This window comes from Streptomyces antioxidans (assembly GCF_000968685.2).
In the GTDB taxonomy this organism is placed as follows: domain Bacteria; phylum Actinomycetota; class Actinomycetes; order Streptomycetales; family Streptomycetaceae; genus Streptomyces; species Streptomyces antioxidans.
In genome coordinates this window covers 1-56,856 of sequence record NZ_LAKD02000086.1, presented here as the reverse complement: position 1 = coordinate 56,856, position 56,856 = coordinate 1, and the positions used below count along the sequence as shown (strand labels likewise).

General features: G+C 71.5%; 51 protein-coding genes, 1 rRNA gene, 1 pseudogene and 2 riboswitches (1 of these 55 only partly in view). Of the genes and pseudogenes, 11 read left to right on the top strand and 42 right to left on the bottom strand.

Annotation, left to right across the window (positions count from 1 at the left end):
• The 20 genes from VT50_RS38675 to VT50_RS27920 all read right to left on the bottom strand — a co-directional run.
• A protein-coding gene (locus VT50_RS38675) for a helix-turn-helix transcriptional regulator (protein WP_143645284.1) crosses the window boundary here: on the bottom strand, positions 1-689 show its 5' portion. Its footprint begins 10 nt before the window's first position; 689 of the gene's 699 nt are visible here — the first part of the coding sequence; the start codon lies at positions 687-689; the stop codon falls past the left edge of the window.
• Between the two features lie 235 nt (positions 690-924).
• Entirely contained in the window at positions 925-2,514 is a 1,590-nt protein-coding gene (locus tag VT50_RS28010) for an AMP-binding protein (RefSeq protein ID WP_046086960.1), read from the bottom strand.
• 31 nt (positions 2,515-2,545) lie between these two features.
• Positions 2,546-3,262 (bottom strand): 2-hydroxychromene-2-carboxylate isomerase, encoded by a 717-nt coding sequence (locus VT50_RS28005; protein WP_046086961.1) that lies wholly within the window; start codon positions 3,260-3,262, stop codon positions 2,546-2,548.
• Between the two features lie 13 nt (positions 3,263-3,275).
• Positions 3,276-4,019, bottom strand: coding sequence for a 3-oxoacyl-ACP reductase FabG (gene fabG / locus VT50_RS28000; RefSeq protein ID WP_046086962.1), 744 nt, complete (start codon positions 4,017-4,019; stop codon positions 3,276-3,278).
• A gap of 15 nt (positions 4,020-4,034) precedes the next feature.
• The gene (locus VT50_RS27995) at positions 4,035-4,544 is read right to left on the bottom strand and encodes a 3-hydroxyacyl-ACP dehydratase FabZ family protein (RefSeq protein WP_075200383.1); all 510 of its coding nucleotides are present in this window, start codon (positions 4,542-4,544) and stop codon (positions 4,035-4,037) included.
• Positions 4,541-4,927, bottom strand: coding sequence for a 3-hydroxyacyl-ACP dehydratase FabZ family protein (locus VT50_RS27990; RefSeq protein ID WP_046086963.1), 387 nt, complete (start codon positions 4,925-4,927; stop codon positions 4,541-4,543). Before VT50_RS27990 ends, VT50_RS27995 begins: the two co-directional genes overlap by 4 nt.
• Positions 4,924-5,187 carry an acyl carrier protein gene (locus tag VT50_RS27985; RefSeq protein ID WP_046086964.1) on the bottom strand — a complete coding sequence of 88 codons (264 nt, stop codon included), beginning with the start codon at positions 5,185-5,187 and terminating at the stop codon, positions 4,924-4,926. Before VT50_RS27985 ends, VT50_RS27990 begins: the two co-directional genes overlap by 4 nt.
• A gap of 70 nt (positions 5,188-5,257) precedes the next feature.
• Positions 5,258-6,373: a beta-ketoacyl synthase N-terminal-like domain-containing protein gene (locus VT50_RS27980; RefSeq protein ID WP_046086965.1), complete on the bottom strand. Its 1,116-nt coding sequence runs from the start codon at positions 6,371-6,373 to the stop codon at positions 5,258-5,260.
• Positions 6,374-6,465: 92 nt separating this feature from the next.
• Positions 6,466-6,861, bottom strand: a complete 396-nt coding sequence (locus VT50_RS27975) for a hypothetical protein (RefSeq protein WP_046086966.1) — start codon at positions 6,859-6,861, stop codon at positions 6,466-6,468.
• A 3-nt stretch (positions 6,862-6,864) separates the two neighbouring features.
• Complete coding sequence (locus VT50_RS27970) at positions 6,865-7,272, bottom strand: hypothetical protein (RefSeq protein WP_046086967.1); 408 nt, start codon at positions 7,270-7,272, stop codon at positions 6,865-6,867.
• A 1-nt stretch (position 7,273) separates the two neighbouring features.
• Positions 7,274-7,600 (bottom strand): DsrE family protein, encoded by a 327-nt coding sequence (locus VT50_RS27965; RefSeq protein WP_046086968.1) that lies wholly within the window; start codon positions 7,598-7,600, stop codon positions 7,274-7,276.
• Positions 7,601-7,647: 47 nt separating this feature from the next.
• Positions 7,648-8,658 carry an acyl-CoA thioesterase family protein gene (locus tag VT50_RS27960; RefSeq protein WP_046086969.1) on the bottom strand — a complete coding sequence of 337 codons (1,011 nt, stop codon included), beginning with the start codon at positions 8,656-8,658 and terminating at the stop codon, positions 7,648-7,650.
• Complete coding sequence (locus VT50_RS27955; RefSeq protein ID WP_078840752.1) at positions 8,655-9,539, bottom strand: alpha/beta fold hydrolase; 885 nt, start codon at positions 9,537-9,539, stop codon at positions 8,655-8,657. The genes VT50_RS27960 and VT50_RS27955 overlap by 4 nt, the downstream gene beginning before the upstream one ends.
• The gene (locus tag VT50_RS27950) at positions 9,536-10,516 is read right to left on the bottom strand and encodes a beta-ketoacyl synthase N-terminal-like domain-containing protein (RefSeq protein ID WP_046086970.1); all 981 of its coding nucleotides are present in this window, start codon (positions 10,514-10,516) and stop codon (positions 9,536-9,538) included. The genes VT50_RS27955 and VT50_RS27950 overlap by 4 nt, the downstream gene beginning before the upstream one ends.
• Positions 10,513-11,664: a beta-ketoacyl-[acyl-carrier-protein] synthase family protein gene (locus tag VT50_RS27945; protein ID WP_046086971.1), complete on the bottom strand. Its 1,152-nt coding sequence runs from the start codon at positions 11,662-11,664 to the stop codon at positions 10,513-10,515. Before VT50_RS27945 ends, VT50_RS27950 begins: the two co-directional genes overlap by 4 nt.
• A gap of 22 nt (positions 11,665-11,686) precedes the next feature.
• Positions 11,687-12,931 carry a beta-ketoacyl-[acyl-carrier-protein] synthase family protein gene (locus tag VT50_RS27940; protein ID WP_046086972.1) on the bottom strand — a complete coding sequence of 415 codons (1,245 nt, stop codon included), beginning with the start codon at positions 12,929-12,931 and terminating at the stop codon, positions 11,687-11,689.
• A 51-nt stretch (positions 12,932-12,982) separates the two neighbouring features.
• Entirely contained in the window at positions 12,983-13,234 is a 252-nt protein-coding gene (locus VT50_RS27935; RefSeq protein ID WP_046086973.1) for an acyl carrier protein, read from the bottom strand.
• A 140-nt stretch (positions 13,235-13,374) separates the two neighbouring features.
• The gene (locus VT50_RS27930) at positions 13,375-14,559 is read right to left on the bottom strand and encodes a cytochrome P450 family protein (RefSeq protein WP_053048608.1); all 1,185 of its coding nucleotides are present in this window, start codon (positions 14,557-14,559) and stop codon (positions 13,375-13,377) included.
• 31 nt (positions 14,560-14,590) lie between these two features.
• Entirely contained in the window at positions 14,591-15,838 is a 1,248-nt protein-coding gene (gene ccrA / locus VT50_RS27925; RefSeq protein ID WP_046086974.1) for a crotonyl-CoA carboxylase/reductase, read from the bottom strand.
• A gap of 129 nt (positions 15,839-15,967) precedes the next feature.
• Positions 15,968-21,985, bottom strand: a complete 6,018-nt coding sequence (locus VT50_RS27920; protein WP_053048609.1) for a type I polyketide synthase — start codon at positions 21,983-21,985, stop codon at positions 15,968-15,970.
• 779 nt (positions 21,986-22,764) lie between these two features.
• Between VT50_RS27920 and VT50_RS27915 the strand changes: the two genes are divergently transcribed.
• Positions 22,765-24,429, top strand: coding sequence for an AfsR/SARP family transcriptional regulator (locus VT50_RS27915; RefSeq protein ID WP_053048610.1), 1,665 nt, complete (start codon positions 22,765-22,767; stop codon positions 24,427-24,429).
• A gap of 109 nt (positions 24,430-24,538) precedes the next feature.
• Complete coding sequence (locus VT50_RS27910) at positions 24,539-25,717, top strand: PP2C family protein-serine/threonine phosphatase (protein WP_420822233.1); 1,179 nt, start codon at positions 24,539-24,541, stop codon at positions 25,715-25,717.
• Positions 25,718-25,806: 89 nt separating this feature from the next.
• Here the strand turns inward: VT50_RS27910 and VT50_RS27905 are convergent, their stop codons facing one another.
• On the bottom strand, positions 25,807-27,426 hold the full coding sequence (locus tag VT50_RS27905) for an ATP-binding cassette domain-containing protein (protein ID WP_046086976.1): 1,620 nt from the start codon (positions 27,424-27,426) through the stop codon (positions 25,807-25,809).
• A 178-nt stretch (positions 27,427-27,604) separates the two neighbouring features.
• Between VT50_RS27905 and VT50_RS27900 the strand changes: the two genes are divergently transcribed.
• On the top strand, positions 27,605-28,114 hold the full coding sequence (locus VT50_RS27900; RefSeq protein WP_046086977.1) for a Rieske (2Fe-2S) protein: 510 nt from the start codon (positions 27,605-27,607) through the stop codon (positions 28,112-28,114).
• On the opposite strand, the gene VT50_RS27895 is transcribed toward VT50_RS27900, so the two are convergent.
• Positions 28,080-28,865, bottom strand: coding sequence for a cysteine hydrolase family protein (locus tag VT50_RS27895; RefSeq protein ID WP_046086978.1), 786 nt, complete (start codon positions 28,863-28,865; stop codon positions 28,080-28,082). The two genes, VT50_RS27900 and VT50_RS27895, sit on opposite strands and share 35 nt — an antisense overlap.
• A gap of 56 nt (positions 28,866-28,921) precedes the next feature.
• Here VT50_RS27895 and VT50_RS27890 point away from each other — a divergent pair, with 56 nt between their 5' ends.
• Complete coding sequence (locus VT50_RS27890; RefSeq protein WP_046086979.1) at positions 28,922-29,389, top strand: pyridoxamine 5'-phosphate oxidase family protein; 468 nt, start codon at positions 28,922-28,924, stop codon at positions 29,387-29,389.
• Between the two features lie 28 nt (positions 29,390-29,417).
• Here the strand turns inward: VT50_RS27890 and VT50_RS27885 are convergent, their stop codons facing one another.
• On the bottom strand, positions 29,418-30,323 hold the full coding sequence (locus VT50_RS27885; protein WP_046086980.1) for a LysR family transcriptional regulator: 906 nt from the start codon (positions 30,321-30,323) through the stop codon (positions 29,418-29,420).
• Between the two features lie 73 nt (positions 30,324-30,396).
• On the opposite strand from VT50_RS27885, the gene VT50_RS27880 reads away from it, so the two are divergent.
• Positions 30,397-31,401: a DMT family transporter gene (locus VT50_RS27880; RefSeq protein WP_046086981.1), complete on the top strand. Its 1,005-nt coding sequence runs from the start codon at positions 30,397-30,399 to the stop codon at positions 31,399-31,401.
• A gap of 53 nt (positions 31,402-31,454) precedes the next feature.
• On the opposite strand, the gene VT50_RS27875 is transcribed toward VT50_RS27880, so the two are convergent.
• A complete protein-coding gene (locus tag VT50_RS27875; protein WP_046087009.1) occupies positions 31,455-32,783 on the bottom strand; it encodes an aminotransferase class I/II-fold pyridoxal phosphate-dependent enzyme in 1,329 nt (442 codons plus the stop codon).
• A gap of 36 nt (positions 32,784-32,819) precedes the next feature.
• Between VT50_RS27875 and VT50_RS27870 the strand changes: the two genes are divergently transcribed.
• Complete coding sequence (locus VT50_RS27870; protein WP_046086982.1) at positions 32,820-33,521, top strand: pyridoxamine 5'-phosphate oxidase family protein; 702 nt, start codon at positions 32,820-32,822, stop codon at positions 33,519-33,521.
• Here the strand turns inward: VT50_RS27870 and VT50_RS27865 are convergent.
• Positions 33,503-34,507, bottom strand: a complete 1,005-nt coding sequence (locus VT50_RS27865; RefSeq protein ID WP_046086983.1) for an EamA family transporter — start codon at positions 34,505-34,507, stop codon at positions 33,503-33,505. The two genes, VT50_RS27870 and VT50_RS27865, sit on opposite strands and share 19 nt — an antisense overlap.
• Positions 34,508-34,703: 196 nt before the next feature.
• Here VT50_RS27865 and VT50_RS27860 point away from each other — a divergent pair, with 196 nt between their 5' ends.
• Positions 34,704-35,132 (top strand): type II toxin-antitoxin system Rv0910 family toxin, encoded by a 429-nt coding sequence (locus VT50_RS27860; RefSeq protein WP_046086984.1) that lies wholly within the window; start codon positions 34,704-34,706, stop codon positions 35,130-35,132.
• A gap of 22 nt (positions 35,133-35,154) precedes the next feature.
• Here VT50_RS27860 and VT50_RS27855 read toward each other — a convergent pair whose 3' ends face one another.
• The 3 genes from VT50_RS27855 to VT50_RS27845 form a co-directional block, all read right to left on the bottom strand.
• Entirely contained in the window at positions 35,155-35,826 is a 672-nt protein-coding gene (locus VT50_RS27855; RefSeq protein WP_075200386.1) for a PadR family transcriptional regulator, read from the bottom strand.
• Positions 35,827-35,937: 111 nt separating this feature from the next.
• The gene (locus VT50_RS27850) at positions 35,938-36,159 is read right to left on the bottom strand and encodes a helix-turn-helix domain-containing protein (protein WP_046086987.1); all 222 of its coding nucleotides are present in this window, start codon (positions 36,157-36,159) and stop codon (positions 35,938-35,940) included.
• Positions 36,159-36,650 (bottom strand): DUF2975 domain-containing protein, encoded by a 492-nt coding sequence (locus tag VT50_RS27845; protein ID WP_046086988.1) that lies wholly within the window; start codon positions 36,648-36,650, stop codon positions 36,159-36,161. The genes VT50_RS27850 and VT50_RS27845 overlap by 1 nt, the downstream gene beginning before the upstream one ends.
• Positions 36,651-36,908: 258 nt before the next feature.
• Here VT50_RS27845 and VT50_RS27840 point away from each other — a divergent pair, with 258 nt between their 5' ends.
• The gene (locus VT50_RS27840; RefSeq protein WP_046087010.1) at positions 36,909-37,733 is read left to right on the top strand and encodes a PhzF family phenazine biosynthesis protein; all 825 of its coding nucleotides are present in this window, start codon (positions 36,909-36,911) and stop codon (positions 37,731-37,733) included.
• 119 nt (positions 37,734-37,852) lie between these two features.
• Here the strand turns inward: VT50_RS27840 and VT50_RS27835 are convergent, their stop codons facing one another.
• A complete protein-coding gene (locus VT50_RS27835) occupies positions 37,853-38,665 on the bottom strand; it encodes a CPBP family intramembrane glutamic endopeptidase (RefSeq protein ID WP_206269491.1) in 813 nt (270 codons plus the stop codon).
• Positions 38,666-38,740: 75 nt separating this feature from the next.
• Positions 38,741-40,243 carry a glutamate-cysteine ligase family protein gene (locus VT50_RS27830; protein ID WP_046086990.1) on the bottom strand — a complete coding sequence of 501 codons (1,503 nt, stop codon included), beginning with the start codon at positions 40,241-40,243 and terminating at the stop codon, positions 38,741-38,743.
• Between the two features lie 447 nt (positions 40,244-40,690).
• Here VT50_RS27830 and VT50_RS27825 point away from each other — a divergent pair, with 447 nt between their 5' ends.
• Positions 40,691-41,278, top strand: a complete 588-nt coding sequence (locus tag VT50_RS27825) for a hypothetical protein (RefSeq protein ID WP_046086991.1) — start codon at positions 40,691-40,693, stop codon at positions 41,276-41,278.
• A gap of 266 nt (positions 41,279-41,544) precedes the next feature.
• Positions 41,545-41,751 (top strand): DUF5999 family protein, encoded by a 207-nt coding sequence (locus tag VT50_RS27820; protein ID WP_037964925.1) that lies wholly within the window; start codon positions 41,545-41,547, stop codon positions 41,749-41,751.
• Between the two features lie 103 nt (positions 41,752-41,854).
• Here VT50_RS27820 and gcvP read toward each other — a convergent pair whose 3' ends face one another.
• The gene (gcvP, locus tag VT50_RS27815) at positions 41,855-44,770 is read right to left on the bottom strand and encodes an aminomethyl-transferring glycine dehydrogenase (RefSeq protein ID WP_046086992.1); all 2,916 of its coding nucleotides are present in this window, start codon (positions 44,768-44,770) and stop codon (positions 41,855-41,857) included.
• 65 nt (positions 44,771-44,835) lie between these two features.
• Positions 44,836-44,959: riboswitch (glycine riboswitch) on the bottom strand.
• Position 44,960: 1 nt separating this feature from the next.
• A riboswitch (glycine riboswitch) is annotated at positions 44,961-45,058 on the bottom strand.
• 145 nt (positions 45,059-45,203) lie between these two features.
• On the opposite strand from gcvP, the gene VT50_RS27810 reads away from it, so the two are divergent.
• On the top strand, positions 45,204-45,533 hold the full coding sequence (locus tag VT50_RS27810) for a PRC-barrel domain-containing protein (protein WP_370467186.1): 330 nt from the start codon (positions 45,204-45,206) through the stop codon (positions 45,531-45,533).
• Here VT50_RS27810 and VT50_RS27805 read toward each other — a convergent pair.
• From VT50_RS27805 to rrf, 11 genes and pseudogenes are all read right to left on the bottom strand, one after another.
• The gene (locus tag VT50_RS27805) at positions 45,523-47,313 is read right to left on the bottom strand and encodes a DNA polymerase IV (RefSeq protein ID WP_078840755.1); all 1,791 of its coding nucleotides are present in this window, start codon (positions 47,311-47,313) and stop codon (positions 45,523-45,525) included. The genes VT50_RS27810 and VT50_RS27805 overlap by 11 nt on opposite strands.
• Before the next feature lie 85 nt (positions 47,314-47,398).
• Positions 47,399-48,026, bottom strand: a pseudogene (locus VT50_RS27800) (MerR family transcriptional regulator).
• A 167-nt stretch (positions 48,027-48,193) separates the two neighbouring features.
• Complete coding sequence (locus VT50_RS27795; protein WP_014058684.1) at positions 48,194-48,667, bottom strand: bifunctional nuclease family protein; 474 nt, start codon at positions 48,665-48,667, stop codon at positions 48,194-48,196.
• A gap of 52 nt (positions 48,668-48,719) precedes the next feature.
• The gene (gene ftsR, locus VT50_RS27790; RefSeq protein ID WP_046086994.1) at positions 48,720-49,472 is read right to left on the bottom strand and encodes a transcriptional regulator FtsR; all 753 of its coding nucleotides are present in this window, start codon (positions 49,470-49,472) and stop codon (positions 48,720-48,722) included.
• A 17-nt stretch (positions 49,473-49,489) separates the two neighbouring features.
• On the bottom strand, positions 49,490-50,317 hold the full coding sequence (locus VT50_RS27785; protein WP_420822232.1) for an FHA domain-containing protein: 828 nt from the start codon (positions 50,315-50,317) through the stop codon (positions 49,490-49,492).
• A 130-nt stretch (positions 50,318-50,447) separates the two neighbouring features.
• Positions 50,448-51,548, bottom strand: a complete 1,101-nt coding sequence (locus tag VT50_RS27780; protein ID WP_075200390.1) for a DUF881 domain-containing protein — start codon at positions 51,546-51,548, stop codon at positions 50,448-50,450.
• A gap of 401 nt (positions 51,549-51,949) precedes the next feature.
• The gene (locus VT50_RS27775; RefSeq protein ID WP_014058688.1) at positions 51,950-52,282 is read right to left on the bottom strand and encodes a small basic family protein; all 333 of its coding nucleotides are present in this window, start codon (positions 52,280-52,282) and stop codon (positions 51,950-51,952) included.
• Complete coding sequence (locus VT50_RS27770) at positions 52,279-53,205, bottom strand: DUF881 domain-containing protein (RefSeq protein ID WP_046086996.1); 927 nt, start codon at positions 53,203-53,205, stop codon at positions 52,279-52,281. Before VT50_RS27770 ends, VT50_RS27775 begins: the two co-directional genes overlap by 4 nt.
• Positions 53,206-53,321: 116 nt before the next feature.
• Positions 53,322-55,817 carry a mannose-1-phosphate guanyltransferase gene (locus tag VT50_RS27765; RefSeq protein WP_046086997.1) on the bottom strand — a complete coding sequence of 832 codons (2,496 nt, stop codon included), beginning with the start codon at positions 55,815-55,817 and terminating at the stop codon, positions 53,322-53,324.
• Positions 55,818-55,931: 114 nt separating this feature from the next.
• Entirely contained in the window at positions 55,932-56,540 is a 609-nt protein-coding gene (gene clsA, locus VT50_RS27760; RefSeq protein ID WP_046086998.1) for a cardiolipin synthase ClsA, read from the bottom strand.
• Positions 56,541-56,688: 148 nt separating this feature from the next.
• Positions 56,689-56,805, bottom strand: a 5S ribosomal RNA gene (gene rrf, locus VT50_RS27755).
• Positions 56,806-56,856 lie beyond the last annotated feature (51 nt).

Sequence of the window (56,856 nt, the reverse complement as noted above, 5' to 3'; positions counted from 1 at the left end):
TCCTCCAGCGGTGACAGCAGCCCGAGCTCACTGGCCCGTACCCCGGCCTGGAAGCGGGACTCCGCGCCCAGCCCCTCCAGGATCTCCGCCACCCGCCGGCGATAGGTGCGGTAGGAGATGCCCATCTTCTGTGCCGCGACCCGGTCCGTGTGGCCGTCCCGCAGATGCCCCAGGACCTGCCGCTGGTCCTCGTGCCGCACCAGCTCCCGCCGCTTCTGGAATTCGGTCAGCGGTATCGCACTTCCCCACGCACCGAGGAAGAGAGAGCCCAGCGCGCCGATCTCCGCGGATTTGTCGAAAAGCGCCACGCTCCCGTCCTTGAGGGCGATCGGCGACCACAGCAGCGCACCGCGGAAGTCGGCCATCGCCACACCCTGCAGCGGACTCTCCGCAATTCGGACAGCGATGTTCGCCCGCTCGGTGGTCAACCGGCGCAGGACCTCGACGTCAAAAGCGCGAGAGGCGAAGAGGACCCGGAATTCAACGTCCGGGCGCACCGTCTTCGCCATGGCGTGGAGCGCCGGACCAAATTCCGACAAACCTCGTCGATCGCTGGGAATCGTGATGTTCACACTACTTGTGGCCTGGTCAGCCAAGGCGGTGGCGGCGGCCACCAGAAGTTCGGCGTCCAGCCGCTGGATCGCAGCGCCCCGTCGGGTCCCCGGTTCCAGCGCATCGGTCGTCACCATGTCCGCCAAGAGCGGGACTCCGCCTTTATTTCCTATCAATGTGGAACCCCCGTGCAAATATTTCTTACCCCCGGACTGACTACTCCGGGCACGCACATGGAGTCTACGGCTCCGCACTTTTCACGCGCTTTCACCTTGCTTACATACACGCCACACCGGCCGTTTCGGCTTCGTGGCCGGGAGCCTTTGCGGGTGTTCCGGCGTGGTGGGGTTCCGGCGGCACTTCAGGGGCGTGTCATGGCCGCCGTCCGCCGAGCACCTGTGTACGCAAGGCGGCTTTGTCCACCTTTCCACTGCCATTGCGGGGCAGTGCGTCGACATGGTGAACGGCCGTGGGAAGCTTGTACCGGGCCAGCCGTTGCCCGGTGAACGCCCGGATCTCCTCCAGGGTGGCCCGGGCGTCCCCGTCCTGGCACAGCACCGCCACCGGGCTCTCGCCCCACCGCGGATGCTCGACGCCGACCACGGCCGCCTCGCGCACCCCGGGGTACTCGGCCAACTGCCGCTCCAGTTCGGCCGGGTAGATGTTCTCGCCGCCGCTGATGATGACGTCCTTGAGCCGGTCCACGATGAACAGCAGTCCGTTCTTGTCGACGCGGCCGATGTCCCCGGACCGGAACCATCCGGCGTCGTCCAGCACCCGCCCGGTGGCCTCCGGGTTGTTCCAGTAGCCCGCGAAGACGTTGGGGCCCCGGACGCAGATCTCCGCGGCCACCTCCGGTTCGGTGACCACACCGCCGGTGGCCGGATCGACCAGCCGGATCTCGGTGTGGGGCAGCGGGAATCCGGCCGCGTCGGGGTGGGCGGCCACCAGTTCCGTGGGCAGATGGCTGGCCAGTGGCGCGGTCTCGGTCATCCCCCACGCCTGGTGCAGGGTGATGCCGTGGGCGAGGTAGTCGCGCACCAGGGCGGGGGGCACCGGGGCCCCGCCGACGATCGCGGCGCGCAGCGCGGAGAGATCGGCGTGTGGGAAACCGGGGGTGGCGGCGATGGCCGCGAACATCGTCGGCACCGCGATGAGATTGGCCACCCGGTGCTCGACCAGGTCCGCCAGGCACTGTTCGGGCGAGAAGGTGCGCCGGATCACCAGGGTGCCGCCGTAGCAGAGGGAGCCCAGGGTGAAGCCGCTGAGCCCGGCGATGTGGAACATGGGCGCCAGCACCAGGGTGGTGTCGCCCAGCCGGGTGCGGATCACGGCGGCGGTGTTGATGTGGTTCCACCACAGGTTGCCGTGGGTGAGCACCGCGCCCTTGGGCCGCCCGGTGGTGCCCGAGGTGTACATGATGACCGCCGGGTCGGTGGGCCGGACCGCGACCGGCGGCGCGGCGTCCGCCGTCTCCGGTGTCCCCGCCGTTTCCGCCGCCGTCTCGCCCGTCTCCCCCGTGGCCAGGGTTTCCCAGCGGGGGTGGACCCCGGAGGCGGCGGGGCCACTGTCGGCGAGCAGGAACCGCTGGACGGGCACGGTGTCCGCGATGCCGTCGATCAGGGCGGGGTCCTCGGCGATGAGGGTGTGGGGGCGGCAGTCGCCGAGGAGGTACGCCACCTCGGCTCCGGCCAGCCGGATGTTGAGCGGTACGAAGACCGCTCCGAGGTGGGCCGCGGCCAGCGCCGCCTCCAGCAGCACCGGGCCGTTCCGCCCCAGGAAGGCGATCCGGTCGCCCGGGCGCACCCCGCCGTCGGACAGGGCCACCGCCAGCGAGCGCACCCGGGCGGACAGCGTCCCGTAGCTGATCCGGGCGCCCTCGTACACGATGGCGGTGGCGTCCCGGGTGGTCCGGGCCCAGTAGTGGACCGCCGCCGCCGGGCCAAGGTTCTGATCCTTCATCGGTTCCTCTTCGCCGATCGTCGGGCAGCGGTCAGCCGCAGCCGCCCGCGTGCCCCTGGTCTCCGCCCGGTCCGGGCGCCGCGCCGGAGGGTGCCGTTTCCGACGGTGCGGTGTCCGGCCGCCCCGGTGCGGCGCCCTTCACCGACGCGATGAACGGGGCGAGCCGGTCCACACCCCAGAACTTGTGGAAGCCATGGATGAAGAACGGCACGCCGAACACGCCGTCCGCGTCGACCCGCAACAGCGCCTCGACACCGCGTTCGCGCAGTTCGTCATCGTCCGCGGCGCCCGCCAGGCGGTCCTCGGGCAGCCCGAGTTCGGCGGCCACCTCCGCGATGGTGGCGGGCGCGCAGATGTCCCTGCCCTCCTCCCAGCGGGCCCGGTAGACGCGCTCGACGAACTCCGGGCCCTTCCCCTCGTCCACCGCGGCGAGATGGGCCAGGTGCGGGACCTCCCACACCGGGTCCCGGTCGACCGGCCACGCGGGCTTGAGCCCGCGCTCGGCGCACAGCCGGCGTACGTCCTGGAGGATGTAGAGGTGCTTGGCGCGGGACATGGCGGCGTACGGGAAGCCGCCGCCCGCCCTTTCCAGCATCAGCTGGCTGCGGGCGTCCGGCTCCCAGAAGGGCCGCCAGGTGATGGCGTTCGCCACCTCCGGGTGGTCATCGCGCAGTTGGCGATAGGCGAGCCAGGAGTACGGGCTGCGCAGGGAGAAGTAGAAGCGGGGCGTACGGTCCCTCCGGGGCATGGCCGGCCTTTCCTCAGATGACGATGCCGCCGTCGATCTGCAGCACGCTTCCGGTCACGTATTCGGCCGAGGCCAGGTACGCGACCATGTCCGCGACCTCTTCGGGGCGTCCGAAGCGCTGCAGCGGGATCTTCTTCGCGGCGTCCGCGCGGGCGCCGTCGGCCAGCGCGGCGGTCATGTCGGTCTCGATGAATCCGGGTGCCACCACGTTGGCGCGGATGCCGTACCTGCCGACCTCCTTGGCCAGCGCCTTGGTGAACCCGATGATCCCGGCCTTGGAGGCCGAGTAGTTGGTCTGGGTGGGGTGTCCGTACACCCCGGCGACCGAGGAGATGTTCACGATGCAGCCCCGCCGGCGCTTCATCATCTCGAAGACGGCCGCGCGGCACACGTGGTAGGTGCCGTCGAGGTTGGTGTCCAGGACCTGGTGCCACTCCTCGTCCTTCATGAGCAGCAGCGGGTTGTCACGGACGATCCCCGCGGAGGTGACCGTGACGTCGATGGGGCCGAGTTCCCCCTGGACGGTGGCCATGAAGCGGCGTACCGCGTCCGCGTCCGAGACATCGGTCCGCAGCGCCAGCGCCCGCCGGTCCAGCTCCTCGACCTCCTTCACCAGCAGTGCGCCGGGCTCCGGATCGGGTGCGGCATGACAGAACGCCACGTCGTACCCCTCGCGGGCCAGGCGCAGCACCGTGGCCCGTCCGATGCCGCGCGTACCGCCGGTGACCACGGCCACCCGGTTGTCGGTAGCGGTCATGTCGTGCGCCTCCTCTCAGGCCCGGTCCGCCGTGGCCGGGGCGGCCGTGGCCAGCCCGGATCCCGGCCGGAACGCGATGACCAGCTGTTCGATCTCCATGACCGTCTCGTCCCCGACCGCGCTCCGCCCCTCGAAGATCACGGTGTCCGCGAAGCTCCGGGTCAGCCGCACCTGGTGTTCCACCACATCGCCCGGGCGCACCCGCCCGGTGAACCGGACCCCGGAGATGCCGCCGAACAGCATCACGCGGTCGCCCCGTGCATCGGGGACCGGGTCGTCCCAGGTGGCGAGGAGCCCGGCGGCCTGGCAGCAGGACTCGACCAGCAGCACCGCCGGATAGTCGTGGTCCCGCTCGGCCGCGTCGTCGGCGAGGCGGTCGTACCAGGGCTCGTTGCAGGTGACGGCCTTCCTGGCGATGAGCCGCGCGCCCGGCTCCACCTCGACGACGCGGTCGAGCAGCAGCATCGGATGGCGGTGCGGGAGCCGTCGTTTGAGTTCGGCGGCCCCGGCGAATATCGCGGTCACCGCGCCCCCTCGTCCTCGAAGCGGAGGGCGATCCGGGCGACGCCGCCGCGCGGGCCGGTGACCGAGGCGGAGCAGCGCCCGTCCGCGCCGTCGCGGCGCCAGGTCAGATCGGCGGTGAGCGTGTCGCCGGGGAATACGGGGTTCGTGAACCGCGCGCTCTCGATGCCGGACAGCACCCAGGTGTGGTCCGGCTCGGGGGCTGCGGCCAGCGCTCCGCGGTGCAGGAACTCGATGACGCAGACGCCGGGGAAGATGGGGAATCCGGGGTAGTGGCCGGGGAACACCGGCTCCCCGGGCCCGACGGTCATCGATACGCGCGCGGTCCCGTCCGGGGCCGTGCCGTGCTCGATCCGTCCCGCCACCGGAGTGCACGCCGGGCTCATCCCTCGGCTCCGAGCTTGTCGGCGAGCACGTCGTAGGTCCGCGGCAGGGTGGTCAGCCCGCGCACATCCGACTCCGCGAACCGTACGGAGTACTTCTTCTCCAGGGCGACGATCACCTCGAGCGCCAGCAGCGAATCGCCGCCCAGATCCTCCACGAAGCGGGTGTCGTCGGTCACCTCGCCCGGGTCCACGCAGAACACTTCGGCGATGGTGCGCCGCAGGTCCTCCAGGTCGAGGGGGGTCGGTTGGGTGTCGGGCATCGTGCCTCGTCTCTCCATAGGTTGCGGATCGCCATGGGTTACGGGTCGCCATCGGGCATGGCGCACGGGGTCATGAACCTGCGAGCCTCAGCAGGGCGGCTCCGACCATGCCGTTCGCCTCGGCGGAAGTGATCAGGACGGTCCGGGACCCGGCGCCGGCCTCCCCGGAGCCGGTGCGGGCGAGCACCGCGGCGATCTGGAACGCGGCGGAGGCCGCGAAGGTGTCGCCGATGGAATCGGCGCAGGCCACCCGGGGCGGAAGGGGGGTGCCCAGCACGTCGGTCACGGCGGCGCGCTCCGCGTCGCCCTCGGGCCCGGCCAACTGGGTGTCGGCGAGGGCGTCGACGCCGTCCGCATCGAGGTCCGACCGGTCCAGCAGCCGCCGCAGACACTCCACCAGCACCGGCCGGACCGCCGCCAGGTCCTCGGCGAAGCCGAACTCCAGCCCCAGGACCTCGGCGATACCGCTCCTGCCGTGGGCCCGGGCGTCCTCGGCGTCCTCGAGCAGCCACACCGCGGCGCCCTCGCCGAGGACCGCGTCGCGCCGCCCGTCGTCACCGGTGGCCTCCCGCGCGTGCCAGGCGAGCCAGGCGCGGGCCGTGGAGAACTCCTCGACCGCGCCGCACAGCAGGGTGCGCGCCCGGCCAGCGCGGTGCAGCCGCAGCGCGTACCGCAGGGCCAGCAGTCCGGTGGCCCTGCCCCCGGCGATCGTGGTGTTGGGGCCCTTGAGGCGGTGCCAGATGGCCGACTGTCCGGCGGCGCAGTTCATCACGGTGTTGGGGAAGCGCGCGGGGTCGACCAGATAGGGGCGGTCCCCGACCAGCGAGTCCCGGGTGAAGTTCATCATGCTCTGGGCGCTTCCGGTGCTGGTGCCGAGCACCAGGCCGGTGTTCTCGTCGATCCCCGGCAGCCGTCCGGTGTCCCCGGTGGCGAGCAGTCGGCCGAGCGCGACCACGGCCAGGCCGGTGATCCGATCCATCGAGCGGGTGCCCTTACGGCCCAGCAGCCCCCGGATGTCAAAGCCGGGGACCAGGCACGCCTCCTCGAACGGCACCTCCCACTCCTCGCGGTCCAGCCGGACCGCGGCCCGGCGGCGGGAGTCCAGCCCCCGGGAGAACTCGGCGCTGCCCAGCCCGAGCGGGGAGAGCGCGGACCAGGCGGAGATGACCGGGTCGGTGGAGACCATGGACGGATGTCTTCCTTCGGGCGCGGACGCGGACGGGGCTGGAGCGGGGGCGGATGAGGACGGGGGATGATGGGGATGGGAGCGGTCGGGGGTCAGAAGAACCACACCCGCGCGTAGTCGGACCAGCGGCTCACCAGATCGGCCCCGGCCACCCGGCGCACCCCGGGGAGCAGCCGCTCCCGCGCGCGGGCGCCCAGCGCGGACAGATCGGCCTCCTCCACGAACACGGTGGCGCCGTCGTCGAGGAGTTGGCGGAGCAGTCGGCGCGGGTCGGGCAGGGTGTCGAGGGTCCGTCCGGCGATGCGCAGGGCCGCCTCGTACGGGGTGTCCACCGCGTACGAGGCCGCGAGCCCGCGCAGCACCACATGGATGCCTCCGCTCTGCCGGTGCAGTTCGCGGACGAAGAACAGGGTGTCGGCGAATTGGGTCTCGACCGCGCCCCGATGGGCGCGCTCGATGATCAGCAGGGTGTTGTCGGTCGTGGCCACGGTTCAGCAGACCCCCATCGCCACGACCTTGTCGGTGGCCCGTATGTGCTGCCAGAACTGGCTCGGCGGACGCTTGAGCACCTCGGCGATCTGGTCGGACCTGCCGCGCTCGGCACAGCAGAAGCGGCAGACGTACCAGTCCAGGCGCTCGGGGTAGGCGATGAGCAGCTCCCGTATCAGCGTCACGGTGGAGGGGTGGTCCACCGTGCGGTCGGCGACGTTGACGGGTTTGCTGTCGCCGAAGGCGGCGCAGGTGAGCGCGGTGGCGTCGCCGCAGGCCCAGACCTGTACGGCGGCGCCCTCGTCCAGCAGGGCCTGCGCCAGCCGGAGCGCGCTGGTCACCAGGTCGTTCTGGTGCGGCGCGCCCAGCAGCTTCAGCAGCACATCGGTGTGTCGGACGGCGAAGACCATGTCAGTGCCACACCACCCGCACCGCGGGGCTCAGCAGCTTCCGCGCCACGTCCCGCATCTCCACCAGCCGGGCCCCTGGCACCAGGTCCTCGGCGTCAACGGCCCGCTGGCGCAGGGAGAACGCGTCCACCCACAGCCGACCGCCCAGCCACAGCAGGGCGTCGAGTTCGGGCATGGCTCCCCGCACCGCCCCGGTCACGCCGTTCTCGACCAGGAACAGCGCCACGTCTTCGCCCTCCCGCGCCAGTTGGGCGGCGTCGTCGGCGAACCGGTGGCTGGCCGGACCGGCCGGCGGGCCGCCGCTCTCGATCAGCAGGTATTCGTTCATGGCAGAGATGTCTCCGGGTCCGTCAGCGTCCGTCCGTGCCCCGGCGGTCAGCCGGTGGCCCGCTCGCCACCGAGGGCGCGCATCACACGGTCGTCGAAGGTGACCAGGGACCAGTCGCGGCGGCTCTCGATCTCCGCGTAACCGTGGGTGATGGTGCCGGTGGCGGTCCGCACGAGCCGCCCCTCACGCACCACGTAGCAGTCCATGCGGGAGGTGTAGGTGAAACCCTTGAACACGTCCTCGACCGTGTAGACGGTGTAAAGGTCCTCCTCCATCAGCGCCTCGTCGAGGATGTGGATGGCGGAGTGCGGGACGACGGGTATCCACTTGCGGTCCTCGAGCAGCTGCTTGATGGAGATGCCACGGTCGGCCAGGAAGAGGTCGACCACCTCCTCCATCTGGCGCAGATAGCCGGACAGCTGAAGGCGCTCGCTGAAGTGGCAGTACGGGTACGGGATGCGCCACTTCCAGCCGAAGGCGTTCTCGCCGGAGGTCAGCTGGTCCAGCACCGGGTCGGCACCGGTGGTACCCCGGCCGAGGGAGAGCGCGCGGCCGTCGGCGGGCGCTGCGGCGGGGGGCGACTGCGGCTGTCCGGTGCCCAGCCTGGACACCGCGAACCGGGCGAGTTCGGCCGGTGGCTCCCCCTCGGCGGGCAGGAAGTCGCTGCGCCGCAGGGAGACCCCGACCTTGGAGGTGGCCGCCTTGAGCCGCTGCCCGTCCCGCTCCAGGGTCAGCGTGACCCGGAAGCGGAGGACGTCGTCGGTGTCCTTGGTCGCCGGTTCGACCCGGGTCTCCACCAGGTCGTCCATGTGGACGGCGTGCAGGATGCGGGTGTCCAGGCCGACGAGGTCCAGCCCCAGGGCGTAGTCCTCGAACAGGGCCCGGGCGGGCATCCCGGCGCTGCGGAAGTGCTCGAGAACGGCCTCCTCGATCAGGTAGTTGACGTGCTTGAACCCGATCCAGGTGCAGATGTTCGAGCCTTCGTACCGGGGTCGCAGGGCCACCTGTGTGCTCTTGGCGAGCAGCGGTTCCAGTGCGGGCTCGGTGTCGGTGGTCATCGGTGGTGCTCCATGGTGAGGTGAGGGGATCCTGACGGCGGGCCCGGGAGGCGGGTCCGCAGAAATGTGTTGGTGAGGTCGGCGAACTCTTCGACCGCCGAGACCATCGGGAAGTGTCCGTGGCACGGCAGGACGTGCACGGAGGCGTCGGGAAGCGACATGGCCAGCGCCTGCGCGTCGGAGGGGGCGGCCACCATGTCGTCGCCACCGCTGACGAGGAGGAACGGCATCGTCATCCGTTCGGTGCGCATCTGCGGCATCCGCAGATACGTGCCGAAGAACTGGAACCACCCGTAGGGGCTGACCAGATCGCGGATCTTCATGGCGATGGTGTGCCTGCGCTCGTCGGGGAGACGCCTGCTGGGCCCCATCTGCATGCCTTCGATGAGGATCCGGTCGAAGTTGTTGACGTAGTAGGCGAGCGAGTTCCAGTCGAACTCCTCGGCCGTGGCCCGGTACAGCGGGGAGATGAGCACCACGGCGCTCGGCCCCCGGGCGGCGTCCGCGCCGCCGGTGCTCCACCGGTCCAGCCAGGTCAGCGCGGCGCTGGTGCCGAAGGAGTGCGCGATGACGACGTCGGGGCCGCCCGGTACGCCGGCCACCGCCTGGTCGGCCCATGTCTCGACGGGGAGGCCGGTCCAGCCGTGCACTCCGGTGCCCCGCCACGGCAGGTCGGCGGTCCACAGCTCGCACCGCGGGTCGGCCAGCGGCAGGAAGGGGTCCCAGACACCGGCGTTGCTGCACAGCCCGTGCAGCAACAGCACGCGCAGCGGGTCGGGGGCCAGGGCCCGCCGGGCGCACCGCACGATCACCGGCTGCTGCTCCGGCTGGCCGCCGGTCTGGCGTAGCGGAGTGGCGTACCGGCCGGGGTCCACGCTCACGGGTGCTCCTCCCGGGCGGGGTGCAGCAGCAGGCCCGCGACCGCGTCATCGGTGTCCTCACCCGTGGTGATCAGCGCCGTTCCGGTGGGGTGGGAGCCGAACCGGGCGACGGCGGCGGCACACTGGAGCACGCCCAGGGCGCCGTCGGCCCGTCCGAACGCGCCGGTCGGGTCATGGCGCGGCGCGTCGGGGAAGCCGGGTGTGCCGGGCGCCGGAGGCTTCTCCTGGGAGGTGAGCCAGATGCCGGGGGCGGGGCGGCCCTCGGGGAGCACCCGCTCGACCGCCGCCCGGACACTTTCCCTCCGGGTGTACGCCCCCAGGGCGGCCAACGGCCGTACGCCACGGGCGCGGGCGGCGGCTTCGCCCTCGATGACCAGGGCGACGGCGCCGTCAAGCAGGCGCTCCGCCGCCTCGCCGAGCAGCCCTTCCACCACGGGGTTGGCGGTCTCCACACCGATGACGACCGCCCGGTCGCACCGCCCGGCGGCGACCAGGGTGGCGGCCCAGTACACCGCGTCCAAGCCCGAGGTCGGCCCGTTGCAGAACATCAGGTTGGGGCCGCGCAGCCCGTGCTGCATCGCCACCGAGGAGGCGATCACATTGCTCGACGCGTTGGGCAGCGCCATGGGGCTGATGTGCGAGGTCGTCTCCGTGCCGATGGCCGAGGCCACCTCGCAGACGGTGTCCAGGTTGCCGAGGTTGGAGCTGACGGCGACGCCGACCGTGTCCCCGGGGACGGTCAGTCCGCCCTCGCCGTCGGCGGGCAGCAGCCCGGATGAGCGCAGGACGTCCCGTGCGGCGCACAGGGCGAGTTGGGTGGCCCGGTCCTTGTAGCGCAGGCCCCGGCGGCCGAGGAGGGTGCCGGGGTCCACCGGCTCGGCCGGCTCCCGGGTGGTGCGCAGCAGGTCCGCGGCGTCGCGGGCGCCCGGCAGCGCCAGGCCGACGCCGGTGACGACGGTGTCAGACGCGGATGTCACGCGGCCACTCCTTCCACGATGGCGACCGCGTTGACCCCGCCGAAGCCGAACGCGTCGACCTGCGCGATCCGCAGCCGCTCCGTCTCCTCCGGCGGGGTGGGCCCGGTCGCGAAGCGGAACTGCCCGGCGACCCCGGCCGGGGTGTCCAGGGCGATGGTCGGCGGGACCCGGCGCTCGGCGAGCGCCCGGGCGGCGACGATCAGGCCGAGCAGCCCCGATCCGCCGGAGGTGTGCCCGGTCATGGACTTCACCGCCGTCATCAGCGGACGGCCGATCCCGCCGCCGAAGACATCGCCCAGGGCCGTGGCCTCCGCCTCGTCGTTGAGGGAGGTGCCGGTGCCGTGCAGCAGGATCAGGTCGATGTCGTCGGCCTTGATACCGGCCTGCTCATGCGCCAGTCGGATGGCCTGGGCGATACCGGCCGGGTCGGGTGCGGTCGGGTGGGCGGCGTCGCAGTTCATGCTCGCGGCCCGGAGCCGGCCCCTGGCCCGGCGGGCCGCGGGGTGGTCCTCCCGGGTGAGCACCACGGCCGCGGCGCCGTCGCCCATCAGGGTGCCCCGGCGGTTCTGGTCGAAGGGCCGCACCCGGTCCGGGGGGTCCAGCTGCACCCGGTCAAGCAGCCCGAACATGCTCGCGGTGATGCTGTCCACGCCGGCCACCACCACCGCTTCGGCGGTGCCCGCGGTGAGCAGGTCGCTCCCCATGGCCAGGGCGTGCAGGGACGCCGAACACGCGTTGGAGATCGTGTAGGTCCAGGTGGCCCCGAAGCGCTCCCGCAGTGCGGTCCCGAAGTGGAGTCCGCCGAGGTCGAATTCGGCGTCCTCGCACCACCTGAGCTCGACGGACCGCAGCTCCCGCAGTCCGGTGCCGACGATCACCGGGGTGGAGGACAGGTCCTCGTCGAGACCGGCGTCGCGCAGCGCCTCGGCCACCGCCCGCAGCAGCCAGGCGGTCGCGCGGGACGGCACATCGGTGCCGTCCGCGGGGCGGTCGTCGATCTCGTAGGCGTGTGCGGTCCGGAAGGCGCGGCGGTCGAAGCCGCGCAGCGGGGCGCGTCCGCTGACCCCCGCGCAGAGGGCGTCGAAGACCTCGTCGGCGTCCTGTCCGATGCTGGCCACCGCACCGGTGCCGGTTATCGCCCAGCTCATCGGGACCGTCGCATGCGGTCGATCACCCGTGCCACGTCTGTTCCTCCTCGTATTTGCCCAAGATCAGCACAGCGTTGTTTCCCCCGAAGGCGAGACCGTTGTTCTGCACGACTCTCGGTTTGGCGGCGACGGCCTCATTGGGCACACAGTCGAGACCGCATTCGGGGTCGGTCTCGACATGGTTGATCGTGGGCGGGATAAACCCTTCGACGATGGCGAGCACACAGCCGATCGAGGCCAGCGCGCTCGCGGCTCCCATGCTGTGGCCGAGCATCGATTTCATGGAAATCGTGCGCGGGGCCGTATCCGCCCCGAACACCCGGCGCACGGCGGCGGCCTCGGTCACGTCGTTGGCCCGGGTCCCGGTGCCGTGCGCGGAGATGAAATCGACATCGCCGGGCCCCACTCCCGCATTCTCCAGCGCCAGCCGCATACAGTCGGCCACGCTGTCCTCATCGGGTGCGACCGGATGGTGCGCATCGCAGTTCAAGGCGAAGCCGAGCACTTCGGCGTGAATGCGTGCGCCCCGCGCCCTGGCCGACTCCAGATTCTCCAGGACCAGCACACCGGCGCCCTCGCCGGTGAGAATTCCCTGCCGGTCCTTGTCGAAGGGCTGGCACCTCTCGGGTGCGATGGTGCCGATCCGGTAGAAGCCGGTGAACGTCTTGCGGCAGAGCGCGTCGGCGCCACCGCACAGCGCGTAGTCCACGTCCCCCGAGCTGATGGCGTCGTAACCGTAGCCGATGGCGTAGTTCCCGGCGGCGCAGGCGGTGGGCAGGGTGACCGCCTCCACCGAGCGCAGGCCCAATTCGCGGGCCACCGCGGACGACAGCCGGCCCGGGGTGACCCGCTCGGCCACCGCCGGGTCCATCGCCTCGGGCCCCTTTGACAGCTCGGTCTCGACCAGCCGGTCCATGTCCCTGGCCTCGCCGTCGGTGGTGCCGATCGCGGTCAGGCCGCGGCGGGCCCGCAGGTCCGCCTCGTCGAGCCCGGCGTCCTCGACCGCCATCCGGGCGGCCGACACCGAGAACTGGCCCGCGCGGCCCAGCGTGTGCAGGGGGACGTTACGGATGTGGTCCTCGGGCGCGAAGCCCGTCACCTCGCACCCCATGGCATGGGCGAATCCGTCGGTGTCGAACGCCGTGATGGGCCGCACCGCGCTGTGCCCGGAGCGCAGCCCGGTGCGGAAGTCGGCCGTTCCGATGCCGATGCTGGATATCGCTCCCATACCGGTGACGACGACTCGGTGAGGGGCCTCGCTCCGCATGATCCCGCTCTCTCCTCAACTCCCGGACGGCCGATCGAACTCCCGTTCCGCTTACTTCTCGCTCGCCTCCGCGACCACCGCGTAAATGCCGTCGAGATTCACCATGCGCGACATCTCCGCCTGGTCGATGGTGATTCCGAACGTCTTCTCCAGGGCGGCCAGGATCTCAATGGCCCGCAGCGAGTCGGCGTCGTGGTCCTCCTTCAGGAGGCCGCTTTCCGTCAATTCCTCCGGATCGATTTCAAGGATGTCGCAGACGATTTCCTTGATGTCATCACGACGCTCCTGCACAAGTGCGCTCATATGCTCTTCCTCTGCCTTCTTCGCATTTGTTGGGCCGACGCTTCAGGACATTACGTTCGGCCAAGCAAGGGATTCAATGGTTTCGGACACATGCTGCCAACAACGTCCCGCCGATAGCGGTGAGTTGTCCATGTTCCGGCTTATGCCATACGCAGCGGCAGGCTTTCCAGCCCGCGCATCAGGGTGCTGCTGCGCCATTCCAGTTGGGCCACCGGGGTGGTGAGCTCAATCGTTTTGTAGCGGTCGAGCAGCCTGGTGAAGACGACTTCGGCCTCCAGCCGGGCCAGCGGCGCGCCGAGGCAGAAGTGGATACCGTGCCCGAAGGAGACATGGCCCCGGGCGTCCCGTTTCAGGTCCAGCCGGCCGGGCTGCGGGAACCGCTCGGGGTCGTGGTTGGCGGAGTCGATGTTCACCATCACGAACTCGTCCGCGGGGATGAGCACACCGCCGATCTCGACCGGTTCCCTGGTGAAGCGCATGGTCGCCTGGTTGACCGGGCTCTCGTAGCGCAGGAACTCCTCGATGGCGCCGGGCAGCAGGGAGCGGTCGGCGCGCAGTTCGGCGAACTGTTCGGGGTGGGTCACCAGGGCCAGTGCGCCGTTGCCGATGAGGTTCACGGTGGTCTCGTGGCCGGCCGCGAGCAGCAGTACGGCCATGGCCGCGATTTCCTCGTCGTCCAGCGCCGACTCGCTGTCCTCGGTGGCGAGGGCCGAGATCATGTCGTCCCCGGGCGACGCGCGTTTGGCGGCCACCAGCTCGCGGATGTACGCGTTCATGGAGACGCTCGCGTCCTGGAAGACCTCGGGCTCGACCGTGAGGACGAAGGCGTTCGTCCAGGACCTGAAGGTGCGCCGGTCCTCCTCGGGCACGCCGAGCAGTTCGCAGATCACGGTGATGGGCAGCGGGAAGGCCAGGGCCTCGATGAGGTCGACCGAGTCCTGTCCCTCGACGGCGTCCAGCAGCTGGTCGGTGATCTGCTCGATACGGGGTCGCAGCCGCTGCACCCGGCGCAGGGTGAAGCCCTTGTTCACCATGTGCCGCAGCCGCTTGTGCTCGGGCGGATCGGTGTTGAGCATGTGGTGGCTGAGCGCCTGGCTGAAGATCTCCTGGTGGGCCTGGATCCGGCGCTCCCGCAGGATGCGCATGATCTCCCAGGAGTCCTTGGCGAACCGGGGGTCCGACAGCGCCTGGCGCACCGGTCCGTATCCGGTGACGAGCCACAGTCTGGTGCCGTTCGCCATGTCGAGCGGATGGACGCTGCGCGGGGCGGGCGCCGCCCCCGGCTCCGGTACCGGCCGCTCATCGGCATGAGGAGGTTGGTGCACGGTGATTCTCCTGAGCGTATGGGTGACCCGATCAGGCGGGCAGGGTGGTCATGCCGCGCTCGGGGGCGTTGACGAGGACGGACATGTTGCCGCCCGGGTGGGTGTTGTCGTGCATCAGCTGGTGCAGCCGGCCGACTCCCTCGAAGTCGTCGCAGTGGCTGAGGCAGGGGTCGAGGACGCCCTCGCTCACCAGCTTGGTCACCTCGCGGAACTCCCGGGTGTTGGCGCCGTGCGAGCCCTGGAGCCGCTTGGACCGCATCCAGAGGTGGCGCAGGTCGATGTCGCCGTTGTAGCCGGAGGTGCCACCGCAGATCACCACCATGCCGCCGGTGGCGCACAGATAGACGGAGGTGGGCAGGGTCGCCTGGCCGCTGTGCTCGAAGACGATCCTCGGTGCGGCGCGCTCGCCGAGGATCTCCCAGATCCTCTTGCCGAACGCCCGCGCGCCGCGCAGGAACCGGGCCATGCCCTCCTCGTCGTCCGCGTCGGGGAGCCGGCCCCAGTGGTCGAAGTCATTGCGGTTGATGACCCCCCGCGCGCCGAGTTCGAGGCAGAACTCGGCACGCCGGTCGTCGGACACCACGGCGATGGGAATGCCGCCGACCATCCGGGTCAGCTGGATGGCGCTGGAGCCGAGGCCCCCCGCGCCGCCCCAGATGAGCACCGGGTCGCCGGGCCGCACCGTATGGCCCGGCCAGCCGAAGAGCTGGCGGTACGCGGTGGGCGCCGAGAGCATGAAGCAGGCCGCCGCCTCCCAGGAGAGGTTCGCCGGCTTGGGGTGGCACTGGACCTCGTTGACCAGGCAGAACTGGGCGAACGAGCCGTAGTTGGTCTCATAGCCCCAGGCCAGGGCGGTGCTGGAGAACGGGGGCTCGCCGCTGAGGCGGATGTCCTCGGCCGTCTCGTCCCACTGCCCTCCGGAGAGGACCACCTGGTCCCCGGGCTTGACGTGGCGGACGCCCGGGCCGACCGCCCACACCACCCCGGAGCCCTCGGAGCCGCCGATGTGGAAGTCCTCGGGGAGCCCGAACTTCTGCCGGGCGGCGATGACATCGACGGGCTGGCCGCTGGCGGCCCAGACGTTGTTGTAGTTGATGCCCGCGGCCATCACATAGACCAGCACCTGGCCGGGCCCGGCGGCGGGGACGTCGACCACCTCGGTACGGAACGCCTTGACCGGCTCTCCGAAGCGATCCTGGCGGATGAGGGAGGCGTACATCTGCTGCGGGACCTCGCCCAGCGGAGGCAGTTCACCGAGCTCGTAGAGGGATTTGACCATGAAAGTGGCTCCTCATTCACATGCTGTGTTCACGTACTGCGTTCACCGGCTGCGTCCAAGTGCTGCGTTCACGCGCTGTGTTCACGCGCTGCGTTCACGTGGGTGGCAGGGCGCGGGCCGGGCGCGGGCTCATCGGGTGGCGAAGGTGTCCGCCAGCCACGTCCGGACGGCCTCGGCGGTGCGCGGGGCGTGTTCCTGCATCATCGAGTAGTGGTTGCCGGGGGTCGGGACCGTGACGTCCACGTGCTCAGGCGGCGGTGTGACGGCCCCGGTCTCGGGGTTGAGCACGGCCTGCTCCTCGGCCCGTACCAGCAGGGTGGGCACGGAGAGGGCGGGGATGTCGCTCCACTCGTGGAACATCGGCAGGTAGCGGCCCATGGCCGTAAGCTCCTCGGGCGGGACCTCCAGGTCGCCCTCCCGCTCGTGGTGCTGGTTCATCATCGTGGAGAAGACCCGGTTGTCCTCGCGGTGGCGCAGCGAGAAGCTGTCCAGCATCACCACCGCGGCGGGGGGCCGGCCGAGTTCTTCGAGCCGGGCCGCGGTGCCATGGGCGACCCAGCCACCGGAGGAGTAGCCGAGCAGGACGAACGGCGCGTCCCCCGCGGTGTCGAGCACCGTACGCGCCTGGGTGGCGAAGAGCGTGTCGAGGTCGGCGGGGACCAACTCGTCCTGGGCGAAACCGGGGTGGGAGAGCGCCCACAGGTCCCTGACGCCCCGGAAGGGCGCGGCGAACCGCGCGTACTGGTGGGCGCCCGCGGGCGCGACGTAGGGGGTGAGGCAGATGAGCGGCGGCTGCTCCGGGCCCTCGGCCAGACGCACCGGTACCGGGCGGGAGGCCGGTTCCTCCGGGGCGGAGTAGGTGGGGCGCAGCTGTCCCGCGACGTACAGCATCTTCACCGCCTCGTCCACATGGCCGTGGGCGCAGGCGTAGTTGTAGAGCTGGACCAGGGTGTCGCCGGACGACGCGGTGGGAGCGGCGGCCGGGGCTTCGGCGGGGGTGCCCGCCGTGTCGGCACCGCGGTCCTCGGCGGCGGGTGGCGCCACGTTGGACCATACGTAGCCGGCGAGTTGGCGCGGGGTCGGGTGGTTGAAGGCGATGGTCGCGGGCAGCCGCAGCCCCACCGCGGTGCCCAGGCTGTTGCGCAGCTGGACCGCCGAGATGGAGTCCAGGCCCATCTCGAGGAACGGGCGGTCGGGGTCGACGTCCTCGGGCGAGCCGTGCCCCAGGACCTCGGCGAGCCGGTCGCGGACCAGCTCCAGGACCTGGTCCCGCTGCTCCTCCGCGGTGGCGGAGGCCAGGCGGCGCTGCCAGTCCTCGGGCGTCCGCGGCGCGCCGGAGCCGTCGCCCCCGCCAGTCCCCCCGCCGGTCCCCTCGGCGGCCGGGCCGTCAAGGCGCTCCATCAGCGCCAGCGCCTCCGGGATCCCGGCCAGCAGCGGCCGGCGGCGCGCGGACGCGTATCCGGTGGTGAACCGCTCCCAGTGCACGTCGGCCACCATGGTGATCGCGTCGCCGCGGTCCAGAGCCGTGCGCAGGACCTCCAGCTGGGTCCGCGGGTCGATGCCGCGCAGCCCCCAGAGCTCTCCGGTCTCCGCGGCGGCCTCCTCCTTGGTCATGCCGAGGCGGTCGAAGGCGCCGTCGGGCAGGCCGTGCCGCCGCAGGGTCTCCTGCGAGGCGTCCTCCACGGCCATACCGCCCCCGGTCCAGCCGGTCCAGGCGAGCGCGGTGGCGGCGAGGCCCAGGCTCCTGCGGTGCTCGGCGAGCGCGAGCAGATAGGCGTTGGCCGCCCCGTAGTGGCCCTGGCGGCCGACGCCCCACACCGCGGAGACGGCCGAGAAGAGGATGAAGGCGTCCAGGCGGATGCCCATCTCCTCGATGAGCTCGTGCAGATGGCGCGCGCCCTCGGCCTTCGCCGCGAAGACGTCGGAGAAGTCCTGCGGTGTCGTGTCGGCCAGGGCCTGGAGGCGGCCGATCCCCGCACAGTGCACAACGGCGGTGAGCGGGTGCCGCCCGGGGACCGCGTCGAGCAGGCCACGTACCGCCTCCCGGTCGCGCATGTCGCAGGCGACCACGGTGACCTCGGCACCGCGCGCCCTGAGTTCGGCCACGCGTTCCGCCACGCCCGGGGCCTCGGGGCCGCGCCGGCTGGCCAGCATCAGATGCCCGGCGCCCTGGTCGGCCAGCCAGGTGGCCACATGACCGGCCAGCGCACCGGTGCCACCGGTGATGAGGACCGTGCCGTCGGCGTCCGGGCGCCATCCGGCGGTGGCCGGTGCGGCGTCCGCCGCGCGGGTCAGCCTGCGGGTGAACACACCGGCGTCCCGGACGGCGAGCTGATCGTCGTCGCCGCCGGTGAGCAGGGTGGTGAGGACGCGCACCGCGGCCGGGCCCGGCTCGGCGGGCAGGTCGATCACACCGCCCCACCGGTCGGGGTGCTCCAGGGCGAGCACCCGGCCCAGGGCCCAGGTCTGCGCCTGGACGGGGCGGGTCACCGGGTCGCCGTCGCCGGTGGCGACGGCCCCCTGCGTGATCAGCCACAGCGGCACGTCCGTCCCCGCGTCCCCGAGCGCCTGCATCAGCGCGGCGGTGTGCGCGGTGCCCGCCGGTACGCCGGGGGCGGCCTCGGACGGCGTGTCGTCGTCCAGCGCGAGCAGGGACACCACTCCGGAGAGCGGCTGGCCGGGTAGGAGGTCATGGATCCGTTCGGTGAGGGACGCCCGTCCGTCCTTGGCCTCGACCGCCAGGGTCAGCACCGTCTCGGTGTGCCCGCGCACCGCGTCCGCCACGGCCCGGGTGACGGCGTGTTCGGCGTGTTCCGCCGGTACGGCCACGAGCCAGGGGCCGTGGTCGCCGGTGGGGGCCGGGCGCGTCGGCCCGAGGGGTTCCCAGGCGATCCGGTAGCGCCAGTCGTCGGTACGGTGGCGCCGGTGCCAGGTGGCCATGGCCGGGAGGACGTCCGCGAGGGCGGCGGCCCGGCCGTCACCCGCCATGCCGAGGACACCGCTGAGCGCGGTGACGTCCTCCTCCTCGACGGCGCGCCAGAAGGTATCCCGTGCCGGGTCCGCGGCGGCGGACGGCGTGCCCGCCGCCGGTGCCGTGGTGGCGGCCGCGGCCTTGAGCCAGAAGCGCTTCCGCTGGAAGGGGTAGGTGGGCAGGTCCACCCGGGTGCCGGGCGGGTCGGGGAAGGCCGTGGTCCAGTCGACGTCGACCCCGGCCGCGTAGAACTCGGCCGCGGCGCGCCGGAAGCACAGGGGCCCGTCCTCGTTCCGGCGCAGCGAGCCACCAGCCACCGCCGGGACCCCGGCGTCGAACGCCAGGTCCTCGATGGCCGCGGTGAGGAGCGGATGCGGACCGGCCTCCACGAACGCCGTGTGCCCGTCGGCCATCGCGGCCCGTACGGCCAGGTCGAAGCGCACGGTCCGGCGGGCGTTGTCGTACCAGTACCCGGCGTCCAGCCGCGCGGTGTCCACCGGCTCCCCGGTCACCGAGGAGTAGAACGGGATGTGGGCCGAACGCGGCGTCACGGCGGCGAGCCCGGAGACCAGCTCCTCGCGCAACGTCTCGACCTGCGCGGAGTGGCCCGCGGCGTCGGCGCCGCGGATCTTGCGCACCCGGACGTCCTCCGCGCGCAGCCGCTCCAGCAGGGCGTCGACGGCCTCGGGGGTGCCGGAGACGGTGATCTGGGTGGGGCCGTTGACGGCGCCGACGGAGATCTCGCCGTCGTAGCCGCCGAGCCGGCGCTCCACCTCGTCCAGGGGCAGGTCCACCGCGGCCATGGCCCCGTTGCCGAGCAGCCGCATCAGGGCCCGGGTGCGCAGGACCATGATCAGGGCGGCGTCCTCCAGGCCGAGGGCTCCGGCGACCACGGCGGCGGCCACCTCGCCCTGGGAGTGGCCGATGACGGCGGCCGGTTCCACCCCGTGGGCCCGCCACAGCTCGGCCAGCGCCACCGACACCGCGAACGACACCGGCTGGAGCACTTCGGGCTCCTCCAGCGACGGCGCGCCGGGGCGCTGCCGCAGGATGTCCTCCACCGACCAGGTCACCAGGGGGGCGAAGGCGGCGTCGACCGCGCGGAGGGAGCGGGCGAAGGCGGGCGACCAGTCGAGGAGGTCGGCGCCCATCCCGGGCCACTGGGCGCCCTGTCCGGGGAAGACGAACACGGGGCGGCCGAGGCCGGAGCGGACGGTGCCGGCCACCGCGTTCTCGGCCGTGTCGCCCCGCTCGACGGCCGCGAGGAGGTCATCGAACGCCTCCCGGTCCGATCCGACGAGCACCGCCCGGTGGGTGAAGGGTGAGCGGGTGGTGGCCAGGGCCGCTCCGATGTCGGCGACGGAGGCCGCGGTGTTCCGCGCCACCGTGGTCCGCAGCCGCCCGGCCTGCTCCCGCAGGGCGTCGGCGGACCGGGCGGACAGCACCCAGGGCACCGCGGTGTCGGAGGCGGGGTCGGCGTCGGTGGTGGGCTCCGCGGCGGTCACCGCGGGCGGCTGCTCGATGACCAGGTGGGCGTTGGTCCCGGAGACGCCGAAGGACGACACACCGGCCCGCATCGGCTCCTCGCCCTCGGGCCAGGCGCGTCCGCTGTCCAGCACCCGTACCGCGCCGGTGTCCCACGGGACACGCCGGGAGGGGGTGTCGGCGTGCAGGGTCTTGGGCAGCCACCGGTGCTCCATGGCCTTGACCATCTTGATGAGCCCGGCGACGCCGGAGGCCGCCTGGGTGTGCCCGATGTTGGACTTGATCGACCCCAGCCACAGCGGCCGGTCCCCGTCCCTGCCCTGGCCGTAGGTGGCCAGCAGCGCCTGTGCCTCGATGGTGTCGCCGAGGGGCGTGCCGGTGCCGTGGCCGTCGACCGCGTCCACCTGGCCCGGCTGCAGCCCGCCGTCGGCGAGCGCCTGCCGTATGACCCGCTCCTGGGAGGGCCCGTTGGGCGCGGAGAGCCCGTTGGAGGCGCCGTCCTGGTTCACCGCGCTGCCGCGGACCAGGGCGAGCACACGGTGTCCGGCGCGGCGGGCGTCGGACAGCCGCTCCAGTACGAGGACCCCCGCTCCCTCGCCCCAGCCGGTGCCGTCGGCGGTGTCCGCGTACGCCTTGCACCTGCCGTCGGCCGCGTGCACCCGCTTGCGGGCGAAGTCGATGAAGGCGCCCGGCGAGGACATCAGCGCCACTCCCCCGCCGAGCGCCAGGTCGCACTCCCCGTCGCGCAGCGACCGGCACGCCTGGTGGAGTGCCACCAGGGAGGAGGAGCAGGCGGTGTCCACGCTCACCGACGGGCCCTGGAGGCCCAGCACATAGGAGACCCGGCCGGACAGGACGCTCGCCGCGTTGCCGGAGATGAGGAATCCCTCGCTCTCCTCGGGGGGCTGGAAGAAGCGCGACAGATAGTCCTGTTCATTGGTGCCGATGAAGACCCCGGTGGAACTCCCGCGCAGGGTGTGCGGGGCTATTCCGGTCCGCTCCACCGCTTCCCAGGCCACTTCCAGCAGCAGCCGCTGCTGCGGGTCCATCGCCACGGCCTCGCGGGGTGAAATGCCGAAGAAATCCGCGTCGAAGTCGGCGATATCGCCGATGAAGGCGCCGGAACGGGTGTAGGAGGTGCCCATATGGTCCGGGTCGGGGTGATAGATGCCCGCCACGTCCCATTCACGGTCGACGGGGAAGCCGGTGACGGCGTCACCCCCCTCCTCGAGGAACCCCCACAGCTCCTCGGGAGAGGTGATCCCGGCGGGGAAGCGGCAGGCCATTCCCACGATGGCGATGGGGTCTTCGGCCTGGTCACCGGTGTGGTCACGCACCACCGTACGGCGCCCCGCCCGCTCCGCCTCCGCCGGTTCCTCCTCCGGGCCGCTGAGCCGGGTGAGCAGATGGGCGGCGAGCGCGGCCGGATCGGGGTAGTCGAAGACGGTGACGGAAGAGAGCGGAACACCGGTGGCCGCGGTGAGATCCGCCAGCAGGGCCGCCGCCTTGTCACGGACGAGCCCGAGCGCGCGGAAGGGGGTGTGGGCGTCAATGGACCGCGCGTCGCCGGTTTCCCGTTGTTCGGCGACCTTGCCGCACACAAGCCCGAGGAGAATCTCCAGCCGCTCGTGCCGCGGCAGCGGGGCCAGACGTTCCCGCAGTTCGTCCGGGGTCGTTCCAGAACGGCTCACAGTAGCACTCCGAAAGAAGACAGCACGACGGTTCCTGGCGATATGAGCCCGCGCTCTCCACTTCCGGGAACCCTGGGAGACAACGGCGCGCGGCATAGGAATTGCAGCAGCGCCGACGACCGACGAACACCGAACCGCGAACGGCGACAACAGTGAACAAGCCGGTTGGCTTTACCCGGAGATGTTCCCTTGCCCGGTGGGCACGTGTTCCTCCGGAGTCGCGGATGTCATACGGCCGAAATTAGCATCGGCGATGCGGGGACCACGAACGGGACGATCAATGTGACCGGTAGTGTCCACGGGGCTTGCTGCGCAATTGGGCGTGGCGTAGCGTCGCCCGCCGCGCACCGGATGCGGAGCATTTTCCTTGTGGACTTCACTAGCCAACTACCCTGGCCGACTTCCCTGGTCGACTTCCGGAGGAAACCGTCGGGTCAACTCCCCCACCAGCGAGGATGGTTTTCTCGCGAGTCCCGTGCAACGATCACGTAGTGAAGTTCTACGTTCTGGGATCCTTGCGGGTCTCCGATGGGGAAGGCCCGCCGATAACCCTCGTCGGCAGGCGGGACAGGGCGTTCTTAGCCGAACTCTTAGCGCATGCGGGACAATCCGTGTCGACCGATCACATTGTCGAGGCGACAACACCGGATCCGCCTCTGACCAAACGGGCCAACACGGTGCATGTCAGAGTGTCCCGGCTCAGGTCCCTTTTCCGGTCCCTGGCCGGTTCTGACTCCGTCACATCCGTGATATCGACCCAGCCGGGCGGATATCGGCTGGTGCCCGCCGAAGTCGACTCCGAGCAGTTCGAGAAGCTGCTCGGCGCCGCCATGCGGGAACGGGACAAGGGCCATCTCGACGAGGCGGCCGTAAGATTCGACCGCGCGCTGTCCCTCTGGGAAGGCGACGCGTTCAGCGATGCCGACGCGGGTGACTGCGTCGCGGCGGAGGCCGACCGGCTGGCCGAACTGCGGCTGGTCGCCCTGGAGGAGCAGACGGCCGTGATGCTGGCCATGGGCGCCCACGCCCAGGTGGTCAGCAGGCTCAAGCCGCTCATCGAGCGGTATCCGCTGCGCGAGACCCTGTACCACCACCTGATGTCGGCCCTCCACCAGTCGGGCCGTCCGGCCGAGGCGCTGGCCGTCTACGCCGCTCTGCGGGCCAAGCTCGTCGACGAGCTCGGCACCGAGCCGACCCCCGAGGTGCAGCTCCTGTACCGGGCCCTGCTGTCACCGCAGACGAAGCACCACGAACCGACCGCCGTGTGCCCGCCGTTCACCGTGCTGGCGAGCCGCCGGGCGCCCTCCCAACTCCCCTGCGACATCGCCGATTTCGTACCCCGTGAGACCACGGACGTGCTGGCGTGCGTCCTGACGGCGAGCGACCGCACCGCCACGGCCGTCACCGCCATCACCGGCCAGGGAGGCGCGGGCAAGACGGTCACCGCCGTCCATCTGGCGCACCGGCTGCTCCCCTGGTTCCCGGACGGCCAGCTGTACGTCGACCTCGGGGGCACCACCGGGCACCCCACCGACCCCGCGGCGGCGCTCGCACAGATGCTGCTCGCGCTGGACCGCCCGACATCGGCGCTGCCCGAGGGCCTGGGGGCGCAGGCCGCCTGCTTCCGTGACAGCCTCAGCGGCCGGCGCGTCCTCACCGTGCTCGATGACGCGGCCGACGAGGCGCAGGTCCGGCATCTGCTGCCGGGCAATGTGGAGAGCGCGGTCATCATCACCAGCCGGGAGCGGCTGACCGGCCTCCCCTTCACCGCCCGGGTCGAGCACGACCAGATGAGCCCGCACCAGGCCCTGCTGTTCTTACGGCGGGTCCTGGGCACCTCGAGGGTGGACCGGGACCTCACGGCGGCTCGCGAGCTGGCCCGGCTGTGCGACTGTCTGCCGCTCGCGCTGCGCATCGCCGCGGCCAGGCTCGCGGACCGGCCCCACTGGAGCTTCGGCGACCTCGTCCATCGGTTGACCCACCGGCCCAGGCCGCTGGACGAGCTCACCCATGGCCCGCTGAGCGTGCGTTCCTGCTTCGCCCCGGCCTACCACCAGCTGGCCGAGGACGATCGCCGTCTGTTCCGCATGCTCGGACTGTCCGGTGTCCGGGGCCTGTCCGCGCCCCCGGGGACCGAGCTGCCGAGCCTCGCCGTGCCCGATGTGACGGAGGCGCTGGAACGGCTGGCGGACAACCGGCTGCTGAATGTCGCCCACACGGGCGGCCCCGGCGCCGTGCCGCGGTTCTGGCTGCACGGTCTGGTCTCGGCCTACGCCCGGGAGCGGGCGGAGGCCGAGGCGTCGGAGATCGAACGGGCGGCGGCCCAGGAGCTGCGGCACCTGGAGGAGCGGGAGGCCGCCGTCCCGGTCCTTCCGGCGGCGACCGGCCGGGGCCGGTCCGGTCGGCACGGGACGTGGGGGTCGGTGGGGAGGGAGCCTCCGTAGCCGGGAGGGTGCACAGGGTAAGGCGCCGGGAGGGTGCACAGTGGAAGACGTGGGAATTCGCCGACGGCTGACAGATCTGATGAGGCCATGGCAACCTGGGCACGCCCTGGTGGCGATCCCCGTCGGGCTGATCGTGGTGATCACCATCGTCGATGTGATGGCCCCGGCCCATATCCACCTCGGCCCCCTGCTGGTGGTCGCCCCGGCCATCACCCCCTCGTTCGCCGGTCCCCGGACCACCGGGCTGATCGGCGCGCTGGCGGTGGCCGCCCAGATTCTCATCGCGGTGCTGCGCAGCGGCTTCGACGTCAACCACCAGGTGCAGATCGTGGCCCTCACCGTGCTCTCGCTGTTCATCGTGGTCTACGCCCGGGAGCAGCGGCGGCGCCACCGTGAGCTGGCCCGGGTGCGGTCGGTGTCCGAGGCCACGCAGCGGGTCGTCCTGCGGCCGCTGCCGTACCGGCTGGGTCCGCTGCGGGTCGCCTCGCTGTATCTGGCGGCCGAGGACGAGGCACAGATCGGCGGGGACCTGTACGCCGCGACCCGGGTGAAGGAGTGCACCCGGCTGATCATCGGGGATGTCCGGGGCAAGGGGCTGACCTCCATCAGCGACGCGTCGGTGCTGATGGGCGCCTTCCGTGAGGCCGCCCATCTGACCCCCGGCCTGCTGGAGCTCACCGATGTCCTGGAGCGCAGCGTCTGCAGGCACCTGGCCGAGCACGCCGCCACGGATGCCGAGCACGGCGATGGCGAGCACAGCAGTGGCGGGCACGGCGATGGCGAGCAGCCGCGGCCGGGAGCGGACGAGGAACTACGCGAGCACTTCATCACCGCTCTGCTGGTCGACGTCCCGGACGGGGACACCGTGACGTTCATGGCCAACTGCGGGCATCCGCCGCCCCTGCTGTTGCGGGAGGACGGCCGGGTGACCACGCTGTATCCGTCCCATCCCACTCCTCCGCTGGGGATGTGCGAACTCCCCAGGAGCTCGGGCGCCCCCGGCGCGCCCGAGGCCGTGCCCTTCGAGGACGGCGACACGCTGCTGCTCTACACGGACGGGGTGATCGAGGCCCGCGCCCCCGACGGTTCCTTCTATCCGCTGGCCGAGCGGGTCGGACAGTGGCGCGGCTCCGGTCCCGAGGGGCTGCTGCAGCACATCCGCCGCGATCTGCTGGCCCATGTGGGCGGACGGCTGGGCGATGACGCGGCCATGGTGGTCATCCAGCGCTCGCCCGCGCTCCACCCGGTCCAGCAGCTGAGGAGGGTAGTGCCCGCCGCCGACCGCTGATCCGGGGGCCGGCCCGTATCCCGGTGACGAGGTCCCGATAGCGGGGTTCTCCGATGGCGGGGCCTCCCGGTAACGGGGTGGCGACGCGGCTAGCGGACCCGGTCGACGCGGCGCTCGTCCCAGACCGGCTCCGCCGTCTCGCGGACGACGCCGTCCGATCCGAAGACCAGGAAGCGGTCGAAGGACCGCGCGAACCAGCGGTCGTGGGTGACCGCGAGCACCGTGCCCTGGTACGCCCCGAGCCCGTCCTGAAGCGCCTCGGCCGACTCCAGGTCCAGGTTGTCCGTGGGCTCGTCCAGCAGCAGCGCCGTCGTCCCGGCCAGTTCGAGCAGCAGGATCTGGAACCGGGCCTGCTGACCGCCCGAGAGCCGGTCGAAGGTCTGGTCGCCCTGGCGGTCGAGCTCATAGCGCCGCAGGGCGCTCATCGCGCGTCCCCGGTCCCGGGCGTGTTCGGTCCACAGGATGTCCGCCAGCGTGCGCCCGAAGAGCTCCGGATGGGCGTGGGTCTGGGCGAAGTGTCCCGGCACGACCCGCGCGCCCAGCTTCCACTCCCCCCGGTGGGCGACGTCCCGGCCCGCCAGGAGCCGCAGGAAGTGGGACTTGCCCGAGCCGTTGGAGCCCAGTACGGCCACCCGCTCACCGTAGAAGACCTCCAGGTCGAAGGGGCGCATCAGCCCCTGGAGCTCCAGCGCCCGGCAGGTCAGCGCCCGCACCCCGGTGCGTCCGCCCGCGAGCCGCATGGTGATGTCCTGTTTGCGCGGCGGCTCCGGCGGCGGCCCGGCCTCCTCGAACTTCCGCAGCCGGGTCTTGGCGGCCTGGTAGCGGGAGGCCATCTCATCGCTGCGGGCCGCGTACCGCTGCATGTCCAGCACCAGCCGTTTGAGCTGGGCGTGCTTCTCGTCCCAGCGCCGCCGGAGCTCCTCGAAGCGCTCGAACCGCTCCTCGCGGGCGTCGTGGTAGGTGGCGAAGCCGCCGCCGTGCACCCAGACATCGCTGCCCGCCGGGCTGGGCTCGACGCTGACGATCCGGTCGGCGGCGCGGGCCAGCAGCTCCCGGTCGTGGCTGATGAACAGCACGGTCTTACGGGTCTCGCGCAGCCGCTCCTCCAGCCACTGCTTGCCCGGTACGTCCAGGTAGTTGTCCGGCTCGTCCAGCAGCAGCACCTCATCGGGCCCGCGCAGCAGCGCCTCCAGCACCAGCCGCTTCTGCTCGCCGCCGCTGAGCGTGCGGACCTCGCGCCACTGGGCCCGTTCGTAGGGCACTCCGAGGGCCGCGGTGGTGCACATGTCCCACACCGTCTCGGCCTCGTGGCCCCGCGCCTCGGCCCAGTCGCTCAGGCTCTGGGCGTAGGCCATCTGGGCGGCCTCGTCGTCCCGCTCCATGATCGCCAGCTCGGCCTCGTCCACCGCGCGGGCGACCTCGCGGATCCGGGGCTGGGCCACCGACACCAGCAGGTCGCGCACCGTCCGCTCATCCCGCACCGAGCCGATGAACTGCGGCATCACCCCCAGGGAGCCGCTGACCGTGACCGTGCCGCCGTGCGGCTCCACCTCGCCGGAGGCCAGCCGCAGCAGGGTGGTCTTGCCCGCCCCGTTGGGCCCGACCAGGGCGGCCACCGTGCCCTCGGCGACGCGGAACGACACATCGCCGAGCAGCAGCCGTCCGTCGGGCAGGAAGTAGGCGAGGTGTGCGGCCTCCAGATGTCCCATGGACCGGCATTCTCACGGCACGGCCGGGTGATCGGCAAAGCGATTTTCCGGCCCGCGGCGCGCGGGTGCCGGAGTGAGGACGTCCGAGTGCGGCTGAACGCGGCGGCCCCGCCGTCCGTATGGAACCGTGAAACGTCCCCCGAGCACGTGAGACGTCCCCCCAACAGGAGGCACCACCATGACGCAGTCGGCAATCCCGGGGCGGGGCACCACCCGCCGTGCCGTCGTCGCCGCGGCCGGAGCGGCCGGGCTGGCCGCCACGCTCGCCGCATGCGGCAAGGACGACGACGGCGGTTCGGGCGGCAGTGCGGACAGCGCCCAGGACGCCGGGGGCTCGCCGCCGTCACAGGACACATCGCAGAGCGCGTCGCCGAGCGCGGAGGGCGGCCAGTCGGGCGGCGGCATGGAACTGGCCAAGACCTCCCAGATCCCCGAGGGCGGCGGCATGGTCTTCAAGGACCACAAGGTGGTGGTGACCCAGCCCAAGGCGGGCGACTTCAAGGCGTTCTCGTCGATCTGTACCCACCAGGGCTGCTCGGTCGGCGAGGTGAGCGACGGCACCATCAACTGCCCTTGTCACCAGAGCAAGTTCGACATCACCGACGGCAGCGTGAAGGGCGGCCCGGCGCGGAAGCCGCTGCCCGGCGCGCAGATCAAGGTGCAGGGGAGTTCGATCTGGATGGCGTGACGGCCGTCCCGACGTTCGATCTGGATGAGGTGACGGCCGTCCGCCGCCAGCAGGCGGCCACCTCTTCGGCCGTGGTGACGGCGGCCACGAGGGCGAGGGTGTGGCGGACCATCGCCGGGGTGTACGAGGCGGGCACCCCGGCGATCGCGTCCTCGGGCACCACGGCCGCATAGCCGAGGTTGACGGCGTCGAAGACGGCGGCCGGGATCGCCACATTGGCCGACACGCCGGTGATGACCAGCGTGCGGCAGCCGAGGTTGCGCAGCAGCGCGTCCACGTCGGTCCCGGCGATCGGCGAAAGACCGTGCAACCGCCGTACGACCAGGTCCTCGGCGGCCACCGGAACCGGTTCGGCGATCTCCACCGCCGCGCTTCCGGTGAGCTGCCGGACCGGCAGCCGCTCGACGGCCCGGAACAGCGGTGCGTTGTGGTTCGCGCCGCGTCCGTCGGCGCGCCGCTCGGCCACCGCGTGCAGCACCTGGACGCCCGTGTCGTGGGCGGCGGTCACCAGCTGGGCGACCCGCCCGAGCGCACCGGACTCCCGGGCCACGGCGGCCAGTTCGGGCAGCGCGCCGTCCGGCCCCACCACACCGCGCTGGCATTCGACGGTGAGCAGGGCACAGCCTTCCGGCCGGAGCAGTTCCAGGAGGTGTTCGCGGGGACTCGGGGGCGCGGCGTCACCGCGCGGGGTCGTGGCGTCTTCGCGGGGGCTCGGGGTCACGGCGCGGGAGAGTAGCGTCCCTTGCGTCATCAAGGAAGAGCCATCATCCTGTGCCGCACGACGGGTTACCGGGAGGTGCGGGTCGGATGACCGTCACCCAGCGGCGGGGCCGCCGCATCATGATGAGCCAGGACGAGCTGAACGCCTTCCTCGCCGAACAGCGCACCTGCCGGGTGGCGACGGTGGCCGCGGACGGACGACCACACATCAGCCCGCTGTGGTTCTGCTGGGACGGCGCCGCCCTGTGGCTGTACTCCCTGACCCACAGCCGCCGCTGGGCGGAGCTGCGCCGGGACCCGAGGATCGCGGTGGTGGTCGACGACGGGCACGACTACGGCGAGCTGCGCGGAGTGGAGCTCGCCGGCGCGGCGGTCCCCGTGGGCGAGGAGCCGCGCACCGGCGTGTCGTGCCCCGAACTCGACACGCCGGAGCGGATGTTCGCGGCGAAGTACTTCGGTCTGGACGCCATGCCGCACGACGGGCGCCACGCCTGGCTGCGCCTGGACCCGGAGGCGATCCGGTCCTGGGACTTCCGCAAGATGCCACGGGGCTGAGGCACACTGCCGCACGGGGGGCCGGTGCTCAGTCGATGATCTTCTCGCCGACCGACCGCAGCACCTCGACCGCGGCCCGGATCGACGGCCTGCGATCGGCGTCGGCACGCCAGATCGCGTAGATGTGCCGCCGCATCGTGGGCTGGCTGACGGGCACCATCCGCACCCCCTGGGGCACCGGGCCGCGGCCCAGCCGGGGCACCACAGCGATGCCCAGCCCGGCGGCGATCAGCGAGAGCTGGGTGTGGTGCTCATGCGCGGTGTGCCGGATCCTCGGCTCGATGCCCTTGCCGCGCAGGGTCACCATCAGCCAGTCGTAGCAGAACCCGCCCTTGGGCCAGGAGATCCACTCGTCGTCCACGAAGTCCTCAGGCTCGACCGCGCGCCGGTCGGCGAGGGGGTGGTCGGCGGGCATCGCCACGTCCACCGGGTCGTCCAGCAGGGCGGCCTTCACCAGCCCGCCGGGCATCGGCAGCGGTTTGTTGTACCAGTCCAGGACCACGGCCAGATCGATGTCGCCGCGCACCACCGAGGGCACCGACTCATCGGGCTCCATCTCCTGGAGCCGCGCGTTCAGCTGCGGATGCCCGGTGCGCAGCCGGCTCAGCGCGTCCGGGAAGAGACCGCGGACGGCGGTCGGGAACGCGCCCAGCAGCAGCTCGCCGACGGCGTGTCCGCGCTGCGCCTCCAGATCCGCCTGGGCCAGCTCCACCTGGGAGAGGATCCGCGCCGCGTGGTCGGAGAGCAGCCGCCCGGCGTCGGTGAGCCGGATCCCCCGCCCGTTCTTGGCGAGCAATTGCTGACCGGTCTCCCGCTCCAGCTTGGCCAGTTGCTGCGAGACGGCGGAGGTGGTGACATGCAGCCCCTCGGCCGCCCCGCTCACGGATCCGTGGCGGGCCACGGCGTGCAGCGTGCGGAGGCGATCCAGGTTCATATAAGGAATGCTACGCGATACCGCGAACGAATTCTCGCTTGTCCTAAGAGGTTGCAACCTACATGGTAAGAGCATGACCTCAGCCGCCGCCTCGGCGCCCCCTGCCGCCTCCACCACCGCGGAGCCCTCCTCCGCACCCGCCCGCCGACCGCTTCTGGACTGGCGCATCCGCTTCGGCGCGCTCTCCCTGGTCTGGGGATTCAGCTTTCTCTTCATCAAGGTGGGCAATGAGGCGTTCGCCCCCTTGTACGTCACGTTCGGGCGGATGCTGTTCGGCACCGCCGTGCTGCTGGTGACGCTGGTGGTGAAGCGGGAGCGGCTGCCGCGCGGGGTGCGGGTCTGGGGCCATCTGGCGGTGGCCGCGTTCTTCCTGAACGCGCTGCCGTTCTCGCTGTTCGCCTACGCCGAGCTGACCATCCCCTCCACCCTGGCCGGGATCTGCAACGCCGCCTCGCCGCTGTGGGGGATGCTGCTCGCGGTGGTCGTGGTCTCCGACGACCGGCCGACCCGTCAGCGTGTCGCGGGTCTCGGGCTCGGCTTCATCGGCGTGTTGATCGTGCTGGGCGCCTGGCAGGGCTTCTCCGGCCAGGATCCGCTGGGCACGGCGCTGGCGCTGATCGCCTCGGCCAGCTACGCGGTCGGCTGGCAGTACGTCCGGCGCACGCTGAGCGACACGGGCCACTCCCATCTGTCGGTGTCCGGCGGGCAGCTGCTGCTCGGCACGGTGCAACTCGCCCTCGTGGCACCGGTGTTCGCGCCGGCGCCGACCTCCTTCCCGGTTCTGCCGCTGCTCTCGGTGCTCGCCCTGGGCGCGCTCGGCACCGGGGTGGCGTTCCTGATCCAGTACGGGCTCGTGGACGAGGTCGGCCCGACGACGGCGATGATGGTCACGTACTTCGTCCCGGTGATCGCCACCACCGCGGGCGTGGCGATCCTCGGGGAGCACCTCACCTGGAACACGCCGGTGGGCGCCCTGATCGTCCTCATCGGTGCGGCCCTGACCCAGCGGCGCTCCGGGTCCCGGGCCCCGTCCGGCGGACGCACCCGGACCGTACGGGTCCATCGCACGGGCTCGTAGTCCAACGAGTCCAGCGCACAGGCCACTCATCCGATAGGTCAACACACAGGCGCCTAGTCCAGCCGTCCCGACAGCGTCGCCCCCGCCGCCGCGGCCACCGCATCGGCGGCGGGGGCGATCTCGTCGGCGGCCAGCGGCGAGACCGTCAGCCGCACCCCCGGCGGCGAGGCCACGCGGAAGCGCGCCCCGGGGGCGACGGCCCAGCCCGCGGCCAGCAGCCGGGCGACCGCGCCGGTCTCATCCGGGACCGGCACCCATACGTTCATCCCGCTGCGCCCGTGCGCGGCGATCCCCCGCTCGCGCAGCGCCCGCACCAGCGCGGCGCGCCGCGTGTCGTACGACGCCGCCACCGCCGCCGGATCGACCGCGCCCGTGCGCCACAGCCAGGCGACCGCGTCCTGCAGCAGATGGCTGACCCAGCCCGGGCCCAGCCGCTGACGGCCGCGCACCCGGTCCAGGGTGACGGCGTCGCCGGTGAGCACGGCGAGCCGCAGATCGGGGCCGTACGCCTTGGCGGTGGAGCGGACCAGCGCCCAGTGGTCGGTGCCCCCGGCCAGCGGGCGCAGGGGGAGGTCCACGATGCCGTGCCCGTGGTCGTCCTCGATCAGCAGCACATCGGGGTGGGTGGCGAGCACGCCCCGCAGTTCGCCCGCGCGCGTCGCGCTCACCGCCGCGCCCGTCGGGTTCTGCGCCCGGTCGGTGACCACCAGCGCCCGCGCGCCCTGGGCCAGCGCGTGCTCCACCCGCTCGGGCAGCGGCCCGTCGTCGTCGACCCCGACCGGGACGGCGCGCAGGCCGAGCGCCGGGATCAGATCCAGCAGACTGCCCCAGCCGGGGTCCTCGACCGCGACCGCGTCACCGGGCCGCAGATGCGCGGCCAGCACCCGCTCGATCGCGTCGAGCGCGCCGGAGGTGACGGCGACCGGCCCGGGCGGCACTCCGTCCGCGTCGAGGGCGGTCCTCGCGAGCTCGGCCACCTCGGGCACGACGTCCGGCGCGCCGTACAGCGTGGGGCGCTCCGCCGCGCGCGCCGCTGCCGCCGCGAGCGGCGCGCCGAGCGGGGGCAGCAGCGCGGGGTCGGGGTTGCCGCTCGACAGATCGCGCGCACCGGCGGTGTCGACGCCGGTCCACTCGCGGGGCGTGCTGGAGGGCCGGGAGCGCACCCGGCTGCCCCGGCGCCCGGCGGTCTCGATCACGCCCCGTTCGCGCAGCACGCGATAGGCGGCCGCGACCGTATTGGGATTCACGCCCAGCCGCTGGGCCAACTCCCTCAGGGGCGGCAGCAGTTGGCCCGGCGGCAGCTCACCGGCGCCGACCGCGCGCTCCACACTGGCCGCGATCTCGACTGCGCGCCTACCTACGATCGGATATTCTCCTAGCACAAACAGCATTTTGCACTAGTTCAATGGAGGACGCAAATGCCCGCCCCGGACGCCACCGCCGCGACCAACGCGCCCGACAACGCCTATACGCCGACCGACCGGACCGTTCCCACCCGCTCCCGCGAGCGCGCCTCATACGACCGGGAGGCAGTGCACGCGATCCTCGACGCGGGTTACGTCTGCCACCTGGGCTTCATACGCGATGGCGCCCCCGTCGTCCTGCCGACCCTCTACGCCCGCGCCGGGGAGCGGCTGTACGTCCACGGCTCGACGGGGGCGCGGCCGCTGCGCATGGCGAGCGGGCCGGGCGCGGGGCGGCCGGGGCTGCCGGTGTGTCTCACCGTCACCCATGTCGACGGGCTGGTCCTGGCCCGTTCGGCGTTCCACCACTCCGTCAACTACCGCTCGGTGGTGGTGCACGGCACCGCCAGTCCGGTGACCGATCCGGCCGAGCGCGCCGCGGCCCTGGACGCCCTGGTCGACCATGTGGTGCCGGGCCGTGCCGCCGACTCCCGGCCCGCCAACGCCAAGGAGCTGGCCGCCACGGCCGTGCTCCGTCTCGACCTCGAAGAGGTCTCCGCGAAGGTCCGCACCGGCGGGCCCGTCGATGACGAGGAGGACCTGGGGCTCCCCCACTGGAGCGGCGTGGTGCCGATCGCCCGCGCGTACGGCGCGCCGGTCCCCGCCGACGACCTCGCACCCGGCACGCCGGTGCCCGGCTACCTCACCCGTCTCTGAACGGGCGCCTCCGCACCCGATTCCGACCGGGCCGCCCCCGAGGCCGCCACCGGCTCGGCCGCGGCGGCCTTCGGGGTGGAGGTCTGCGCGATCAGGGCACCGGCCAGCACCACCACACCACCGACGACCTGCGCCACACCCAGGTGCTCATCCAGCAGCACCCACGCCAGAACGGTCGCGATGACCGCCTCCAGACAGGCGACCACCCCGGCCACCTGCGGTGAGAGCCGACGCACCGAGACCACCCCGGTGAGATACGCGAGCACGGTCGCCACCAGGACGATCCAGGCGAGCAGCGTCAGCGCCGGGACCCTGGCGCCCGCCAGGTCGGCCCGGCCGGTGAGCACCGTCCAGTCCATGCCCCAGGGGCGGCTGACCACGGTCAGCGCCACGGCCCCGATCAGCAGCCCGTAGGCGATGACGCCGAGCGGATCCGCCGGGTCATGGCCGTCGCTGCCGTGGTCGGAGAGGACGAAATACCCCACCTGACAGAGCGCCGCGCCGAAGGCGAGCAGCACTCCGAGGGGGCTGAAGCTCAGCCCTGACCAGACCTCCACCACACAGGTGAGACCGCCGACCGCCAGGACGACCCCGAGCGCCGCGGCCCGGCTCACCGGCCGACGCTGGACGAACCGCACCCACCCCAGCACCAGCGCGGGCGCGAAGTACTCGATGAGCAGCGCCACGCCGACGGGGATCCGGGAGAGCGCCGCGAAATAACACGCCTGCACCCCCGCGACGGCCAGCAGACCGAACCCCACCAGCAGCCCGGGGCGGCGGGTCAGCAGCCCGCGATGGCGCCAGGCCAGGGGCAGCAGCACCAGGGCCGCGCCCGTCACCCGCAGCCAGGTGACCTCGAGCGGTGCGAGCCCCGCCTCGATCAGCGGTTTGGCGGCGACACCCGCTCCGCCGAATGTGAACGCCGACAGCAGGGCGAGCCCCAGGCCGGCATTCCTTTGCTGTGGGAGATCTCCGGATACGCGCACCGGGCCATCATGTCAGCCCACGTCAGCACCGTCACCCCTATGACTACTGTCGGCGATACCCAGAGGAGGGGCGGAGGGCCGGCCCCGATCGACGGTAACTGATGGCCCGTCAGTATTGAATGTTCCACGGCCCGGGGCTACGTTGCCCGGCACCGTCGCACCACACCCCGCAGCGACGCGCCGAAGGGACTCCCCCATGGCCGAGGTCAGCGCGCAGACACGCATCGAGGCACCGGCCGAGAAGGTCTGGGCCCGGCTGACGGACTTCTCCGCGTACGGCGACTGGAACGCCACCCACACCAGCTTCCCGCAGGGCGGCCCGGCCGCGCTGGAGGTGGGGGCCACCTATCAGGAGAACATGAGGCTGATGGGCTTTCCGGCCGAGGTGACCTGGACCGTCGAGGAGTGCGAACCGGCCCGGCTGCTGACCACCCGGGGCAAGGGCCCGATGGGCGTGAACCTCGCCATGCGCTACTCGCTGGCACCGGACGGCGATGCCACGACGGTGCGCGTCGACGGGGAGTTCACGGGGGCGGCGGTCTCCCTGATGGCCGGGAAGCTGAAGGACTCGGCGACCACCGCGCTCGAGGAATCGCTGAGCAAGCTGGGCGCACTGGCCGCCTGACCGCACCCCCGTCCGACGGGGCTCAGCTCTCGCCGCCGCGCTCGGCGCCGCCGTTGGCCTCCTCCTGCTCGGCGAGGATGAGATACAGCCGCTTGCGCGACTCATTGATGACCGAGACGGCCTTCTGCCGCTGCTCCGCGCTGCCGGTCCGCCAGACCTGGGCGAACGCCTCCATCAGCCCGAAGCCCGCCTGCCTGACCTCCTGCATCGCCTCCCAGTCGATACCGCGCCCGGCCTCCTCCCACGGGGCGGCGGCCCCCGCCTCGGCCTCGGCACGCCCGGCGTCGGTGAGTGCGAACAGCTTCTTGCCGCCCTCGCTCTCGCTGCCGATCAGCCCCTCGTCCTCGAGCAGCTGAAGGGTGGGGTACACCGAGCCGGGGCTGGGCCGCCAGGCTCCCCCGCTGCGCTCGGTGATCTCCTGGATCATCTCGTAGCCGTGCATCGGGCGGTCCTTCAGCAGGGCCAGGATCGAGGCGCGCACATCCCCGCGCCGCGCCCGCCCCCGCATCCCCCGGCCACCCGGTCCGCCGCGGCCACGGCCACCGAACGGGGGGCCGCCGAAGGGCGGACCGTCGAATCCGGGGCCGAACGGGCCGAACGCAGCACGCCGCCCCTCACGCCCCTCTCCTTCACCCCAGCCACGGTGGCCGGGTCCGCAGTGCTCACGTCCTTGTCCATGTCCATGAGAACGCATCGTGACGCTCCTTTCTATCGTCGATCCATCACGACACCTCAACGATATATCGGAACCGATCGGATGCCAAGCCCCTTCTCCCGCCACACCGCTCGCGCCCGCCCGGAGGCGTCATCCGCCTGCGGCGTCCTCGGCCTCCCAGCGCAGCAGGTCGCCCGGCTGGCACTTGAGCACCTCACAGAGGGCGGCGAGCGTCGCGAAACGCACCGCCTTGGCGCGGCCGTTCTTGAGTACCGCCAGGTTGGCGGGCGTGATCCCTACGCGGTCCGCGAGGTCGCCCACGGACATCTTCCGCCTGGCCAGCATCACGTCGATGTCGACGACGATCGGCATCAGATCACCTCGTCCAGCTCGGCCCGCATCTGCGACGCTTCGACATCGCGCGCGACGGCCTGGGCGAGCAGCATCCGCAGCACGAACACGATGAGCGCGACCCCCAGGATGGCCACGCCAACCCCGCCCATGATCACGGTGACGCCCGGGTCGGCCCGCTGGCCCGGCGCGTTGAGGGCCGTGACCGCGAACCACAGGAGGGCAGCCGCCACGATCGCGCCGATCACGGCGTCCACGTAACGGAAGGCGGCGTGGGAGAACACGGTTCCGCGCCGCACCATCGTCACCAGCCGCCACACGCTGACCAGGGCGACCTGGGCCGAGCCCATGCCCAGGACCGTGATCACGCGCAGCGGGGTCAGCGGCAGCGACCCGTCCTCCGGATCGCTCCCGCTGACCAGCACCCACACCATCAATGCCTGCACGAACACGGTGCCGGCGAGCACCACCACGAGCACGGCGCGAAGCGCACGCACTGCCAGCTGTCCCATGCCTCATCCTTCCATCGAGTTGCGATGGAAATCTATCGAGTATCGATAGATAAATTCAAGGGTTGCGGCAGAGTGAGGGCGCTGGACCACGCCGAAGCTCTGGCCCCGGAAGACCGGACACCCCCGCCCCCACGGACGCCATGAGAGCCGATTCCCGCACCGTGGCTCCCTCACCTCTGGGGCTGTCCGGCTCCAGAAGGAGCCACACCCTGGTGATTGGCCATGGATCACCCACCGCCCGCCGCCTACGGTCGCCCCATGCGGATACGAATCGTCGACGCGTTCACCGACCGCCCCTTCGCCGGGAACCCGGCCGGGGTCGTCCTCCTCGACTCCGACACCTTCCCGGACGACCACCGGCTCCAGCAGATCGCCGCCGAGGTCAACCTCGCCGAGACCGCCTTCGCCCACCCCCTGCCCCGGACCGCGGAGGCCGACTGGGCGCTGCGCTGGTTCACCCCGGTCACCGAGGCGCCCATGTGCGGCCATGCCACGCTCGCCACCACCCATGTCCTGAAGACCACGGGGGCCGCGACCGGCACGGTCCGCTTCGCCACCCTCAGCGGGGTGCTGTCGGCGACGGCCGACGACGTCGGCTCGATCACGCTGGACTTCCCCACTGCCTCACTCACCGAGCTGGGCGCGTCCGAGAAGACCGCCGAGGTCGGTGCGGCACTCGGCACCGAGATCGTGGCCGCCCATCACACCAGCCCGTTCATCGACGACCTCCTGATCGAGGTGGCCGACGAGAAGACCGTGCGCGCCCTGGCCCCCGACCTCGCCGCGCTCAAGCGGATCAGCCACCGGGGCATCATCGTGACCGCGGCCGCCGAGGACCCCGGGCGCGGCTATGACTTCGTCTCGCGGATGTTCGCCCCGGCCGTCGGCATCGACGAGGACCCGGTCACCGGCAGCGCCCACACCGCGCTCGCACCCTATTGGTCGGCCCGGTTCGGCCGCGATGAGCTGACCGGGCTCCAGGCGTCCGCGCGCAGTGGCCTGGTCCGTACCGCGCTGCGCGGCGACCGTACGCTGCTGACGGGCGGCGCCGTCACCGTCATCGACGGCGAGCTGCTGGCCTGAGGCCCGTCACCCCACGCCGGACGGCGGCGGGTCAGGCCGTGGGCAGCCAGTCCACCCACGCCGGACGGCGGCGGGTCAGGCCGTGGGCAGCCAGTCCACCCACGCCGGACGGCGGCGGGTCAGGCCGTGGGCAGCCAGTCCACCCGGCCCGCCAGCGCGGCGTATCCGACGAAGGCCACGATGTCGATCAGCGCATGGGCGGCGACCAGCGGCCCGACCCGCCCCCAGCGGCGGTAGAGCAGCACGAAGACCACCCCCATCGCCAGATTGCCGAAGAAGCCGCCGATCCCCTGGTAGAGGTGGTACGAGCCGCGCAGCACCGAGCTGGCCAGCAGGGCGGCCATCGGGGTCCAACCCAACTGCCCGAGCCTGCGCAGCAGATAGCCGACCACGACCACCTCCTCCAGCACCGCGTTCTGCACCGCGGAGGCGATCAGCACCGGGATCTTCCACCAGACGTCGGGCAGCGACTCGGGCACCACCGTGAGGTTGCCCCCGGCGGCCCGCGCCCCGAGGTACAGCAGCAGCCCCGTGCCCCCGATCGCCGCCGCGACCGCGGCGCCCCACGCCAGGTCGAACCGGGGCCGGTCGCGGTCGAAGCCGATCGCCCGCAGCCCGGCGCCCTCCCGCAGCAGCAGATGGGCCACCAGCGCGACCGGCACCAGCGCGGTGGTGATGCCGAACAGCTGCCAGGCGAGATCCAGCCAGGGCCGCCCCGGCGCCGCGGAGGAGTTGAGATTGGCGGCCTGGTCCTTCAGCCCGCCCGGTTTGGTCACCGAGCCGATAAAGCTGATCAGCGCGGACAGCCCGCTCGCGCCCAGGGACAGCGCCAGCACGAGCAGCGTCTCATCGCGCAGCGTCCGCCGCGAGAGCCCGTCCTCGACCACGGGCGACTCCGCGCCCCGCGCCTGTGACCGCACTCCTGTCCCCACTTCCGTCTCTCCGCCTCGTCCGTGCACCCGCCCCGTTCACCGGACAATACGGGGTCAGGGTGCACGGTGGGATGGTCACCCGGAGAGATCGGTGGGCCAGGTGTGCACCGGGGCGTCGGTCCGCATCAGCGCGCAGTAGCGGCGGGTCACGGCCGCGAGGGCGGCGTCCCGGTCCAGCCCGGCGCCCAGCGCCCGGTGGTAGGTGGCCGCCTGCCAGGACGCCCCGTTGACCCCCAGCTTGCAGCGCTCCTCGATCACCCCGAGATAGCGGTCGCGGTCGGCGGGCTCCACGCCCCAGGAGTCCAGGCCGGACGCGGCGAGCGGCAGCAGCTCCTCGCGGACCAGCCGTACGGCGGAGGTGCGGGCCAGGGACGCCGAACGGCCGGATTTGGGCCACTGCAGGACCGCGTCGATGCCATGCCGGCAGGCCGCCTCGAAGTTGGCCGTGGCGGCCGCGAACGGCAGCCGGGTCCACACCGGGCGGGACTCCTCGGCGAGCGCCCTGACCAGCCCGTAGTAGAAGGCGGCGTTGGCGATGACATCGGTGACGGTGGGTCCGGCCGGGAGTACGCGGTTCTCCACCCGCAGATGCGGCACACCGTCCACGACGTCGTAGACGGGCCGGTTCCAGCGGTAGATCGTGCCGTTGTGCAGTACCAGTTCCTGGAGCTCGGGCACCCCGCCCTCGTCCAGCACCCGCAGCGGGTCCTCGTCCCCGCCGGTGGAGAGCAGCGGCGGGAAGTAGCGCAGATTCTCCTCGAACAGCTCGTACGCGGAGTCGATCCAGCGCTCGCCGAACCAGGTGCGCGGGCGCGCCCCCTGGGCGGCGATCTCCGGCGGGCGCACATCGGTGGCCTGGAGGAACAGCGGTGGCCGGGATTCGCGCCACGCCTCGTGACCGAAGACGAAGGGGGCGTTGGCGCCCACCGCGATCTGCGCGGCGGCCGCCGCCTGCGCCGCGTTCCACGCGTCCGCGAAGCGACCCGGGGTGACCTGGAGATGGAGCTGGACGGAGGTGCAGGCCGCCTCGGGGGCGATGGAGGAGCTGGCGTAGGTGAACCGCTCCCGGCCCTCGATGTCGATGAGGAAATCCTCGCCGCGGGCGGCCAGCATCTGCTCATTGAGAAGTTTGTAACGGTCGTCATAGGAGAGGTTCGTGGACCCCAGATCGTCCGCGGTGAGGGTCGGCAGAATTCCGATCATCACGATCTCGGAGGACACTTCCCGCGCCTTGCGGTCGGCATATGACAACCCGGTTCGCAGCTCTTCGGAGAGCTGATCGAGAACGCGTCCGTGCAAACGGTGGGGCACGATGTTTACTTCAAGATTGCACTGCCCGAGTTCGGTCTGGAAATCATGGCTCCCGATGCGCTCCAGAACCTCCGCGTTCATCATCCTCGGCAGCCCGTCGGCCCCGGCGAGATTCAGCTCGATCTCCAGCCCCATCAGATTCTTCGGGCGGTCGAATCGCCCGTCGGCCAGGAGCCGGCCCAGCCCGTCGAGGCACTGCCGCAGCCGGACGCGCTGCCGTCGCCGGCCGGACGGGTCGAACTCACCGGCTATGAGCTTCTCCCCCATCGAAGCGTCCCTCCTCGAGTGGATCATCGGCGCCAGCCGTGTGTACACCACGCTCGATGATGCCCACCAATGTGATCGATAACGCCCCGCGATCCGGACTCGGTCGATAGGCTCTGGGGAGCCGCGCATTGCGCCGGGGAAATGGATCAGCGAGTTCCAGCCTACCGCGCGGGCCGCAAAATGCCAGGTCATATCCGTTCATCTGGCACTGAATCGGGGAAAATCCCCGCCGTCCCGGGGTCTGGATATCCTCTTGTCGGCGATATCGGCAGCGGCTAGACGAAACACAGCGGGAACACTTGTCGTATAAACTCGGCTAACGAGGCAGAGAGATAACGCCCGAACGGTCTGTTCCGGCTCCCCTCTGACCCGTGTTCCACCGACAGCGCCGCCCAAACCCGGCCCGCTATCGCTTCACCGTGTCTTCAAAGCGAGAGGCGACCCACCATGCCGCTGCATGTGCCCCCGGCCCCCGCGCCCGCCCTGCGCAGCGTCCTCACGGCCCTTGATTCCCCCACCGCCGTCCGCGAGGCCCGCACCCCCGTGCTCTCCACGCTCACCGGCCCCCTCGAACCCGAACTACCGCTCCCCGTCCATGTCCTGGACGACATCACCGCCCCCGACGGGCCGCCGCGCACCCGGCTCACCGGCTGGCGATTCCGGATCCGCGACGGCGGCCGTACGGTGGCCGCCGCCGAGGCGATGCTCACCGCCGACGGCTGGGCCTTCTCGCACTTCTCCGAGGGCCCCTATGTCAGCTCGGCCGAACTCGCCCTGAGCGAGGCGGAGTCGCTGCCCTCGGCGTACCAGCCGCGGCTGCTGTCCATCCCCGAGCTCTATATGGTCACGCTCTGGCTGCACGGCGACCTGACCGCGGACGGCGCCGAAGGCGGCCTCGGCGCCGGGGACCTGCTGGTGCCGCTCGCCCCGGCGCCACCCGGTATCGCGGCCCACCGGGCACACCGCGCACCCGATCTGCTGCCCGTCCTCACCCATCGGCTGACTCGGGCTCCCTTGCTTGGCTCACCCGCCTGACCTGGGCCTTCATCAGGTGGGGAGCGCCCCGTGACCGCCGGGTCACGGGGCGCTCCGCAGCATCCTCGTAACAGGTCCGGCCGCGGTGAACCCTCCGGACGGGTGATGCGTCATTATCTAGCGAGACCGGTACCGCGAAATCCCTGCGGATTCCAGGCCGTAGGGCAACACTGGAGCAATCGACCGACTCACAACCACGGGGGGCGGCCATGAACGCCGCAGCGAGCCGCAGGACCTTCACCACTCCGCAGCGAAAGAACCCTGTCATGTGCCAGCATCAACCACCCTGCCCGTCAGCCGACTCAGCCGACCGGGAGGCCGCCCATCTCGTGGCGCACCACCCGGAGCAGGGATGGAGCCTGCTGTGCAACGGTGTCCTGCTCTTCGAGGACACCGGTGAGCTGCTGCCGGACGGGCGCGTGATCGCACCGTGCCGACCGCTGGGTTCCGAGCACGTCGTCACCGCGGCCTGACCACCGCCGTCGACGGCACGTATCTCTCAGGGGCCGGCCCGGCGCTCCCGCCGAACCGGCCCCACTGACGCGTCGCAAGGCTGTCGCAGGGCTTTAAGACCCCTCAGCCCTCGTAGGACTCCAGCGGCGGGCAGGAGCAGACGAGGTTACGGTCCCCGTAGGCCCCGTCGATCCGCCGCACCGGCGGCCAGTACTTGTCGGCCGCCGAGACCCCGGCCGGGAAGACCGCCTCCTCCCGGGAGTACGGGTGGTCCCACTCCGCGGTCAGTGACGCCGCCGTGTGCGGGGCGTTCCGCAGCGGATTGTCCTCCTTGGCCCACTCGCCGGAGCCGACCTTTTCGATCTCGGCCCTAATGGCGATCATCGCCTGGCAGAACCGGTCCAGCTCGGCCAGGTCCTCGCTCTCGGTCGGCTCGATCATCAGCGTCCCGGCCACCGGGAACGACATCGTCGGCGCGTGGAAGCCGTAGTCGATCAGACGCTTGGCCACATCGTCCACGGTCACGCCGGTGGCCTTGGTCAGCGGACGCAGATCCACGATGCACTCGTGTGCCACCAGACCGCCGGGGCCGGTGTAGAGCACCGGGTAGTGCGGCTCCAGGCGCTTGGCGACGTAGTTGGCGCCGAGCACCGCGACCTGGGTCGCGCGCCGCAGCCCCTCGGCGCCCATCAGCCGGATGTACGCCCAGGAGATCGGCAGGATCCCGGCGGAGCCCCACGGCGCGGCCGAGACCGGGCCGACGCCGGTGGCCGGTCCGGCGGCGGGCTGCAGCGGATGGTTGGGGAGGTACGGCGCCAGGTGCTCGCGCACCGCGATCGGGCCGACGCCGGGGCCGCCGCCGCCGTGCGGGATGCAGAAGGTCTTGTGAAGGTTCAGATGTGAGACATCGCCGCCGAACCGGCCCGGCTCGGCGAGCCCGACCAGCGCGTTGAGGTTGGCGCCGTCCACGTAGACCTGGCCGCCCGCGTCGTGCACGGTCGCGCAGATCTCGGTGATGTGCTCCTCGAACACCCCGTGGGTGGAGGGGTAGGTCACCATCAGGACGGCCAGCTGGTCGCCGTACTGCTCGATCTTGGCGCGCAGGTCGTCGGTGTCCACCTCGCCGTCCTGGCCGGTCTTGACCACGACGACCTTCATACCGGCCATCACGGCGCTGGCGGCGTTGGTGCCGTGCGCGGAGGACGGGATCAGACAGACGGTGCGCTGGGTGTCCCCGTTGGCCCGGTGGTAGGCGCGCACCGCCAGCAGTCCGGCGAGCTCGCCCTGGGAGCCGGCGTTCGGCTGCAGCGAGACCTTGTCATAGCCGGTGACCTCGGCCAGCCGCTCCTCGAGCTCGCGGATCAGGGTCAGATAGCCCTGGGCCTGCTCGGCCGGTGCGAAGGGGTGCAGCGCGCCGAACTCCGGCCAGGTGACCGGCTCCATCTCGGCGGTCGCGTTGAGCTTCATGGTGCAGGAGCCCAGCGGGATCATGCCCCGGTCCAGGGCGTAGTCCCGGTCGGCCAGGCGCCGCAGATAGCGCAGCATCGCGGTCTCGGAGCGGTGCTGGTGGAAGACCGGGTGGGCCAGATACCCGTCGTGGCGCAGCAGGCCCTCGGGCAGCGCGTCCGGCGCCGAGGCGTCCAGCTCGTCGATCCCGGGGATCCCGGAGCCTTCGCCGTTGCCGCCGTCCACCCCGAAGGCGGACCATACGGCGGCGAGCTGCGCGCGGCCGGTGGTCTCGTCACAGGCGATGCCGACGTGGTCGGCGTCGGTCGGCCGGAGGTTGACCCCGGCCTCGCGGGCCGCGGCGACGACCTCGGCGGCCCGGCCGGGCACCCGCGCGGTGAGGGTGTCGAAGAACGCGCCGTGCACCACCTCGACGCCACCGGCCCGCAGCCCCTCGGCGAGCACGGAGGCGTAGCGGTGGGTGCGGCGGGCGATCGCCGCGAGCCCGTCCGGGCCGTGGTAGACGGCGTACATCCCGGCCATCACGGCCAGCAGCACCTGAGCGGTGCAGATGTTGCTGGTGGCCTTCTCCCGGCGGATGTGCTGCTCACGGGTCTGCAGCGCCAGCCGGTACGCCTTGTCGCCGTCGGCGTCCACCGAGACCCCGACCAGACGGCCGGGCAGGTTGCGGGCGTAGGCGTCGCGCACCGCCATGAAACCGGCGTGCGGCCCGCCGAAGCCCATCGGGACGCCGAACCGCTGGCTGCTGCCCACCGCGATGTCCGCGCCCAGCTCACCGGGCGGGGTGAGCAGGGTGAGTGCGAGCAGATCGGCGGCGACGGTGACGACGGCGCCCAGCTCATGGGCGCGCTCGATGACCGGGCGCGGATCGCGCACCACACCGGAGGCGCCCGGGTACTGCAGCAGCACGCCGAAGACCCCGCGCTCGGCGATGTCGTCCGGAATGCCCTCGGCCAGGTCGGCGACGACCACCTCGACACCGGTCGGCTCGGCGCGGGCCCGTATGACCGCGACGGTCTGCGGCAGACAGTCGGCGTCGATCAGGAAGACGCCCTCCTTGACCTTGCCGACCCGCCGCGAGAGCGCCATCGCCTCGGCTGCCGCGGTGGCCTCGTCCAGCAGCGAGGAACCGGCCGTGGGCAGTCCGGTCAGATCGGCCACGACGGTCTGGAAGTTCAGCAGCGCCTCGAGCCGTCCCTGGGAGATCTCCGGCTGGTAGGGCGTGTACGCGGTGTACCAGGCGGGGTTCTCCAGCACATTGCGCAGGATCACCGGCGGGGTGTGGGTGCCGTAGTAGCCGAGGCCGATCATCGACGCCAGTACCTGGTTGCGGTCGGCGAGCGCGCGCAGCTCCGCGAGGACCTCCGGCTCGCTGCGGGCCGACGGCAGGGCGTCCAGCGCCTCGGTGCTCTTGATCACGTCCGGTACGGCGGCCTCGGTGAGCTCGTCCAGCGAGCCGAAGCCGACCTGGGCGAGCATCTTGGCCTGGGCCTCGCCGTCCGGGCCGATGTGGCGTCGCTCGAACGGAGTACCAGATTCCAAGTCGGAGAGTGCGATGCGATTGGCGGTCATCTGCGGGGGCCTCCTGGTCTGTGACGACCTACGAGGGGCACCGCGGCTCGGGTGCCCGGACGGCCTCCCCCTCTGTCATCTCAACCTGAGAGCTTCACCGGCCGTGTACCGCCTGACCGGTTTTCACCGTCGGTGAGGAGGGGTTCCGGAACTCTGCTCGCCCGTGGCCCACCCTGCTTTCCAGAGTGACCTCACCCGCACGGTACGTGTGCCTGAGAGATTCCGGGGAGGGTTTGCTCCTTCGGCGCCTCCGACAGCGTCGGCGGAGGACTCTCCCGCACGGGGTCTGCAGCCACCGTCAGCGTACCAGCGGTTCTGCCGCGGGGGACGGTCGCGGGCGTTCGAGTGGCCGAGTGCGGCGATGTGGCTTTTGGTAGGTACCGAGTAGGTACCAATGGGCACTTGTCACTTGCTCGTCATCTGTTTGCCACCTGTGGGAGAGAGCGTGCAGACCGATATCGACCCGCGGACCCTGATCGGCCGCAAGGCATTCGACCGCGAGGGCGCCAAGATCGGCACCGTGGACGAGGTCTATCTCGACGACGCGACCGGCGAGCCCGAATGGGCGGCGGTACGCACCGGACTGTTCAGCCGGGACGTCTTCGTACCGCTCGAACCGAGCGAGGTCGTCGGCGACACCCTGCGGGTGCCGTACGACCGGTCGCTGATCAAGGACGCCCCGGACTTCGGAGTGGGCCGCCACCTCTCCCCCGAGCAGGAGCTTCAGCTCTACCACCACTACGGCCTGGACGTCACGGGCTGACCCCACCCCGGCCCGGACCCGGGGCCGCGGGCTCCTCCGGAGCCAGGGCCGCAACCGTATCGGGATCCGCGGCCGCCTCCGGGCCCGGGCGCGAGTCCGCGGCCGGACCCGCGCCTTCGCCCTCCTCCACGACCCCGAACTGCCCGCGCCCCCACCCGGGCCCGACCCCACCGGCCCCCGGCGTCGGCCCGTCCCGGCCCCCGGCCTCCTCCTCCGGGCCCGGGGCCATGCCCTCGCCCGGCTGCGGGACCGAGGCCCCGCCCTGGTCTGGGTCCACGGCCAGCTCCCGGCCCGCCTCGGGGTCCGGCGTCTCCCCCTGCTCCGGGGTCGGGTCCGGGCCCTCGGGCCCGTCCGCTTTCGGGTCCGCTTTCGCGGGCGGGCGCAGCAGCGGCAATGGGTCGGCGGGCTGTAGCGACGGGTCGTCGACGGGGAACGTCCGCACCCGGCCCGGGGGTGACCACGGCTCCTCGAAGCGCACGGTCACCCGGCCCACTCCGCTCCCCTGCACCCAGCCCGCCCCGTACTCGGCGTGCCGTACATCGGAGCCCGGGAGCCAGCGGCGCGGCTTCTCAGCGTCCTCAGAAGCCTCTCCCGCGCCCTCGCTCACGAGCTCGGGTCTCTCGGGGCCCGGCGGGCGTCCCGCGTCGCCCAGGGCCTCATGGGCGGCTTGGGCGGCGCCCTGAACCCCTGCCGCGGCCTCCGCGGCTTGCGCGGCCTGGGCGAAGAGATCCTCCTGCGTGTAGTCCGCCAGGCCGCTGACGCCGACCCCCAGCAGCCGCACGCCCGCCGTGGTGTCCACCCCGTCGATCAGCCGCGCCGCGGCCTCGCGCACCACCGCGGGGTCGTCGGTCGGCCCGCGCAGGGTCTCCGAACGGGTGAGCGTGGAGAAGTCGTACCGCCGCACCTTGACCACGACCGTCCGCCCCGAGCGCCCCGCCTCGCGCAGCCGCCGCACACAGCGGTCGGCGAGCCGAGCGATCTCCAGCTGCACCCGGGTGCGGTCGGTGAGGTCGACGTCGAAGGTGTCCTCCACCGAGATGGACTTGGCGTCCCGCTCGGCGACGACGGGCCGCTCGTCCCGGCCCTCGGCCATCAGGAACAGCGACCCGCCGTGGGCCCGGCCCAGCAGCCGCACCAGCTCGGCCTCGCCCGCCTCCCGCGTTTCGGCCACGGTGTGGATCCCGGCCCGGCGCAGCGCCTCCGCCGTGGCGGGGCCGACGCCCGGGAGCATCCGCACCGACATCGGGCCGAGCAGATCGCGCTCCGTCCCGGGCTCGATGACCACCAGACCATCCGGCTTGGCCTGCTCCGAACCGATCTTGGCGAGCATCTTGGAGCCGGCGAGCCCCACCGAGCCGGTCAGCCCGGTGGCGGCCCGTATGTCGGCCCGCAGCCGCTCCGCCACGGCGCGCGCCGCCTCCACGGTGGGCTCGGTGCCGCCCGCCTCAAGATCGACGAACGCCTCGTCCAGGCTCAGCGGCTCCACCAGGGGCGACAGCGTGTGCAGCAGGGCCATGACCGCGTCGCTCACCGTGCGGTAGAGGGCGAAGCGGGGGACCAGGAACGCCGCGTTCGGACACAGGCGGCGGGCCTGGGCCATCGCCATGGCCGAGTGCACCCCGAACACCCGGGCCTCATAGGAGGCCGTGGCCACCACGCCACGCGGACCCAGGCCCCCTACGATCACCGGCTTCCCGCGCAGGCTGGGCTTGGCCGCCTGCTCCGCCGAGGCGTAGAAGGCGTCCATGTCCAGATGGAGAATCGTCGGCGCACCCCTCACACCTCCGATGCTGCCGCACACCACTGACAATGGGGCGGCGCGACGGGCGGTGGTGAACCGAGTGGCGTCGGCGGAAGGGCCGGTGCTAACCCGCCCGGTTGCGGCGCGCCGCCAGCTCGTCGGTCGGATTGTGCCGGATCAGCGTCTCGCCGGTGTCCACCCGCTCGCCGTGCAGCTGGGACAGCGCGCTCTCGACATCCCGCCAGACGACGCCCACGGCGATCCCGAAGACGCCCTGGCCGCCCTGGAGGAGGTCCACGACCTCATCGGGCGAGGTGCACTCATAGACGGTCGCGCCATCGCTCATCAGCGTCATCTGGGCCAGGTCATCGAGCTCCCTGGCACGCAGGTGCGCCACCGCCGCCCGGATGTTCTGGAGCGACACGCCGGTGTCCAGCAGCCGCTTCACGATCTTGAGGACGACCACGTCCCGGAAGCTGTAGAGCCGCTGGCTGCCCGAGCCGTACGCGGGCCGGACGCTCGGCTCCACCAGCCCGGTGCGGGCCCAGTAGTCCAGCTGGCGGTAGGTGATGCCCGCGGCCGCGCACGCGGTGGGTCCGCGGTATCCGATCCGCTCCGTCCCCCCCCGTGGCGGGCTCACGCGGCGGTGCGGCCTGTGCCGCGACCCGAGCCTCCACTGCCGGATCGGCCGGTGCGCTCCCCTGGAGCGGGTACGGACCTCCGGCCGCCGTGCCGTCGCCGCTGCTTCTCACGCCGACCTCCGTCCTCGACCTGCCATCTTGAAGGTAGGCAGTCACCCGGGGTGCGTCAACGATCGCCACACTCGGCACGCCGAGTGATAATCACCCTAAGAGTGGTTTCCCGTGTCCCTCGTCCGGGAAAGGCTACTCGAATGCGCGAGCGAGGACCGGCATACGGCTCACTGGCTGCTGGTTCCGAAGTCCTCTGGCGAGATCTGGTCGAGGAACTCGCGGAACTTCTCCACCTCGTCCTCCTGCTCGTCCGGGATCGCGATACCGGCGTCGTCCAGCACGCCGTCGCTGCCGTAGATCGGCGTTCCGGTGCGCAGCGCGAGGGCTATGGCGTCGGACGGCCGGGCGCTGACCTCCACGCCGCTGGCGAAGACCAGCTCCGCGTAGAAGACCCCCTCGCGCAGATCCGTGATCCGGACCTCCGTGAGCTGCTGGCCGACGGCTTCGAGTACGTCCTTGAAAAGGTCATGGGTCAGCGGGCGCGCCGGAGCCATGCCCTGCTGAGCGAAGGCGATCGCGGTCGCCTCACCTGGTCCGATCCAGATGGGGAGGTACCGGTCGCCTCCCACTTCACGCAGGAGCACGATCGGTTGGTTGGAGGGCATTTCCACCCGGACACCCACGACGTCGAGCTCGTTCACACAGCAACCCTAGGACGTGCCCGGCCGGTTTGGATAGTCGGGACCCGGTCGGTCACCGCTCCCGGACCCTCAGCGCCGACCGCACCAGCGCCGCGTGCAGCTGTACGGAGAGCGTGGCGAGCTCCCGCACACTGGTCTCCGCATGCGCTCTGGTCTGCGGATTTCTATGCAACCGCAGCGGAGCGACCACCTGCTCGACCATTCCAGCCTCGCGCTCGGCGGAGGCTTTCATGATTCGCAGATGACGTGGTTCCAGGCCGAAGCGACCGAGCTCGGCGATGAGCCGGGCGACGGTCACCGCCTCGATGTCGTACCCGCCGTCCGCGGTCGGCGCGAGCAGCCCGTACGACTCCCATGCGGTCAGCTCCGCCTCGCTGACCTCGGCCGCTGCCAGCAGCTCGGCACGGCCGATGCGGGCGGCCGTGGGGCCGTCCGGGGCCGCGTCGGTACCGCCGTCGAGCGGTCCGGGCTGCCGCGCTCCCTGCGAGGCGGCAGGAAGCTGCAGCGGTTCGCCCCGCTCCAGGGCGTCCAGGTGCTCCCGGATGACCTTGAGCGGCAGGTAGTGGTCACGCTGCATCCGGAGGATGTGGCCGAGCCGCTCCACGTCCCGCTGGCTGAATTTGCGGTAGCCGGACGGCGTGCGCCGCGGCTCCACCAGCCCCTCCGACTCCAAGAAGCGGATCTTGGAGATGGTGACCTCGGGGAACTCGTCCCGCAACAGATTCAGCACGGTGCCGATGCTCATCGAGCGGCTGCCCGTGGGGGCGGTGCCGGTATCGGCACCGCCCGACGGTGTCTGAAGCATGGACCTCCCCTGACGGGTCAGATGCCGACGCCCCGCTGGCTCGGGTAGAACACCAGCCGGTACTTACCGATCTGCACCTCGTCCCCACTGGCGAGGACCACCGGCGCGTCGATCTGCTCCCGGTTGACATACGTCCCGTTGAGGGAGCCGACGTCCGAGACGGTGAAGCTGCTGTCCTGGCCTCGCTGGAACTCCACATGGCGGCGGGAGACCGTCACATCGTCCAGGAAGATGTCGCTCTGCGGGTGACGGCCCGCCGTGGTGACATCACTGTCCAGCAGGAAGCGGCTGCCGGAATTCGGCCCGCGGCGGACCACCAGCAGCGCCGACCCCAGGGGCAGCGCCTCGACTGCGGCCTGCGCCTCCGGGCTGAGCGACGGCAGCGGCGTCTGCCCGGTCGCCTCGGAGTCGTACGCCTCAAGACCCGAGATCGAAATGGTGGAGGTGGTCTCCGAGGCACGCTCGGAGGGGGCGCCGCCCCGCAGCGGGGCACCGCAGTTGGAACAGAACCGGCTGGCCTCCGCGTTCCGGTGGCCACACCGCTGACAGACCGGCAAGCCAAACCCTCCACCACTCTGAGAGGCCGATGGGTCCTCGGAACCTATGGGCCCGGCCGCGGAGGGGTCAACAGACGCGCCCGGCCCGCCGACCTGGTCACGGAAGAGCGGGCGCTCCTCGGTCCCCCCTCCGCTCTCCTCCGCGGCACGCGAGGCGCGGTGGCGAGCGGTGCTGCTGCCGCCGTCCTGGCGGGCACTCTTACCGAACAACTTCCCGAACAACTTCACGGGCGATTCCCCTTGACTGAAACAGACCCGCCCGTGGGGCAGGACAAACCCTCGATGCACACACCAGACGGTCCGGACATCCTCACAACGTCCGTGACCACCAGACAGTTTCCATCACGCGCGGATCTTCTGGTGCGTTGACCCCCCGCGTCCACATGGTCTCCCCGAGAGACCCTCATTTCGAACCGCCTCACCGTGATGACGACCGAGCGTAGTCAGGCCGCTTCGCCGATCGCAAGGCATCCACAACGATCTTCTTATCCCGTCGTACGGACACAGTGGCCTGCTCCTTCTCCAGGCTCTGCACCACCCCGCCGGGGATGTTCAGGGCCGGCTCCAGATCTTCCGGCTTGCCGATCACCTTCACAACATACGGCCGCGTCACTTTCCGTCCATCGATCTGGATCGCGCCACCGCTGTCCGAGAAGTAGGTGCCCGCGACCACGCGCACCGCGTCGATCTGGATCGCCTCGGCGCCCGCCGCGCGCAGCTCCTGGACGGTGTCGAGCAGCATGTCCGACTCCACGGAGCCCCGGGAGTCGTCGATGGTGATCGTGATACCAGGACCCTGTGCTGCCACCGTACCCGCGAGCACGCCCAGCTGCTGCTCCTTCTGGAGCGTCTGCTTCCGGGCCTCCTCCGCCTGGTCCGAGCTGTTCTCCAGTTCGGTGCGCTGGTTCTCCAGGCGGCGCTTCTCGTCCTGGAGCCGCTGGGTGCGCGAGTCCAGCTCGTCGAGAATCCGGACCAGGTCCTCCTGCCGGGCGCCTCGCAGCACGCTGTTCTCGTTGGTCGAACGCACCTGGATGGCCAGGCCCAGGCCGAGGCCGAAGAGCAGCAGGGCGACGATCAGCTGGGCACGGGTGAGCCGCGGCGGCCATACGCCCTTCAGCAGCCGCTGGCGTCCGGTCAGGGCACCCTCCGACCGCTGATCCGCGCCCGGGTCCCCGGGGCCGGGGGCGGGCCCCACGCGCTCTCCGGGGCCGCCCCGGGACCCGTCGGCGAGCCCGGAGCCCTCGCCACGCGTCCCGGGCGTGTCCGCCGCGACGGGTCGGCCCTGGGCCTGCGGCGGCAGGGCCTCGGGCAGCACGGCCTTGGGCAGGGGCGTCCGCAGCGCGAGGTCCTTGAAGCCGCCCGGCGGGGGCGTGGCGGGCCTGCCCGGGCGCGCCGCGGGTGCGTCACGGCGCTCGGGCTTCCGGGCGGGCGACGGGGTGCCCGGGCGCGGCGGTTCCGACGGGGTGGGCGGGCGCGGCGGTCCGGCGGCCGATGGCCGCTGGGGCTTGGCCCGCTCCAGCTCGCCCCGCTTCGGTTCGGCCCGCTCCAGCTCGGCCCGCCCGCGGGGCTCCCCAGGGTCTGCGGGCCGCTCGGGCGTCTCCTGCGGGCGGCGCGGCGGCTCGGGCGACCACTGGGGCCGCTCGGCGGCGTCCCCGGGCGTTTCGGCCCGCTCCGCTTGTCCGGCCGCCCTCTCCGGCTGCTCGGCCTTGGCGTCCCTCTCGGCCGCCCGCGGCGTGTCGGCCAAGGGGCGCGGCGTGTCGGACGGCTGCTGCGGCGGCGTGTCGGCGGACTGGTACGGCGTGTCGGCCGGCTGGTGCGGCGTGTCAACGGACGGCTGTCGCGGCGTGTCGGCCTGCCGTCGGCTTTCGGTCGACTCCGCCCGCTCGGGCGTCTCCGGAGTGTCATCGGTCGTCATCGGCCTCACGCCCGGAACACATGGCGGCGGATCGCGGCCGCGTTGGAGAAGATCCGGATGCCGAGCACGACCACGACTCCCGTCGACAGCTGGGCACCGACGCCCAGCTTGTCACCGAGGAAGACGATCAGCGCGGCCACCACCACATTGGACAGGAACGATACGACGAAGACCTTGTCGTCGAAGATCCCGTCCAGCATCGCCCGGAAGCCCCCGAAGACCGCGTCGAGCGCCGCCACGACGGCGATCGGCAGATAGGGCTCGACCACCGTCGGCACCACGGGTCGGACCACAAGTCCCACCACGACTCCCACGATGAGCCCCAATACGGCGATCACGATGTGCCCTTCCCTGTGTCGGCGTCACCCTTGCCGGAGCCACCGGCTATCGGTTCCGCGGTGCGTACGATCAGGCTCGGCGCGGCCGGTAGCCGGAGCGAGTCCTGGGCGGAAATGCTCGTACGGATGTCATAGTTCTGCTGCAGCACATGCAGGTACTGTCCGTCCGCACTGTTCTGGAAAGCGGTGCTCAGCCGCTGCCCGTCCCCCACCGCGAGCACCGTATAGGGCGGCGCCAGCGGCTTGTTGTCGACCAGTATGGCGTCTCCCGCGGCCCTGATCGCCGAGAGCGCCGTCAGCCGCTGCCCGTTGATCGAGACGGCCTCCGCGCCGGACTCCCACAGGCCGTTGACGACACGCTGCATATCGTGGTCGCGCACCCGGCCGGTGTCGGAGAAGTCGGCGCTCTCCCGCGGTCCCCCGCCGCTGCTCGCCGCGTCCTTGGCGTCGTCGACCACCAGCTTCACCCCGGGGCCCGTCACCTCGTTGGCCCCCGAAAGCAGCGCCACCAGATCGGCCTTGGCCCCGCCGTCCTTCTCCAGCGCCTGCCGCTGCTTCTCCCCGACCTCGCCCCGGAGCGTGTCCACGCTCCGGGCGAGCTTGTCCGCGTTCGAGTTCCCCGTCTCGATGCGGTCGATCAGTTCTCCCCGCTCCTTGGCCAGCGTCGGCGCCGATATCCGTGCCTCCGCGGCGCCGATCGTGATGACGACCGCGACCAGGACAAGACCGAAGGCCAGCCCCAATTTGGCCCGTACGGTGCGCGGAAGGCCCGAGCGACCGGTCTCCCCGCGCCGCGCTGCGGCCTCCGCGTAGCCGTCGTCGAGGCTGTGGTCCATCACATTGGTCAGCAGCGACATGGACGCGTCGAGGCGCGGGCGCGGGCTCGGCGATGCTGTGCTCCGAACGGGGGGCTGCTGCGACATGCCGCACATCGTCGCACGTGGGGGCCGCCGCCACCGAATGGCCCCTCCGGCGTGCCGAATCCGGGACCTCGGGACGGCGGCCCCACGCGCTCGGACGTGCCCGGGCGGCCCCTGGATCAGCGGCCCGCGCTGTCCACGACGCTCGCCCACTCATCCAGCAGGGCCTGCGCGGACGCGTCGTCCGGGCCCTCCGCCCACAGATGGGTGACCGCCTCGGCCGGGTCGGGCAGCACCATGACCCACCGCCCGTCGGTCTCCACGACCCGCACCCCGTCGGTGGTGTCCACGGAACGGTCCCCCGCGGCCTCCACCACATGCCGCATGACCAGGCCCTTGACCGCCCAGGGCGTGGCCAGATCGCGCCGCTGGACATGCGCACGCGGAATCCGCGCGTCGATCTGGCTCAGCGTCAGCTGAGTGCGCGCCACCAGCCCGATCAGCCGGACGAACGCGGCCGTACCATCGAAGACGCTGCTGAACTCGGGGATGATGAACCCGCCGCGCCCGTCGCCCCCGAAGATGGTGGACTCCGACCTGGCGACCCGGGTGAGATCGTCCGCCGCGGTGGTCGTCCACTCCACCTGTGTACCGTGGTACGCCGCCACCTGCTCGGCGATACGGGTCGTGGTCACCGGAAGCGCCACCCGCCCGCTCCGCCGCTCCGCGGCCACCAGGTCCAGCATCACCAGCAGCGCCCGGTCGTCCTCCACGATGCGGCCGCGCTCGTCGACGAGCGAGAACCGCTCACCGACCGGATCGAACCGCACCCCGAACGCGGCACGCGCCGAGGCGACGATCTCACCGAGCCGGGCCAGCCCCGACCGGCGGGCGTCGGCGGTCTCCGTCGGACGCGCCTCGTTCAGGCCCGGGTTGATGGTCAGCGCGTCCACTCCGAGCCGGCCCAGCAGGCTGGGCAGCACCAGCCCGGAGCTGCCGTTGGCGGCGTCCACGACGACCTTCAGCCCGGATTCGGCGATGCCGCTGATGTCCACGGCGCGCAGCAGCGAGCCCGTGTACGAGTCGAAGACGCTCGACGGGAAGCTGAGGTCGCCGATCTCGCCCGGGAACGCCCTTCGGTACTCCTGACGGGCGTACACCCGGTCCAGCTTCCGCTGACCGCCCGCGGAGAGATCGGCGCCGCGCTCGTCGAAGAACATGATGTCGACCGAGTCGGGCACCCCGGGCGAGGTACGGATCATGAAGCCGCCGGCGCTGCCGCGCGCGGTCTGCTGGCGGGCCACCGGCAGCGGCACGTTCTCCAGGTCCCTCACGTCGATGGCGCTGGTCTGCAGGGCGGAGATCATCGCCCGCTTCAGCGCCCGCGCGCCCCTGGAGTGGTCACGCGCCGTGGTGACGGTGGAGCCCTTCTTGAGGGTCGTGGCGTACGCCCCGGCGAGCCGCACCGCGAGCTCCGGGGTGATCTCCACATTGAGGATGCCGGATACGCCACGGGCGCCGAACAGATGCGCCTGTCCGCGGGACTCCCAGATCACCGAGGTGTTGACGAACGCGCCCGCCTCGATGGTCTTGAACGGATAGACCCGGACATTGCCCTGGACGATCGATTCCTCGCCGATCAGGCACTCATCGCCGATGACGGCCCCGTCCTCGATCCGGGCGGCGCGCATGATGTCGGTGTTCTTGCCGATGACGCAGCCGCGCAGATTGCTCTGCTGGCCGACATACACATTGTCGTGCACCACCGCCTTGTGGAGGAAGGCGCCGCTCTTGACGACGACATTGGAGCCGACGACGGTGTGCTCACGGATTTCGGCACCGGCCTCCACCTTGGCGTAGTCGCCGATATAGAGCGGACCGCGGAGCACGGCCTCCGGATGCACATCCGCCCCTTCGGCGACCCATACGCCGGGCGAGATCTCGAATCCGTCGAGCTCGACGTCGACCTTGCCCTCGAGAACGTCCGCCTGGGCCTTCACATAGCTCTCATGGGTGCCGACGTCCTCCCAGTAGCCCTCGGCGACATAGCCGAAGATGGGCTTGCCCTCCTTCATCAGCTGGGGGAAGACATCTCCGGACCAGTCGACCGGGACATCGGGATCGACATAGTCGAAGACCTCAGGCTCCATGACATAGATGCCGGTGTTGACGGTATCCGAGAAAACCTGGCCCCAGGTGGGCTTCTCCAGGAAGCGCTCGACCTGTCCGCCCTCGTCGACGATGGTGATACCGAACTCGAGCGGATTGGGAACACGGGTCAAGCAGACGGTGACAAGGGCACCCTTTTCCTTATGGAAATCGATCAGATCCGTGAGGTCGAAATCCGTGAGGGCATCGCCCGAGATCACAAGGAACGTGTCGTCCTTGAGTGCTTCCTCCGCGTTCTTGACACTTCCGGCGGTGCCGAGTGGCTTCTCCTCATTCGCGTACGTGAGCTCCATGTCGAGCTCCTCGCCGTCACCGAAGTAGTTCTTGACCAGGGAGGCGAGGAACTGGACTGTCACCACGGTCTCGCTGAGACCATGCCGCTTGAGCAGCCGCAGCACATGTTCCATGATCGGCCGGTTGGCCACGGGCAGCAGCGGTTTGGGCATGGTCGAGGTCATCGGGCGCAGACGAGTCCCCTCGCCCCCTGCCATCACGACGGCCTTCATATCGGAAGCGTCCTCCTTGAAGAGACGACGGTCATGCCGACCGCGCACGCCCGATGGCCCTTACACCTGAAGTCGCCACGGGCCCCGGCCTCTATGGACGCCGCTACGGCGAGCTCAGTCGGCCGCGGTGTCCGCCCTGACGAGTCGGCGGACCTGAACCACGTAGAGGACTCCTGCCCACCAATAGAGTGTTGTACCCCATCCAGCGAACGCCCATCCGAAAATAGCAGCGGTCGTGTGAAGCCAGCCACTTCCCTCACTCAGAAGGAGCAACGGGAAGGCATACATCAGGTTGAAGGTGGCCGCCTTGCCGAGGAAGTTCACCTGCGGCGGCGGATAGCCATGGCGCCGGAGGATGCCCACCATCACCAGCAGGACCAACTCTCGCGCGAGAAGGGCCGCGGTGAGCCAGAGGGGCAAGATCTCGCGCCAGGTGAGGCCGACAAGGGTCGACAGTATGTAGAGGCGGTCGGCCGCCGGGTCGAGAAGGCGGCCGAGCTTGCTGATCTGGTTCCAGCGGCGGGCCAGCTTCCCGTCGAGATAGTCGCTGATACCGCTCAGCGCCAGCACCAGCAGCGCCCAGCCGTCGCCGTTGGGCTCGCCGAACTCGGGCCGGAGGATCAGCCAAAGAAAAAGCGGTACGCCGACGAGGCGCGCCGCGCTGAGGATGTTCGGGATGGTGAGCACACGGTCCGTCTGGACGCGTGTCTCCTGTACCTCCACCCGGGAGCCTCCCGTGAGAAACAGGCCGATGATGCCCTATGACTCTACCGGTAGACCCGCACAGGCCCCGCACCGGGGCGTAGCGGACATGGAAAACAAAAAAGACCCCGGTGGGAAAAGATTTCCCACCGGGGTCTTTTGAAGAATTCTTCGGCGGCGTCCTACTCTCCCACAGGGTCCCCCCTGCAGTACCATCGGCGCTGAAAGGCTTAGCTTCCGGGTTCGGAATGTAACCGGGCGTTTCCCTAACGCAATGACCACCGAAACACTACGAAACACATGAACCGGACCCCACCCACACACCCACCAACGGGAC

Excerpts from the sequence above, each read along its gene's own strand:
- VT50_RS27885 (WP_046086980.1), bottom strand. The coding sequence starts at position 30,323 with ATGAACCTGGATCGCCTCCGCACGCTGCACGCCGTGGCCCGCCACGGA.
- VT50_RS27850 (WP_046086987.1), bottom strand. The coding sequence starts at position 36,159 with ATGCCGATCGTCGTCGACATCGACGTGATGCTGGCCAGGCGGAAGATG.
- gcvP (WP_046086992.1), bottom strand. The coding sequence starts at position 44,770 with ATGACCGCCAATCGCATCGCACTCTCCGACTTGGAATCTGGTACTCCG.
- VT50_RS27980 (WP_046086965.1), bottom strand. The coding sequence starts at position 6,373 with ATGGTCTCCACCGACCCGGTCATCTCCGCCTGGTCCGCGCTCTCCCCG.
- VT50_RS27970 (WP_046086967.1), bottom strand. The coding sequence starts at position 7,272 with ATGGTCTTCGCCGTCCGACACACCGATGTGCTGCTGAAGCTGCTGGGC.
- VT50_RS27900 (WP_046086977.1), top strand. The coding sequence starts at position 27,605 with ATGACGCAGTCGGCAATCCCGGGGCGGGGCACCACCCGCCGTGCCGTC.
- VT50_RS27765 (WP_046086997.1), bottom strand. The coding sequence starts at position 55,817 with ATGAAGGCCGTCGTGATGGCAGGGGGCGAGGGGACTCGTCTGCGCCCG.
- VT50_RS27860 (WP_046086984.1), top strand. The coding sequence starts at position 34,704 with ATGGCCGAGGTCAGCGCGCAGACACGCATCGAGGCACCGGCCGAGAAG.
- VT50_RS27945 (WP_046086971.1), bottom strand. The coding sequence starts at position 11,664 with ATGAGCTGGGCGATAACCGGCACCGGTGCGGTGGCCAGCATCGGACAG.
- ccrA (WP_046086974.1), bottom strand. The coding sequence starts at position 15,838 with ATGGTCAAATCCCTCTACGAGCTCGGTGAACTGCCTCCGCTGGGCGAG.
- VT50_RS27770 (WP_046086996.1), bottom strand. The coding sequence starts at position 53,205 with ATGTCGCAGCAGCCCCCCGTTCGGAGCACAGCATCGCCGAGCCCGCGC.
- VT50_RS27960 (WP_046086969.1), bottom strand. The coding sequence starts at position 8,658 with ATGACCACCGACACCGAGCCCGCACTGGAACCGCTGCTCGCCAAGAGC.
- VT50_RS28005 (WP_046086961.1), bottom strand. The coding sequence starts at position 3,262 with ATGCCCCGGAGGGACCGTACGCCCCGCTTCTACTTCTCCCTGCGCAGC.
- VT50_RS27840 (WP_046087010.1), top strand. The coding sequence starts at position 36,909 with ATGCGGATACGAATCGTCGACGCGTTCACCGACCGCCCCTTCGCCGGG.
- ftsR (WP_046086994.1), bottom strand. The coding sequence starts at position 49,472 with ATGCTTCAGACACCGTCGGGCGGTGCCGATACCGGCACCGCCCCCACG.
- VT50_RS27965 (WP_046086968.1), bottom strand. The coding sequence starts at position 7,600 with ATGAACGAATACCTGCTGATCGAGAGCGGCGGCCCGCCGGCCGGTCCG.
- VT50_RS28010 (WP_046086960.1), bottom strand. The coding sequence starts at position 2,514 with ATGAAGGATCAGAACCTTGGCCCGGCGGCGGCGGTCCACTACTGGGCC.
- VT50_RS27845 (WP_046086988.1), bottom strand. The coding sequence starts at position 36,650 with ATGGGACAGCTGGCAGTGCGTGCGCTTCGCGCCGTGCTCGTGGTGGTG.
- VT50_RS27940 (WP_046086972.1), bottom strand. The coding sequence starts at position 12,931 with ATGCGGAGCGAGGCCCCTCACCGAGTCGTCGTCACCGGTATGGGAGCG.
- VT50_RS27985 (WP_046086964.1), bottom strand. The coding sequence starts at position 5,187 with ATGCCCGACACCCAACCGACCCCCCTCGACCTGGAGGACCTGCGGCGC.
- VT50_RS27820 (WP_037964925.1), top strand. The coding sequence starts at position 41,545 with ATGTGCCAGCATCAACCACCCTGCCCGTCAGCCGACTCAGCCGACCGG.
- VT50_RS27870 (WP_046086982.1), top strand. The coding sequence starts at position 32,820 with ATGCCCGCCCCGGACGCCACCGCCGCGACCAACGCGCCCGACAACGCC.
- VT50_RS27825 (WP_046086991.1), top strand. The coding sequence starts at position 40,691 with ATGCCGCTGCATGTGCCCCCGGCCCCCGCGCCCGCCCTGCGCAGCGTC.
- fabG (WP_046086962.1), bottom strand. The coding sequence starts at position 4,019 with ATGACCGCTACCGACAACCGGGTGGCCGTGGTCACCGGCGGTACGCGC.
- VT50_RS27855 (WP_075200386.1), bottom strand. The coding sequence starts at position 35,826 with ATGCGTTCTCATGGACATGGACAAGGACGTGAGCACTGCGGACCCGGC.
- VT50_RS27905 (WP_046086976.1), bottom strand. The coding sequence starts at position 27,426 with ATGGGACATCTGGAGGCCGCACACCTCGCCTACTTCCTGCCCGACGGA.
- VT50_RS27990 (WP_046086963.1), bottom strand. The coding sequence starts at position 4,927 with ATGAGCCCGGCGTGCACTCCGGTGGCGGGACGGATCGAGCACGGCACG.
- VT50_RS27935 (WP_046086973.1), bottom strand. The coding sequence starts at position 13,234 with ATGAGCGCACTTGTGCAGGAGCGTCGTGATGACATCAAGGAAATCGTC.
- VT50_RS27830 (WP_046086990.1), bottom strand. The coding sequence starts at position 40,243 with ATGGGGGAGAAGCTCATAGCCGGTGAGTTCGACCCGTCCGGCCGGCGA.
- VT50_RS27890 (WP_046086979.1), top strand. The coding sequence starts at position 28,922 with ATGACCGTCACCCAGCGGCGGGGCCGCCGCATCATGATGAGCCAGGAC.
- VT50_RS27895 (WP_046086978.1), bottom strand. The coding sequence starts at position 28,865 with ATGACGCAAGGGACGCTACTCTCCCGCGCCGTGACCCCGAGCCCCCGC.
- VT50_RS27880 (WP_046086981.1), top strand. The coding sequence starts at position 30,397 with ATGACCTCAGCCGCCGCCTCGGCGCCCCCTGCCGCCTCCACCACCGCG.